A 57,671-nucleotide genomic window follows, 5' to 3' on the forward strand; every position below is an offset into this window, starting at 1 on the left:
TCAACCTGGTCTACGACCGATAATTTAAAGGCTAGCGTGTAATCGCGTTGGCTGCGCCTTTTACCCGAATCCATTAAGTCCTCCTGAGGAAAGGTCAGAAGGTGTAAACCTTATTCAGGACGGGACAAACCAAAAAAAAAAAGCCCCTTCGAAAAGGGGCTTTATTTAACGTTCTACACTATCAAGTCATCTGAATAGTGGTTTGCATAATGGTGCTTTGAGTGGAGATAGTCTTGGCGTTCGCCTGATAGTTGCTCTGCGCCTTGATCAGGTTCACCAGCTCCATGGTCAGATCGACGTTGGACTCTTCCAGCGCCTGACCAGTGATGTAGCCGAGGGTACCCGATTGCGGCGTGCCGCTGACCGGTACGCCGGAAGCGAAGGTTTCACGCCAGTTGGTGCCACCTGCCTGCGCCAGGCCTTGCACGTTGGCAAAGTTGGTCAGCGAGGTCTGCCCGATCACCTGGGATTTGCCATTGGTGTAGGTGGCGAACAGGTTACCGGTTGCATCAACGCTCATCGCGCTGAGCTGGCCAGTGGCGTAGCCGTCCTGGTCCTGAGTGATCAGGCCCGAGACCGACGCGGTCTGGGTGATGCCGGCCATGTTCAGCTTGATGGAGGCACCCGTAGCGCCGTTCGCGCCCCAGCTGGTGGTCGTGCCGGTGCCGGACTGCACACCTGGTACCCAGTTGGCGACAGTAAATGTGCCATCAGTGTTGAACTTGATGTTCGCACTGTCGGTTGGTACGGCGCCCGGCGCTGCGACAACCAGATTACCCGATGAGTCGAATGTCAGGTCGTTCTTGTCGGCCGTAGTGGTGGTCGGGTCGGAAATGCTGCGACCGTCCATCAGCGAGTACATGGACCAGGTGTTGGTGCCGGTCTTGACGAAATACTGATCCAGCGTGTGCGCGTTACCCTGAGTGTCATAGGTCGGCGTGCTGTACTTCATGTTGTACGACTTGGTGTCAGTCGCATCAAACGTGGTGAGGGACGGCAAGGCAGTCGTCGAATTCAGGTTGGCAACGTTGGTAATGGCGGTAGTTGCCTTGGGCTGGAGATTGGACGAGTCCACGCGCAGGTCGCTCAATGCACCGGTCACCACACTGCCGTTGGCATCGACGTTGTAACCCTGCAACTTCATGCCGCTGCTGTTGACGACGTAGCCTTCCTTGTCGGTGTGGAATGCACCGGCACGGGTGTACAGCTTCTCGCCGTTATTGCTGAGCATGAAGAAACCGTTGCCGTTGATGGCAAGGTCAAGGCTGTTGGCTGTACCGGTAGTCAGGTTGCCCTGCGAGAACTGCTGGGAAACCGCTGCAGTTGTTACGCCGCTGCCCACGTTGGTCTGGCCGGAAGTGCCGCGAATCGATTGAGCGTACTGGTCAGCAAACTCCGCACGCGAAGACTTGAAGCCGGTGGTCGCAACGTTGGCAATGTTGTTGCCGGTAACGTCGAGACTCTTGTTTGCAGCATAGAGCCCACTAAGGCCGATATTGAAAGACATGTTTCACTCCTGCGCCTGGTAGGCTCTACAATCCGATGGTTTGAACTTTGGACAGGGCAACACTGCCGCTGGCCAGATTGAGCATTGTTTCTGCACCATTCACACCCAACGTAACGCTGTTGACCGTGGCAGGCAGGTAAGTCGAAAGCTGTGTGTTCTTGCCGTCAACCGAGCCTTCAGCCTTGAAGGTGTAGTTGCCCGACGCAAGCGCTGTACCGTCGCTGTCCTTGCCGTCCCAGGAAAAGCTGGTGGTGCCGACTTTCTGCGCGCCCAGCTCGACGGTGTCGACCAGGTTCGATTGCGAATCGTAAACCTTGATACTTGTCGCCGTAGTGGCGCTCGGAATAACGATCGAACCGGTCATACCCTTGGTGGTATCCACGGTGGTGGAGCTCGAATCGATGATCACCGAGCGACCCACCAGCGACGATGCCTGCAACGCCTGGGACGACTTGTAACTGGTGGCAATCGTGTCAACCGTCGACGTCAGGTTCTGCATGCTTTCAAGGCTGCTGAACTGCGCCAGTTGGGCCACGAACTGAGTATTGTCCTGTGGGTCCAGCGGGTTCTGATTCTTCATCTGCGTCACGAGCAGCTGCAGGAACGCGTCCTTGCCCAGCGTACCGGTGGAATTCGTCGCGGTCGGCGTCGGATTCTGCAGTGTGTTCAAGAACGTCGATGAGACGCTGCTTGCTGTGGTGTTATCGGCCATAACGTTCGCCTTCTATTACTGACCGAGGGTCAGAACCTTCTGCATCATGGATTTAGCGGTGTTCATGATTTCGGCGTTGGTCTGGAAAGACCGGCTGGCAGAAATCATGTCGGCCATTTCTTCCACGACATTGACGTTGGGGTAGTAGACATACCCGTCTTTGTCAGCGGAAGGATGATTGGGCTCGTAACGTGCTTCCAGGTTCGAGCTGTCTTCGATGATGCCGTTGACCTGAACGCCCTGCCCGGCTTCGCCCTGATCCTGGAACAGCGAACCGCCTGTGGACTGCTGACCCTGCATCACGGTGGCAAACACCGGGTGACGGGCGCGGTAGGTCTGGTCCATGCTCGAAGACACGGTCTCGGCGTTGGCGATGTTACTGGCCGTAGTGTTCAGACGCGTGGTCTGGGCACTCATGGCGCTACCGGCAATGTTGAACACATTGGCTAGTGACATGAATTATTCTCCGCGAAGGGCTGCAACCAGCCCCTTGAACTTGCTGTTGAGCAATGTGAAGCTGGCCTGGAAGCCCATGGCGTTCTCGGTGTAGCTGGCCTGCTCGACCTGGGAATCGACGGTGTTCTGGTCCAGCGAAGGCTGGGACGGGGTGCGATACATCAGCGTCCCGTCATCATTGCCCATGCCTTCGGCTTCGATATGGCGGCTGTTGGTCTTGTTCAGCGCGAAATGACCGTTCTGCACCTTGTCGTTTTCGGCAGCCAGCACCGACGAGAAGTCCAGATCGCGAGCCTTGAAGTTCGGGGTATCGGCGTTGGAGATGTTGTTGGCCAACACCTCTGCACGCTGAGCCCGGAAGTTCAGAGCCTTTTCATGTATGCCTAGCGCTTTATCGAAGCTGATGCTCATTTCGGGAAACCTTTGCCGGTTGACCTGATTCTGTTGTTACTGACAAAGCAATCGGCGTGCCATGTTGCAAAAGCCAATGATTGCGGGGGCCGCAGGCAGCGGCGAGGCGGCAATGCCAGAAAAGCGGCAAGGCATTTCCGCTGCGGGAGGAGAAAGCGGCAAGCGGGGTGCCGTTTTTTTGCCAGTATCGGCTTGCCGCCTGACAATGGCGGCACTTCATTACTGCCTCATTCGGACACCCAATAAAAAAGAGACCCGAAGGTCTCTTTGACGACTGAATCAGAGGCCAAGCTCACTCAACCCAGGGTGGTCATCAGGTCGGCGTCCCAATGGCCAATGGTATTTGCGCTCGGACTCGGCGATCGGCAAATCGTTGATGCAGGCAAAGCGCCGTTGCATGAGGCCGTTTGCAGCGAACTCCCAGTTTTCATTGCCATACGAACGGAACCAGTTGCTGGAGTCGTCATGCCATTCGTAGGCATAGCGCACCGCGATGCGGTTGTCCGTGAATGCCCAGAGCTCCTTGATCAGCCGGTAGTCCAGTTCCTTGCGCCACTTGCGCTCCAGAAAGGCCTGAGCCTCTGCGCGGCCATTGATGAACTCGCTGCGGTTACGCCAGTAGGTGTCTTCGGTATAGGCCAGCGCGACTTTCGCCGCATCACGCGAATTCCAGCCATCCTCGGCGCCACGCACTTTCTGGACTGCAGTCTCCAGGGTGAAGGGTGGAAATGGCGGTCTTCCTTTATCACTCATCTCAGCGTCCTCAGAACGGTTTATAGGGCAGAAATTTTCCATCAAGGGTTATCACGGCTCGCTCGCCCCCTTCCGGATCTTCAACTTTCTTGATGTCGAGCTTGAAGTTGATTGCGCTGATAATGCCGTCGCCGAACTGCTCATGCACCAGCGCCTTCAGCGTTGTGCCGTAGACCTGAACCATTTCCTGGAAGCGATAGATGGTCGGGTCACTGGAGACGTCTTCGACATTGCCGCGCAACGGGATGGTTTGCAGTTCGGCCACCGCGTCCCTGTCCAGCCCGAGACGCTCGCAGACTACCTCGGCCACCGCTTCCGGCAATGGGTGCTGACCGAGCAATGCAGCCGTGACATACACCACGCTCAACCCCGTACCTTCTGCAAGCCCCGACCAGGTCAGGTTCTTTGCGGTCTTGGCCTGCAGCACACGCTCAGTCAGATGCTGGCGCGGCGCTCTGGAAATATTGCTGTGCGGCATAGGTAACCCTCCGAAATGAATTCACGTCAATCACAGCATCGGCAACTATCACCATAAGATCCAAGACTGATTTATGATCATCGCCATAATCCTGCCTTATGGTGATGTCGTGCTGTTGCGCCATATACGTTATTTGCTGGCAGTCGCCGACCATGGCAATTTCACCCGGGCGGCCGAGGCCCTGCATGTCTCGCAACCGGCGTTATCGCAACAGATCAGGCAACTGGAAAGCAGCCTGGGTGTACAACTGTTCGACCGCACCCGCCGCAGCGTCGTGCCGACCGATGCTGGCCGCGTGTATCTGGACCATGCGCGTCGCTGCCTGCTTGAGCTGGAGGCCGGGAAGCGTGCGCTCAACGATGTCAGCGACCTGTCACGCGGACAATTGCGCCTCGGCGTCACGCCAACCTTCAGTGAATACCTGATAGCGCCGCTGATCGACCGCTTCAGCGCGCTGTATCCCGGCGTGGCAATCATCCTCACGGAGCTGCCTCTGGAGCAGATCACCGAGGCATTGATCAGTGACGCGCTCGATCTGGCCATCGGTTTTGCCGGCAGTCATGCCGTCGAGATAGACAGCCAGCCTCTGTTCGATGAACAGCTGTGCCTGGTCATGGCCAAGTCTGCCCCCGAAAAACAGGCCGCGCTGACACTTGAGGACCTGCAAACGCTTCGCTTTGCCTTGCTCGCCCCCGGATTCGCCACTCGCCGGCTGCTGGATGCCTGGTGCCAGATGCAGAATTTCAAGCCTACGGTCGGCCTGGAGGCGAACTCGATCGCCATTTTGCTCAAGGTCGTTGCCCAGGGGCGTATGGCGACCATTCTTCCCGATGCCATCGTTCACGAGCAGCCCGGATTGCGCGAAGTTCAGACGATCCCTGCCCTGCCTGGGCGGACGGTTGCGCTGCTGCGGCGTAAAAACGGCTACCAGAGCGCCGCCGCCAAAGCTTTTGCCAAACTGGTGAGCGATATCCGAACGTAAACATGAAACCGATGGGCAGACGATCGAAGCTGTTTTCAGCCGAGCACAAAAAAGAGACCCGAAGGTCTCTTTTTTCATCGCAGGCAACTGACAGACCGTCACTTGGCCTTATAGATGATCCCGGGGCTGCACTGAACCATCTGATAGTGATCCGGCAAACCATTAAGCGCTTCGGAAGCCCCCAGAAACAGGTAACCGCCTGGCTTGAGCGTACCGTGGATACGCAGCAGGATGTCCTTCTTCACTTCAGCGGAGAAGTAGATCAATACGTTGCGGCAGAACACGATGTCGAACTTGCCCAGCGAGGCGTAGCTGTCGAGCAGGTTGAACGAGCGGAACTCCACACGGCTCTTGATCGGCGTCTTGACGACCCAGCGACCCGGACTTTTTACATCGAAGAAACGCTGCAGACGATCCGGCGACAAGCCACGGCCGATAGCCAGACTGTCGTACTCGCCGGTCTTGCAGTTGTTAAGCATTGCGCCAGACAAATCGGTGGCAACAATCTGCACGCCCGATTTGAGCTGGCCCTGATTGGCGCGCTCGAACTCATCAATCGACATCGACAGCGAGTACGGTTCCTGGCCCGATGAACAGGCCGCCGACCAGATGCGCAGTCGCTGACCAGGGCTGGCCTTGATCTGCTCGGGCAGCACTTTGTTCTTCAGCACTTCGAACGGATAGGTATCGCGAAACCACAGGGTTTCGTTGGTGGTCATCGCATCGACAACCTGTTCGCGCAACCCGCTGCGCGGCTGGGTCTGGATGCGCTGAACCAACTCGCCAAGCGACTTGATGCTTTGCTGCTCCATCAGTTTGTTGAGGCGGCTGGACACCAGATACTGCTTGTTTTCCCCAAGCAAGATGCCACAGGCTTTTTCCAGAAATACCCGGAACTGATCAAAATCCAAATTACCCGTAGACAAGGTGCCGCCTCTCAAATCATGTGAATCACCGGGGACGACGCCCCCGGCTGGTTATTCTGCTGCCTTGATCCGCGCAACAACCCTGGCCGCAAGATCATCAGGCCGGAATTTCGCGAGAAAATCATCAGCGCCGACTTTCTTGACCATCGCCTGGTTGAATACCCCGGACAGAGAGGTATGCAAGGTGATGTGCATCTTCTGCATACGCGGGTCATTACGTATCGCAGCTGTAAGGGTATAGCCATCCATCTCCGGCATTTCAATGTCGGAGATCATCATCAGGAACTCTTCTTCCGGTTTTTTACCCTCTTCGACCATTTTGCGCAGGTAATCCAGCGCTTGACGGCCATCGTTCAGGGCAACCACTTCCACACCGACGGTTTCCAGGCAGCGGCTGACCTGCTTGCGGGCCACCGACGAGTCATCGACCGTCAGCACACGCAGCGAAATCGCCTTGTGCTGAACCTCGGCATCAATCACACCGACCGACACTTCTTCGGAAATAGGTGCGACTTCGGCAAGAATCTTCTCGACGTCGATAATTTCCACCAACTGATTATCAACCCGGGTGACCGCGGTCAGGTAATGATCGCGCCCGGTGCCTTTGGGTGGTGGATGAATCTCTTCCCAGTTCATGTTGACGATGCGTTCTACAGAATGCACCAGAAAACCCTGAACCTTGGTGTTGTACTCGGTAATGATGACGAAGGAGTTGACCAGAGAAATCATGCCCGTGGAACCCGTCGCCATCGCCAGATCCATAATCGGGATCGTGCCGCCACGGATATTGGCCACACCCCTGACGATCTTGCTCGATTTGGGCATGATGGTGAGTTTCGGGCATTGCAGTACTTCTTTTACCTTGAAAACGTTGATCCCGTAGAGCTGCTTACCGTCGAGACGGAACAAGAGCAGCTCCAGGCGATTCTGACCCACCAGCTGAGTTCGCTGGTTTACCGAATCCATTACACCTGCCATGCCGAACCCCCTTACCAAAATGACCGCCGCCCAGACACTAGATCAACAAGCGGCACGGGCTTTGCTATTTATTACCTCATGAACGCAAAGACGACAATTTCTCGACACCTCGCATTAGAAACCCGCAGGCTTCTGTGCGCAATCGCTCTGCTGTGCCTTTGTGGCACGGTGAGCCTAGCTCGCGCAGAGAATTTCACACTGCCTGAACAGCTTATCGGCGTCACCCAAGGGTTTCTTGAGTTCACAGTAGAAGACTATTTGGCAACCAACCAGATTGACGGGCGTCATGACATACAGGTTAAGCAGCTCGACCCGCGTTTACGGATGGGTGCCTGTGACAAGGATTTGACAGCCACACTGGAAAGCCCGCGCACGGTCGGTCGGGTTACGGTGCGGGTACGCTGCGAAGGCTCTTCGCCCTGGACAGTATTTGTGCCGGCCCAGGTGCTGCTGTATCGCAACGTTGTGACCGTGATGCGCCCGCTGAAACGCGATGCCATCGTTACTGAAGAAGACGTTGCGCTGCGTGAGCGCGACGTGAGCAGTCTGGGTCAAGGATTCCTGGCCTCTCTTGATCAGGCCGTCGGTCAAAAGGTTGTCCGACAAATGGTCATCGACCAGGTCGTTACCCCGGTGGCACTGGAACAGCCCCAAATGATTCACAAGGGCGATCAGGTGGTCATCATCGCCCGCAGCGGTTCGCTGGCGGTGCGCATGCCCGGTGAAGCGATGTCCGACGGAGGTTTCAACGAACAGATACGGGTGAAAAACCTTAATTCCCAGCGGGTGATCAAAGCGAATGTCACCGGCCCAGGGCAGGTGGAAGTGGCCATGTAATGCATTGATGCTGGCGCACAGGGTGTGTTTTTTTTAGACTGCGGGGAATATCCGACGGTGAAAAGCGTCTATTGGGAAGCTTTCTCACAATCGGCCTAAAGTTTAATCGGGGTTGGCCGAAAACAAGGCAAGCGTCCAAACACCCAGAGGTTTTTTCAATCATGGTCATAGATTTCAGTCGCCTTAACAATTCACAGCCTGTCGCCAGTACAACACGTACCAGCGCCAGTAAAGACACCGTCAAAACCGATGCTACAGCCCCTGCAGCCACCGCAGGTGTCAAAAGCACCGGGGAAACTTTTTCTTTGAGCAGTGAGGCTCAACAGTTGCAGAAAATCACGGACAAGCTGACCGATCTGCCAACCGTCAATAGTGCTCGCGTTGCCGAGCTCAAGCAGGCCATCGCCGACGGTAGTTACACAGTGGACAGCAACCGTGTCGCCAGCAAGCTGTTGAATTTCGAAACCCAACGCTAAGCCAAGGCTGGCGCTGGATATTCTGGACGCTTAAAAACCAGAGCATGCGATGCAAGACACTACTTTGCTGCAGATGATCACTGACGACATGGTTTCGGCCCGACAGCTTCTAGAGCTGCTGCAGGCCGAATCCCTGATTCTTCACGGCCGCGACATGGGCGAGATGGAGCAGGTGCTGGCGCAGAAACAGGCGCTGGTCATTCTTCTCGATCAACATGGTCGCAAACGTAGCCAAGTGCTTGCGGGCATGGGGCTGCCAGCCAATCGCAGTGGTCTCCAGCAACTGGCCAGCCAGTCGGATGTCGGCGAGCAATTGCTGATGGCCGGTGATGAACTGAATGCGTTGATCAATGAATGCCAGACGCTGAACGAGCAGAATGGTAGTCTGATTCAGCTGCAACAGATCAGCACCGCTCATCAGCTTCGCATACTGAACGGCGGTGAGACGCCCACGCTCTACGACAGTCGCGGGTCAACTGCGCTTAGAGCAAAACCACGCCCTCTGAGTCAGGCGTAACTTCCTGTATCAAGGTTTCGTGCGTAGTGGCAGAATGCCTGTTGTTGCGTTGCCGTAGTATTTTGCCTGGAGATTCAAGAACGTGAATGGCTCAAGCGCGGACGATGCTCCGCAGCCCCCGAAGGTCCTCAACACACCTTTGGAAATTGCCGCTAACCTGCGGTTGCTACTCGAGAGTCATGATCCTCTGATCATTACCTTCCATGAACGTGCCCAACGCTTTCAGAGCTACCTGCTTGAAGTCGACCGTGACAGCAACCTCATGGCGCTCGACGAAATGATCCCCCGCGATGGCGAACGCTTTTTAAGTAATGGCGAGTCTTTCCGCGTCGAAGGTTTTCACGACGGCGTGCGTATCGCCTGGGAAAGCTCATCGCAGATGGAGATTGTCGATACCAACGGGCAGCGCCTGTACCGCGGGCCGATGCCTGAAGAGGTGATTTACCACCAGCGGCGCAACGCATTTCGTGCAGCGCTGAAGCTGGCACAGCTGGTCGACATCGAGATCGGCGGCGACCGTTTGAAATCCCCTCTGACCGGCAAACTGCTGGATATATCTGCGACCGGTTGCAAACTGCGCTTTGAAGGCGATGTGTCCGAGCGCATGCAGTTGGGCCAAGTATACGAACGCTTTATTGCGAAGTTGCCATTCGGAGCAATGACAGCTCCTGTCGAGCTGCGCTATTTGCACTTTGAAGAAAGATTTCACACCACCTTTGCCGGCGTGCGCTTCCACAACATGAGTGGGCTTGTGCAGCGTCAGGTCGAGCGTTTCGTCTATCAGTTGCAGCGTGAAGCTCGCCGCTTCGACAAAGACGACGACTTCTGACACCCGCTTCTGCTTACCGGTGATTGCGGCAACCTGCCGCAATCACATCGCAATCCCCCGCTCTGCACCGCTCTACACTCAAGCCTTCCACGTCTCGCTTTCACGCTCGCGTTCGTGCTCTTCAGCTTCGGCTGTTTCCGTGCCCGCGAGCGGCTCGGCCTGCACCTCGCTTTCTGCGTCGGCGTCGGCCACCACTTCAGACTCAGGTTCCGGTTCCGGCTCGACGGTGGTCTGCATCTGCTCCTGAACCACCTGCTCATCGACACGCGGGTCAAGTGCAACCACCAACGGCGAACTGGACATGCTGTCCGGCATCGCGACGTGATGCAGCGGTGCGTTTTCGACCTGGTGCAAATGGGTAACGGCCTTGGGTCTGATCAGCAGCACCAGAATCACCCCGGCACCACAGACAAACGCATACAGCATGTGGCCGCCAAACAGCTTCATTACCACGCCAGCAGCCAACGGGCCGATACTCGCACCGATGCCATAGGTCATCAGCAACATGGCCGTCAGCGACACCCGGCGTTCGGCCTCGACGTGGTCATTGGCAAATGCCACCGCCAGTGGATAGAGGCAGAACTGCATCAGCGAGGCCAGAAAACCGACGCCGAACAGGACCTCGACCGGCACACTCGGAAACACCGCCAGCGGCAATGACGCCACCACCAGTGCAGCGGCAAAGATGCGCATCAGTACGGATCGGTCATAGCGGTCGGACAGCAGACCCAATGGCCACTGCACCAGAAACCCGGCCAGAATGCAGCAGCCCATGAACAGGCCGACCTGCTCGGTGGACAGCCCCTGTTCGGCGGCGTAAACCGGTGCCAGACCATAGAACGAACCGATGATCAACCCGGCACCCAGCACCGCCGTCAGCGACTGCGGCACACGCTTCATGAAGAAACGCGGCTCCAGCGGTGCCGGGTGCAATGGTGCCGGGTGAATCGCCCGGGTCATGGCGACCGGCACCAGACACAGCGCGAAGCACAACGCCACCAGCATCAGCAGCTCAGGGCCCAATTGCGGGTGGACCACCAGTACCAGTTGCCCCAGCACCAGCCCCAGATAGGACGCAATCATGTAACCGCTGAACACCATGCCGCGCTGCTTGGCGGCGGCCTGCTCGTTCAGCCAGCTCTCGATGACCATGTATTGGCACATCATGCCCAGACCGACAATCACCCGCAGTACCAGCCAGGCGGGCAGCCAACTGATCAGGCCATGCCCGAGCACCGCCGCACCGACAATACCGGCGCAGGTGGCATAGGCCCGAATATGACCGACACGGCCGATCAGGCGGTGACCGATCTTGCCCCCCAGGACCAGACCGAAATAGTTGGCGGCCATCAGTGCACCGACCCACAGGCTGTCGACCTGATCGGCCGCAAGGCGCAGGGCCAGATAAGTGCTCAGCAGACCTGAGCCGATCAACATCATCAACGAGGCAAAATAAAGCGCTCGAAAGGACTTCCAGATTTGGCGCATCAACTTTCCAAAAATAGGGAGTCGCCCGACTGGACGAGCCCGACACTGCGATTCTTAAACCTGAGCAGCCAGAACGCGCCGTTCCCAGGGGGTTATCTCGTCAAAAAAGCTGGTCAGTTCCAGGGTCTTCGACGCGATGTAGCCTTCGATGAATTCATGACCAAACAGTTCCTTGGCCAACTGACTGCTTTTCAGACGCTCCAGAGCGGCGTGCAGGGTACACGGCAATGACAATTCTTCCGGCACCTCAATCTCGCCTTGCATGGGCGGGGTGGGTTCCAGCCTTAGCTCGATGCCATGCAGCCCGGCCGCCAGGCTTGCGGCGATGGCCAGATAAGGATTGGCGTCAGCACCTGGCAAACGGTTCTCCACCCGCCGAGCCGCCGCTGCACTCGACGGGATGCGCAGGCCGGCAGCGCGATTATCGTAGGACCAGCAGGCGTTATTGGGCGAAGCATAGGGGTGGTACAGGCGCTGATAGGAATTCACGTTGGGCGCGAACAGCGCGGTGAAGTCAGCCATGCAGACCTGCTGCCCCGCGATAAAGTGACGAAACGTGTCAGTCGGCTGGCCATCTGTGTCACTGAATACGTTTATCCCGGAGTCTGTTGCCACCACGCTCTGATGAATATGCATCGAACTGCCCGCCGTGTGAGCGAGCGGCTTGGCCATGCAGACCACAATCAGCCCGTGCTTGAGCGCGACTTCCCTGAGCAGGTACTTGAACAGAAAGGTCTGGTCGGCGAGCACTAGCGGGTCGCCATGCAGCAGGTTGATCTCGAACTGACTGACGCCCATTTCGTGCATCACCGTGTCCCGCGGCAGACCCAACGCCGCCATGCAGGCGTATACCTCGGCAAAAAAAGGCCGCAAGCCATTGTTGGAGCTGATACTGAACGCTGAATGCCCCTGCTCGCGTCGTCCGTCCAGCCCTGTCGGCGGCACGAACGGATACAGCGGCTGGGGGTTGGGCGCAAAGACAAAGAACTCGAGTTCGGTGGCCACAACCGGTGCCAGCCCCCGCGCGGCGTAGCGGGCGATGACGGCCTTGAGCTGGCTGCGCGTCGAGAGCATGCAACGCTCGCCGCTCAACTCCTCGGCATCGCAGATGGCCAGGGCGCGCGGTTGCTCGCTCCAGGGCAGACGATGGACCTGCTGCGGATCGCTGAGCAGCGCGAGGTCGCCATCATCGCTACCGTAAAACCGCGACGGCGGGTACCCGCCCATGATGCATTGCAGCAACACACCCCGCGCGAGCTGCAATCGCCTGCCCTGCAGAAAACCGGCAGCGGTCATCACCTTGCCGCGTGGCACGCCGTTCAGGTCCGGGGTCACACACTCCACTTCATCAATGCCCATCAGCAGCTGTGCCAGCGGATGGGGGTCATTGCGTGTCATGGTTCATTCCTTTGTCATTGGGCCAGGCCGCTCGGCGGCAACCCGTACAAAATACGCAGCGGGCGTTCGGGATATCAAGCACTGAAACGACTTCGTGAGAATGATCGCAACTCTACCTGAACCTCGACCTCATCCGGCAAAGGCGGTCTTGGCCGGGTTCTTGCTGTGTACCCCGATCACAACAGTTCGACTGTCATTTTTATGTCAATGGCAACGCCCTTGCCGGAAGCCCTTGAAGCAGATGCCCTTTCGAACAGCAATCGGATAAAACACGAGCAGAGAACCCTCCATGAGCGCACCGATTCCCGTAACTCGTCCTCTGTTACCGCCTCTGGAGGAGTTCATTCCCTACCTTGAACACATATGGGAAAGCCGCCAGCTCACCAATGGTGGTCCGTTTCACCAGCAGCTTGAAAAGGAGCTGGCCGAGTACCTGGGCGTGCAGCATCTCTCGCTGTTTTCCAATGGCACGCTGGCGCTGATGACAGCTATTCAGGCGCTGCGCATCAAGGGCGAAGTCATCACCACGCCCTACTCATTCGTGGCGACCGCCCATTCGCTGCTCTGGAACAGCCTGACGCCGGTGTTTGTCGACATCGACCCGGGTACTTACAACCTGGACCCGGAGCGCATCGAGGAAGCCATCACCCCGGCAACCACCGCGATCATGCCCGTACACTGCTACGGCATCCCGTGTGACGTCGACCGCATTCAGCAGATTGCCGATCGCTATGGCCTGAAGGTCATCTACGATGCCGCCCATGCGTTCGGTGTACAGCATCGCGGGCAAAGCCTGCTGAATCACGGGGATCTGTCGGTGCTGAGCTTTCACGCCACCAAGGTGTTCAACACCTTCGAAGGCGGGGCCATCATCAGTCCGGATGCCAAGACCAAGCAACGTATCGACTACCTGAAAAACTTCGGCTTTGCTGACGAAGTGACCGTGGTAGCGCCGGGAATCAACGGCAAGATGAGTGAGATCAACGCTGCGTTCGGTCTGCTTCAGTTGAAGTACATCGACGAAGCGCTCTTGAAACGGCAACGTATCGATGAACGCTATCGCGATGCACTGGCAACGGTGCCGGGGCTGAAAATTCTCTGGAAAAGCACCGAAAAACACAATTACTCGTACTTCCCGGTGCTGGTCACCGAAGACTTCGCGATTTCCCGCGATGACCTTTATCAGCGGTTCCGCGACCACAACATTCTGGCGCGCCGTTACTTTTACCCGCTCATTTCCACATTCCCGATGTACAGGGGCCTTGACTCGGCAAAACCCGATCGCCTGCGTGTCGCGACCGGCCTGTCCAGTCAGATCCTGTGCCTGCCGATCTACGACAGCCTGACGGATGAAGCCTTCGACAGCATCATTGATGTGATCGTCAAAGCCAGTAAAGAGAACTGCTAATGCGAACGTGCCCGGTCTGCTCCTGTCGTTTCCCGAACTTCTATCCGCTGGGTAGAAGCCATCTGGAAATCCTCCACCGCCTGAACGTCCACTACTGCATCGAAGACTTCGAAACCCTTAACGTCGGGCAATACAGCTGCCCCGAGTGCATGGCGTCGGACCGTGACCGGCTTTACGCGCTGTTTGCCATGAACATGCTCGACAACCCGCCGGGCAAACCGTTGCGCATCCTCGATATCGCGCCGGCAGTGGTGCTCTCGAAGTTTCTGCGCAGCCTGCCCAACGCCCGATATCGCTCGGCCGATCTGTTCTCGCCGCTGGCTGATGACGTGGTCGACATCATGGACATGCACATGTATGCCGACGAGTCCTTCGATTTCATCGTGTGCTCGCACGTACTTGAGCACGTACCTGATGACCGCAAGGCCATGTCCGAACTGTTTCGGGTACTGGCCAAAGGCGGCTCTGCCATCCTGATGGTGCCGATTCTGCTGACCGCCACCGAAACCGAAGAAGACCCGGACGAGCCAAGCGTCGATGAGCGCTGGGCGCGCTTCGGCCAGGACGATCATGTGCGGATGTATGCCAGGCAAGACTTCCAGTCCCGTTTGACGCAGGCCGGTTTCGACGTGAAGGCCCTCGGCTCGCAGGCATTCGGTGAAGGCGTCTTCAAGCAGCACGGCATTACGGAACAGTCAGTTTTGTATATAGGCCGAAAAAGCTGAAAACGACTGCAGATCATGGACGCCGACTGCGTTGCCCGGTTGGTTTTAAAAATTTTTCAAAAGTGGTATTGCGATGAGTTCTTCACGCCTGGTCAGTATTGTCATCCCCGCTTACAAACCGGCTTTCTTCGAAGCAGCGCTTGCCAGCGCTCTGCGCCAGAACCACGACGACATCGAGATCATCATCACCGACGACTGCCGTGACGATGGCATCAAGGCTATTGTCGAAAAGCTCAGCCCGGACAGCCGCTGGCCCATTCACTATTTCAAAAACGCAACGCCGCTGGGCGAACCTCACAACATCGCACACGCCATAGCGCGTGCGCACGGTGAGTACATCAAGTTTCTCTACGACGATGACATCCTTCTCCCGGACTGCGTGCGCCTGATGTTCGATGTCATGCACGACAGCCCAGACATCAAAGTGGTGTCCGCGACCAGAAAGAGGATCGACGCCAACGGCACTCTGCTGGCAGACAACCTCTACACGGCCTACCCATTCGGCAAAAACGTCGTTCTGGACGGTCCGGAGCTGGTGTCCTTTCTGGCCAGTCACCCGATCAACTTCGTCGGCGAGCCCAGTGCAGTCATGTGTCGTCGCGAAGACCTGCTGGTATTCGGACAGGACATCATGTCTCTGCAACAAGTGCTGATCTGGGGGCTGGGTGATTTGGCCATGTACGCAAAGCTCTTGCGTCATGGCAACCTGGCGATGCTCGCCCGCCCGCTGTCCTATTTTCGGGTGTCGGATCAGCAGAGCAGCGAGGCATTCAGAAAAGACCCGACCCTGCCTCGCGAGGGTCACGCCAACTTCAGGCGCATTCCCGCAGAGCTGGGCTGGGTAAGGCCTGACGAGTTCAATGGCAAGGTCAAGGTTGCTCCGCTGTCACAACGCGACAATATTCAGGAAATGGACCTGCTGGCCTACTTCGACAGAAGGCCCGAAGCTACTGTTCGAAATACCCGTGTCGCCGGCTGGCTCGCTCAGCGCCGACCTACGCCAGCCCAGCATGCGTTGCTCAACGAGCACCTGCAACAACACAACGGCGGCCCTGCAATTGCGATTGTCGTGTCGGATTTCAATCAGCAGCCCGAGAGCGTGCTGAGCACGCTGCAAAGCCTGGCGTCCGATGCGCCACTGCTCGACAAGCTCAAGGTTTTTGTCCTTGCCGACTACGACCGGGACCAGCAGACGCCGCTGCAAGCGCAACTGCCCTGGCGGGATGCCAGCATGGAAAACCGTGCAACGGTCATCAACGCGCTGATGCAGGAAAACGATCAAGCGTGGTGGATCCTGGTCGACGCTGGCACGACGTTCACCTCGAGCGGCCTGCTGTGCGCTGTCATGAAAATGATCGAAATACCCGAAGCCTGTGCAGTGTTCGGCGACGAAGTGACCCTGCATGCGCAGGCAGGTGCCCATCTGGCCTTTCGCCCGGACTTCAGCCTGGATTACCTGCTCACCTGCCCGGCGGCAACCAGCCGCAACTGGCTGTTCAATCGTGAAAAAGCTCTGGAGGTGGGCGGCTTCGACCCAGCCCACGCGCAGGCCATTGAACTCGACCTGATCCTGCGCATGATCGAGGGTTCGGGCTATACCGAATTTGCGCACTCTTGCGAGCCGATGATCATCTCGCCCTTATGGCAGGCACAGGAGAACTACGATCAGGCGCGCACCGTGCAACGGCATCTGCACGTGCGTGGCTACGCAGGCAGTAAGGTGCATGCGCTGGAATCGGGACTTTACCGGATCGATTACGGCCATGCCGATCAGCCTCTGGTCTCCATTCTCGTTACCTCGCAGGATCAACTCGAAACGCTGCTGCCCTGCGTAGAGAGCATTCTGGAAAACACGACGTATCCGCACTATGAAATTCTGATTTGCGACAACAACAGCCAGTCGGCACAGACCACGCAATGGCTGGCGACCATCGAATCAATGCAGTCGGAACGGATCCGCATCGTTCGCCACGAACAGGCACTGAGCCCGTCGGCGCTGCTCAACTCCGCAGCCGAACACGCGCTGGGCGACTATCTTGTGATGCTCGACAACCACGCCCTGATCATCCAGCAGGACTGGCTCAACCACCTGCTCAACCACGCACTGCGCCCTGAAGTGGGCGTTGTCGGCGCGAAACTCATTTCGACGGATGGCAATGTCGTGCAGGCCGGCATCATCATGGGCCTCAATGGCACCGCTGCCACTGTCACTGCCCGCGACATCGCAGGGTCTGCGAGCGATGCGCAACGTCTGGAAACAGACCAGAACTACAGCGCTGTCAGCGGCTCCTGCCTGATGATTCGCAAGTCTGTGCATGAAGAGGTTCAAGGCCTGGACGAACACTTGTTCCCCCTGCACTTCAATGACGTGGACCTGTGCCTGAAGGCGCGCAGCACCGGGCATCTGGTCGTCTGGACACCGCACGCCATCGTTGCGCTGCGCCCGGACGACGCACAGAGCGACGCTGAAGCACTGGATTTCGCGACGCGCGCGCTCTACCACCGCTGGCTGCATTACATGGCCTGGGACCCTGCATACAACAAGAACCTGACGCTGACTGACAGTTTCGTCGCCCAAAGCAGCCCGCAGTTGAGCTGGCGGCCGTTGACCCACCGTCCACTGCCGGTGGTCCTTGCTCTGCCCTGCAATCATGCGGCTGCCGGCAATCGCATCAGCACCGCGCTGCAAAGCCTGAGCGCCGAGCGCGAGGCAGACGGCATCATCAGCCATGCGCCGCTTCCATTCGTGGAAATTGCCAGGCTCAGCCCGGATGCAGTGGTCATCCAGAGGCCGGTAAATGAAAGCCTGATTGCCAGCATCAACGCGATCAAGGACCACACCAACGCCTGGGTGGCCTACGATCTGCCGCACTACCCGGCGTACGCTGAAATCGACAAGAGCGCTGCGCCACTCGCTACAGTGCAGGCTTCCCTGCGCCACGGGCTGGCCAGGGCAGATTTGATCACCGTCCCCACAACAGCGCTGGCGGAGCTACTGGAGAGCTCACACCCCAACGTTCAGGTGGTTGAAACCCGACTTGCGCCTGATCCGTGGCGCAATCTGCGACGCCAGCGCCAGACTCGCCCCAGACCTCGTGTAGGTTGGGTAGGCACGGCGACAGAAACAGGCGATCTGCTGATTCTGTCAGAAACCATAAAGGCGCTGGCAGATCGTGTTGAATGGGTCATCATGGGACCTTGCACGCGCTGGCTACGCCCTTACATTCATGAACTGCGTTCGCCCGTGGAGGGCACATTGTTCCCTGAGGCGTTGGCCAGTCTGAATCTGGATCTGGTAGTGGTGCCGGCCGAGTTGAACCTGGTCAACCGGAGCAAAAGCCCGGTGGCCTTGCTGGAGTTCGGTGCCTGCGGTTTTGCGGTAATTTGCAGTGATGTGCTCAGCGTGCCTGAAGACCTGCCCGTCACTCGGGTGGAAAACGAAACCAATGCCTGGATCAGTGCCATCGAGCAACACATTGATCAGTTGGATGAGTGCGCACGCAAGGGCGATGCCTTGAGGCAGGCAGTCATCGATAACTGGATGCTTGAGGCCGATCACTTGCAAGCCTGGCGCGATGCCTGGCTGAAGGGCTCATCAGAGAAGGATTAAAACCAACAACAAGCTCTGCGTCCGGGCGGTGACGCAGAGCGACGATGTTTACCAGCGTATGACGCAAGCCCCCCACGAATAGCCCACCCCGAACCCGACCGCAGCAACCCGGTCGCCCGGTTTCAGCGTACCCCGGTTCAAGGACTCCTTCAGCGCAATGGGAATGGTGCACGACACCGTATTGCCACAGTGCTGGAAGGCAGAAACGAACTTCTCGACCGGCAACTTCAAACGCCGACGCAGGGCATCCAGCATGAAGTGGTTGGCCTGATGAAACACGAACAGATCGACATTGGCCACACCCAGTTCGTCATCGAACAACGACGCGAACAACTGCGGTACGCGGGTCATGGAAAACTCGAAAATCGCCGGGCCATTCATGTACAGGTGTGCATCGGTACGCACACTGCCGCCGTCATCCTGATACTCGGCAGGCTGAGGGTTTTCCGCCGAGGGTCTTCGCGCGCCGCCAATCGGGACCATCAGGTTTTCCGCCCCGGAGCCGTCACTGCCATAACGAAAACGCTCCAGGAAAGGCCCGCCCTCGGTCGCGCTGAGCAGGGTCACGGCCGCGGCATCACCGAACAGGGTACGAACACTTTTGTCCTGCGGATGAATGTAGCGGCTGTAGGTTTCCGCCGTCACCAGTAACACATTCCGGCATTGCCCTGACTCGATCAGCCCTTTGGCGATGCCAAGCCCGTAAATGTAGCCTGAACAGCCCTGATTGAAATCGAAGGCGGCGCAGTGGGTGGGGAGCTGCAAACGGTGCTGCAGAATGCAGGCGGTGGCGGGCAATACATAATCCGGGCTTTGCGTGCAGTAAATCAACGCGTCTACTTCGCTGCGCTGAATATCTCCGTTGAGAAACAACTTCTCGCAGGCGCGGTACGCAAGGTCGGACGCAGTTTCATCCTTGTCGACGATACGCCGCTCGCCAATACCGGTCTTCGAGAAGATTTTCTCGACATCCCATTCGGGAAATTCGCGCGCCAGTGTCTCATTGTCCAGCGAATGAGCAGGCAGTTCATATTCTATGTTCACGATCCTGGCATGAGCGCCCATGAGCGTTACCCCGATATGCGTGTGGCAGGTACACCGAATACTGTAGTGCCAGCGGCTACATTGCGTATTGCAACGCTACCCGCTCCGACCACAGCCTTTTTGCCGATTCTTACCTTTGGCAGGACGCTGGCATGCGTCCCCATGAAAACACCCTCTTCCAGCACGACGCCGCCAGTGATATCGCAATGCCCACTCAAGGTGGAGAAGTCGCCGATGTCTGCGTCATGCCCCACCAGACAACCGATATTGAGGGTTACAAATGCGCCGATGCGAAGATCGACCGTGAGCACCGTTGAAGGACAGATCACCGCACCCTGGCCAATGGAAACATTTTCGCCAATGATGACCGAGGGGTGAATGAGGGTGAAAAATTGCGCGCCCCTCGCGAGGAGTTTTTCCACGACCAGCCGCTTGCCGCTCGGGTCTCCGATCGCACAGACCAGATACTCTTCGGGCTTTGGCTGGTAGCCATCCACCGTCGAAACGACAGGCGGATAATGGTCAAAGCGTTCGGTCGAGCCGGGGCCGTCATTGATGAATCCGGCGATGAGCCATCCAGGGTTCTTCTCTACCCAATCCGTCAGCCACGCATGCACTTCACGGCCGAAAGCACCGGCACCTACGATGAGCAATCTATTGGCATTCATTGCGCAAGGTATCCTCCATCCACAACCATCGATGTTCCGGTCACCCAGCGAGCCGCCGGAGACAACAGGTAATTGACCGCATAGGCTATGTCCAGCGGCTCACCAAACCCCAGCGGGTGCTTCTGCTCAACCACGGCCATGGAATCGATACCGACCAGATCTTCAAGCTTGCGGGTCATTTCGGTTCGCACTATGCCCGGCGCAATGGCATTGACCCTTATTCCGTCTCTGGCCAGTTCAAGTGCCGCAGCGCGGACCATCGATTCCACTGCGCCTTTACTGGCGCAGTAGGCCATCAGGGAAGGCTGGGCAGCCTGAGCCATCACCGATGAAAGCAGAACAATACTGGCCCCTTGAACGAAGACTCCTTTCTGCCTGAATGACTTTACAAGCGAAAAGCCAGAGGTCACGTTGGTGGCAAATACCGTTTCCCATTGCTCGATTGCCAGGGCTCGAATCGGTAGCGGCATCTGTACACCGGCGGCATGCACCAGCCCGTCGAAGGGCGCGTAGGTCCTGGCCAGGGTTTTCATCCAGGCCGGGATAGCATACCCGTCAAGCAAATCGAAAGGCTCGACCCCGTGACCTTCACCGTGAAGCTGACGCCTTGTCGCTTCAAGCCGCTCGGTGTTCCTGGCAACCAGCACCACCCGGGCGCCCTGCTGACTCAGCCATATCGCAACCTGGCTGCCGATGCCGGAAGAGGCACCTGTGACCATGATCAATTTGCCGCTCAATGAAAACGGATTACTCACCACCCAACGTTCCTCTTCTGGGCTGACCGGCACCGCCTGGAAAGCCCCTGATCGTTTATGACTCTGTAACGAGACCGATGACGTCATCCACACTCTTGCAAGCGTTGAGACGGTTGGCCGAGAGGTTCTTGTCCAGTTTTTCATTCGCAAGCGACATGAAGGTCAGGACCGCAATGGAGTCCCAATCCAGACTTTGTCCTTTGCTCAAGGTGCCTTCGTCTGCTTCCATCGCTTCTTCGATCAGCCTGAGTACTGTGTCTTCCATCTCGATGCTCCCGGACAGCCTGCTATTGGATTAAAACGCTGCGCGGACCAAAGCCAGCGCCTGACAGGACGTTAGCAATAATCGAACCAAGCCATTGAGCATACGGGGAAGCCCCTGTTACCGGGCTGGACAGGGGCAAAAGGCAGGCATTGAGGACACCAAAGTCAAAAACATGACAGGCTTATCGACAACGGGCTAACGCAAGTGCGCGGCACCGCGTCAATATTATGCTGGTGCGCGACTATCTCATATTTCGCAGCAATTGCAGTTCGGGTTTCAGGGCAGATAAATGCTGAACATCGCCCCGCCCAGCACGCCGCCGTTGGCGATTTCGATTCGCCCGCGCATGCCGTTGCGCACATGCAGCCGGGCAATGTGCGCAGCAAAGTACAAGCCCAGGCCGGTGCTGCCACTGCCCTGATTGATGCCCTGCACGTATTCGGTTTGACGCTCGATCAGATACGCCGGGTAACCGGGACCATCATCATTGAGGGTGATCTTCAACTGACCGCCTTCTTCACCCACGCTGATCACGATCTGCTCGCGGGCAAAGCCGATGGCATTGACGATGATATTGCCGACCACCGAGCCCACCAGTTCACGGTCAAAAAAGCCCAAGGGGCTCATGTCATCGATTTCATAGCGCGCGGCGATACCGCGGCTGGCCAGCACATCCTGATGGTGCGCCAGCTGCGCTTCGATGAAATCGTCCAGTTCATGGTAATCCGGACGCAACGGCAGCTGGTTGACCCCGAGTTTGTAAAGGCCAAGCAACTGCACGAGCATGCCATTGAGGTTGGCAAACTCATAGTCGATGACCCCATGTTCCGGCGTGTCACGCTGCTGACCGGAAAGCTTCGCCAGCCACTCGCTGTGCGCCTGTGTCAGGGTCGCCAGCGAGTTTTTCATGTCATGTACGGTGGAGGCGATCACCATGGAAAAGTCGAGGCCCTGCTCTGTCTCTTCACTCATGCGCCAAACGCCCTCTCCCTGAGTTTCTGGTAACGCTCATAACGCGGATCGCTTTCCGGAATCTTGCCCAGCATGGTCAGGCTGGCACGGCACTCGTCAATGCCGGCCTGCCCGAGGTTCTGCCCCGGATGAAGCAGCGACTGCACCATGTTCAGCACAATACTGATGTTCTTCGGCTGCAAGCCCAGCGCGCTGCGAAAAAACGCCTGCGCCTCGGTGAGGTTGCCGGCCTTGTAACTGCGCACACCTTGCAGGTTGAAATCGACGGCAGCCTTGCTGGCTCCCAGAATCGCGGGATCGTCGGTCATGCTGGCGACGCTTTTCATCACCGCAGGATCATCGCCATAGGCTTCAGCACAGCTCTTCAAAACACTGGCACCCGCTTCTTCCTGGCCCAGTTTCTTGAGCTGCGCAGCCACCATCAGGGCGGCATCGGCGCTGAGCACCTGCTCCATGCCATCGAGCCTGGCCATCGCCTGTTCGGTAAGCTTGGCTGCGGTTTCCGGGTCCGAGTGCTGCAGGCTGGCAGCCTTCATCAGCCGGGTGCGCACTTGCAGACCTTCGTCGTCGGTATGCTCCTTGGCAACGTCGACAAGGGCGTTGTTGATCTCGACACGCGTGCGCGCATCCAGCCCCTGCTCGCCGCCCTTGCTGATCAGAGCATGTGCCAGACCCAGGTTGGTTTCCGGGTCCTTGAAGCGCGAATGCTGGCCTTGGGAAACCGCCTGGCGATAGGCTTTCGAGGCACTCTCAAAATCCTCGTTGCCCAGCGCCAGCTTGCCCAGCAGCTTCTGTCGACGGACTGCCAGCGGCGACAGGCGCACGGCACTTTCCAGCACCGTTTGCGCCCGTTTGGCATCGCCAAGCGCTACCAGCACATCAGCCAGACCGTCGAACAGCGCCGGCATGGCCGGAAACGCCTTGATTGCCTGTTCATAGACAGCCTGCGCTTCGGCGGTCTTGCCGCGTTTGAGCAGCAGACTGCCCAATGCGCCATAAGCCCATGGCGTGGCACGATCAGCCAGAATGGTCTTGAGAAAGGCTTCCAGTGGCTCGTTCTGCTTCAAGTCCCGCAAGGCATCCGCCTTGTAGCGCAAGCACAACGGCGCATAACGCGGGTCCTGCTCGATCAGCTTGTTGCACGCGGCCAGTACCTCGGCCGGTTTGCGCCGGTCGAGGGCCTGCAGAATCGGCTTGAGCAGGGTCTTGCGCTGCACCAGCTTTTCCAGGCGCTGGGCCAGCCCGGCACGGTTGAACGGCTTGGTCAGGTAACCGTCCGGCTCCCACTCAAGCGCACTCATGACCATCGCCTGACTGTTTTCGGCGGTGACCATGATGAACACGCTTTCGTAGCTCAGCAGCCGCTCGATCATCAAGTCTTCCAGCACCTGCTGGCCATTCTTGCGGCCATCACCCAGGTTGAAGTCGTGCAATACGAAGTCATAACGCTTTTGCGAGCACATGCGCAGCGCCTGCTCGCCGGTGTCGGCGGTATCCACTTCCTTGACGCCCAGTTCACGCAGCATCGACCGCACTGAACTGCGAAAGTCAGAGAAGTCATCAACGATAAGAAAGCTTTTTTGGTTGTACGCCAGCATCCGGATTCCTGCACAGGAGAGGGTGAAAATATGAGACCCACGGCCTGAAAACCACTCAGACCCGACTCGGCAGCCCATTTTTCAGGACGCATATAATAACTGATGGCAACATGCCATAAAACAGTTCGCCGTTACCGCCCTCCCCGCAACAAGCCACGCGGTTCGGGGCAACACTCAGTTTTTCGACCATACGGGCAGAAACTGTAGAACGAACATCAACTTCGCGCATTGTCCGGGCGGCAGGCATGCAGAAATTTTGCGGGCTGGATCGTAATTGCGGGAGCAGGAAGGGAGTTTTCGGGGAGGCTCGTCACCTATCGCTCATGCCAGCGCGCGGCGCGGGCATGAGCAGATGTTTCAGGCAGGTTTACACCCAGCCATCGTTCTTCTTGCGGCCCTTGGTCAGCGCTGGGAGGATCAGACCCACCAGCAGGCCTGCACCGGCAATGCTGCCGCCATAAACCATGTAGCGCATCATTACCTGCTTGTTCTCGTCGCCGAGCCGCGCCTGAGTGGCACGCAATTCGGCCTGAGAATCAGCCAGTTGATCGTTGAGGGTCTTGGTGCGGGCTTCCAGTTCGTCGACCAGTTTCTTGCGCGCATCAAGGGTCTCTTGCATGCCTTGCACGCGGGTCTTCCAGGTATTGTCGATGCCTGCCAGTTGATCGGTCAGCTCGGTGACCTGCTGAGTCAGTTGCGGCACACGTTCGGCCTGGCCAGGCACCTCCTGCAGGTCAGTGCTGGGGATCCACACTGTGGAACCGCCTTCGCCGCGCACCTGGCTGAACTTGCCCGAGGAGCTGAGCAGCTCGACCTTCTGCCCGGATTTCAGCGTACCCACTATGCGATGATCATCGGTCGGTCCGCTGCGTACATACGTGGTGAGGCTGTCACTGACCCAGCGATCGCTGTCCGCAGCCTGTGCGTTGCCAGGAACGACAACGGTCAATGCAGCGCCAAACAGGCCTGCGCCGAGCAAGCGACGCGAAACGGCGAACAGGCCAGGGGCACGGGAAAGAAGTGCAGAAAAATGACGAGACATGGCGATAATTATCTTTATCTGAAATGAAAATAAAGCCTCGTTTAACGGGCCGGCTAAGGATGGGAGCGGCAGGCAATCGAAGGTTTTGCAACTCCTGCCCGGACGGGGTGTCTGCCAATCAGGCGTTCTGAAAAAGCACCTGATGATCCCTTTCGTGCAGACCGTCCAGAAAGTCCATCAGCTAACAGACTCTGTTAAAGGGGTCAGGTTCACTATCGCCCCCTGTCTGCGTCAAAATTCAGCCGCACGGTCATGCAGAGCAAGTGCCTGCTTTCAAACGAATTCGGCTCCCGCTCCACTCCCGCCATGACGCAGCAGGCCACAAACACGGGTCGTGCGCGGTCCGACGTTTGCTTTCCCGGCCAAGTGCTGTAGAAAAGGCCTCACAGGGGTGAATGTTCTCGATGTTCACCATCCTGATGCTCGACTGCATCGCTCTAATGGAAAATAGAATGATCCCAAGACAAGTGATTAACGCCACCGTAAGCCCGAAAGGCAGCCTTGAAACCCTGTCCCAGCGTGAAGTGCAGCAACTCAGCGCGGCCGGTTCAGGCAGCACCTACACCCTGTTTCGCCAGTGCGCCCTGGCCATTCTCAATACTGGCGCCCACGTCGATAACGCCAAGACCATTCTTGAGGCGTACGAAAGCTTTGAAGTGCGGATTCATCAGCAGGACCGCGGTGTGCGCCTGGAGCTGCTCAACGCTCCGGCCGATGCGTTTGTTGATGGTGAGATGATCGCCAGCACCCGCGAGATGCTGTTCAGCGCCCTGCGTGACATCGTTTATACCGAAAGCGAACTGGACAGCCAGCGCATCGACCTGAGCAATTCTCAGGGCATCACCGATTACGTGTTCCACCTGCTGCGCAATGCCCGCACGCTACGCGCTGGCGTAGAGCCGAAGATGGTGGTTTGCTGGGGTGGTCACTCGATCAACACCGAAGAATACAAATACACCAAGAGAGTCGGCCATGAACTGGGCCTGCGCAGCCTGGATATCTGCACCGGCTGCGGCCCTGGCGTGATGAAAGGCCCGATGAAAGGCGCGACCATTGCCCACGCCAAGCAACGCATTGTCGGCGGTCGCTACCTGGGCCTGACCGAGCCGGGCATCATTGCTGCCGAAGCACCCAACCCGATCGTCAACGAACTGGTGATCCTGCCGGATATCGAAAAACGTCTCGAAGCCTTCGTGCGCGTCGGCCACGGCATCATCATCTTTCCAGGTGGTGCAGGCACGGCTGAAGAATTCCTCTACCTGCTGGGCATTCTCATGCACCCGGACAACAAGGACGTGCCGTTCCCGGTAATCCTGACCGGTCCGAAAAATACCGAGCCGTACCTGCAACAGCTGCACGCGTTCGTCGGTGCCACGCTGGGTGAAGAAGCGCAGCGTCATTACCAGATCATCATCGACAACCCGGCAGACGTCGCCCGGCAGATGACTCAAGGCCTGAAAGAAGTGAAGCAGTTCCGCCGCGAGCGTAATGACGCGTTTCACTTCAACTGGCTGCTGAAGATCGAAGAAAGCTTCCAGCACCCTTTCGATCCGACTCACGAGAACATGTCGAAGCTGCAACTGAACCACGACGTGCCCACTCACGAGTTGGCCGCCAACCTGCGCCGGGCGTTTTCCGGGATTGTGGCGGGCAACGTCAAGGACAAGGGCATTCGCCTGATCGAGGAGCACGGGCCTTATCAGATTCAGGGCGATCCTTCGATCATGGGGCCGCTGGACAAGCTGCTGCAGGCGTTTGTCGATCAGCACCGGATGAAGTTGCCCGGTGGCGCGGCCTACGTGCCGTGTTATCAGGTCGTGGCCTGATCCCACGGCAATAACCGGCAGGCAAGCGGGGCGCCCTTGAGCGCCCCGTTTCTATTTCTGTTGCCGAAACGCTTTGGGTGACTGCCCGGTAGCACGTTTGAAGAAGCGCGAAAAATAAGCGGGCTCGGAAAACCCGAGGCTGTCGGACACCTGATTGATGGTCATGGTGGTGTAGATCAGGTTGCGCCTGGCCTCCAGCAACAGCCGCTGGCTGATGATCTGCAAGGCCGACTGGTTGCACAGGCGCCGACACAGCGAATTCAAATGCGCGGCGCTGATGCCCATGGCCTGCGCATGCTGGTGAATGGACCAGTGCTCGCGAAAACTCGCCTCCAACTGATGCATGAACACCTGCAAATGCTCACGACCACGGTCCATGGCGTAAATTTCTTCGCCAGCATGCCCGCAGCTGCGCCGACTGAGCCAGACCACCAGCACGTTGATCAAGGAATGCAGCATCAGATCGCGGCCAGCTCTGGGCTGCCGGTACTCGCGGGCGATGGCGCTGAACAGCGTATCAACGTAATGGCTGTCCGCCCCCAATGAGTAACACCGCGCTGTGTTCAGCGCGGAAATATCCAGCGCAGCCTCAAGCTGCTCTACCAGCGGTTTGGCCAGGCTGAGAATGTGCCCCTGAATGTCTTCGGCGAACCTGAAGGTGTGCACGCTTAACGCCGGAACCACCTGCAGCGAAGGTGTCCCGACCTCGGTGACCACATCCTCGACCTTGAGCATCGCCCTGCCGGACTGCACATACAGCAACTGCACCAGATCTCCATGCCGATGCGGCTTGATCTCCCATTCGTGGATCTTGCTGCGCTCGGGGATCGACTCGCAATGGATCAGGTCCGGCGTCGGCCAGGCGGCTGTTTCCCCGTAAAGCTTGAACACCGGTATCGTTGCAGTGGCAGGTCTGGCCATGTGTCGCTCCCCCGTCCGGATCCTCGAAAAGTCCAGAGAATGCGTCGAATATTGCCTTCTTATCTCGATGGCATCCATTAAAAATGCAAGAGACAAAAACAATCATATCCCGCTGATGACGCTTGGCAGGGATCAAAAACAGGACCATCGCCATGAAAACCCAGGTTGCCATTATCGGTTCAGGCCCCTCAGGGCTACTGCTGGGCCAACTGCTGCAGCGTGCCGGCATCGACAACGTGATTGTCGAGCGCAAGGACCCCGATTACATCCTCTCGCGCATCCGCGCCGGCGTGCTTGAGCAAGGCATGACCGACCTGTTGCGTGAAGCAGGCGTCAGCGAACGAATGGACGCCGAGGGCTTGATTCATGACGGTTTCGAGCTGGCCTTCGACGGCCGCTGCGAACGCATCGACCTGAAAACCCTCACTGGTGGCAGAACCGTGATGGTCTACGGCCAGACCGAAGTCACCCGCGACTTGATGGCTGCGCGCGGGGCGGCAGGCGCGATGACTGTCTATGACGCGTCCGATGTGAACATCCACGATCCAAAGACCGACAGCCCCTACGTGACGTTCGTGAAAGACGGCGAAACCGTGCGCCTGGACTGCGACTACATTGCCGGCTGCGACGGTTTCCATGGTGTATCGCGGCAATCGATCCCGTCTGAAACGCTGAAAATCTTCGAGCGCGTCTACCCGTTTGGCTGGCTGGGCGTGCTGGCCGACACGCCGCCGGTCAATGAGGAGCTGGTCTACGCCAATCACCCGCGCGGCTTTGCCCTGTGCAGCATGCGCTCGGCCATTCGCACCCGCTATTACGTGCAGGTCAGTGCCGAAGAGAAGGTCGAAGACTGGTCGGATGAACGCTTCTGGACCGAACTCAAAGCCCGTTTGCCCGAGCATCTGGCAGACCGCCTGGTGACCGGTCCGTCCATCGAGAAAAGCATCGCGCCGCTGCGTAGCTTCGTGGTGGAGCCCATGCAGTACGGCCGTCTGTTCCTGCTCGGCGATGCTGCTCACATCGTCCCGCCTACCGGCGCCAAGGGCCTGAACCTGGCGGCCAGTGACGTCAGCACGCTGTACCGGATTTTGCTCAAGGTTTACCGCGAGGGCCGCACCGACCTGCTGGAAAAGTATTCGCAAATCTGCCTGCGCCGCGTGTGGAAGGCCGAGCGCTTCTCCTGGTGGATGACCTCGGTACTGCACAACTTCCCCGACACCGATGCGTTCAGCCAGCGCATCCAGCAGACCGAACTGGACTACTACGTCGGCTCGCAAGCCGGGCGCAGGACCATTGCGGAAAATTATGTGGGTTTGCCATATGAGGCGATTGAGTAGCGTATTTCACCTGTTGCGTCCGGTCTTGAGCCGTGTCGCCAAGAGGACGCGCAGCCACCTGATGCAGGCCAGCGCAGAGCGTTACGTTGTGCAATCACACAACGCACACCCTTCACAGCCGTGCAAAACCCCAAAGCGTTTTTATGGACATCGCCCTATGATCGGCAGTGCACCCGACAGCTCCATAGCTGTATAAAAACAACAAGCACAGAGGAACACACGCCATGACCGCTACCTCGGCCCACGAGGCGGGCGACGCTGACGGCAATCATGTCTACCGTCGCATCACCCTGCGCCTTATTCCGTTTATCTTCATCTGCTACCTGTTCAATTACCTGGACCGCGTGAATGTCGGCTTCGCCAAGCTGCAGATGCTCGACGCCCTGAGTTTCAGCGAGACGGTCTACGGCCTCGGTGCCGGTATCTTCTTCATTGGCTACGTGCTGTGCGGCCTGCCCAGCAATCTGGCGCTGAACCGCTTCGGGCCGCGCCGCTGGATCGGCCTGATGATGATTACCTGGGGCATCTTCTCGACCTGCCTGCTGTTCGTCACCACGCCGGTCGAGTTCTACGTGCTGCGCTTTCTGACCGGCATGGCAGAAGCCGGTTTCTTCCCGGGTATCGTGCTGTACCTCTCGCGCTGGTACCCGAACCAGCGGCGCGGGCGGATCATGGCGTTGTTCATGTCGGCTATTCCGGTCTCCGGGCTGTTGGGCGGTCCGTTTTCCGGCTGGATCCTCAACCACTTCGCCGCGGGTCAGGGCGGCATGGCGGGCTGGCAGTGGATGTTCCTGATTCAAGGCCTGCCGACCGTGGCGCTTGGTGTGCTGGCGTTCGTTCTGCTATGTGACAAGGTCGAGGACGCACGCTGGCTGACGCCCGAGCAGCGCCAGCGGGTCAAGACCGACATCACCAACGATGAACTCAGCCGCCCGGTGCAGGGTAAAAGCTCGGTGGCTTCGGTGCTGAGCATGCCGCTCATATGGATTCTGGGCTTTATCTATTTCTGCATTCAGAGCGGTGTCTACGCAATCAACTTCTGGCTGCCGTCAATCATCAAGAATCTCGGTTTCAGCGATGCCCTGGTGATCGGCTGGATCAGCGCCGTGCCCTACCTGATGGCAGGCGTGTTCATGCTGCTGGTCGGCCGCTCCGCCGACCTGCGCAATGAGCGCCGCTGGCATTTGGTGGTGCCGATGCTGATGGGCGCCACAGGCCTGATCATCGCCGCCAACTTCGCGACAGTGCCCATCATCGCCATTCTCGGCCTGACCATCGCGACCATGGGGGCCCTCACCAGCCTGCCAATGTTCTGGCCCTTGCCAACCGCACTGCTCAGCGCCAGCGTTGCAGCGGGCGGGCTGGCGCTGATCAACTCGATCGGCCAGATGGCAGGGTTCCTCAGCCCGTATCTGGTGGGCTGGATCAAGGACCAGACCGGCTCGACCACTCTGGCGCTGTACTCGCTGGCCGCGCTGACCATCGTCGGCAGCCTGGTGGCCTTGCGAGTCAGTCGTCAGTCGGCAGGCAAGGTTGAGGCGACCGCCTGAAACTTGACCACACCATTCTCTTGAGCCAGGCCATGTGCCTGGCTTTTTGATTGAACCTGTCACTTTCAGGCAGAAACCCTACCCACACATGAAAAAAACGATCATAACGCTTGCCAGCAACGATTGATTCAATCAATATCGTTTTACTAAAAATAAAACGAGAACCTGGCCATGCAATTTCGCGGCATCATTCCAGCTCTGGTCACACCCTTCACCGCTGATCAGCAACTCGACGAGCAGGCCCTGCGCAATCTGATCGAAAACCTCCTGAATGCAGGCGTTCACGGGCTTTTCGTACTGGGCACCAATGGCGAATTCTTTACCCTTTCCGAATCGGAAAAACTCAAAATCGCTCAAATCACTGTCGAAGCCGCGGCAGGACGTGTGCCGGTTGTGGTCGGTACCGGCGCGTTCGCTACGCATCAAGTGATTGAAATGAACAAAAAGATGATTGATGTGGGCGCAGATGCCCTGTCGATCATCACGCCGTACTTCAACGCCATCAGCCAGTCCGAGCTGATCAAGCACTACACCGCCATCGCCGACGCTTCCGAGCTGCCGCTGATGATGTACAACATCCCGGCCAAGACCGGCATGTCGATCGGCATCGGTGCAGTGGCAACCCTCAGCCAGCATCCGCAGATCAAGGGCATCAAGGACAGCGCCGGCAATTTCGACGCACTGGTGCAGATGATGCAGTACCGCAGCGACGACTTTGCGGTGTTCGCCGGAACCGACTCGCTGATCTACTGGAACCTGCTGGCAGGGGGTGACGGCGCCATTGCTGCAACCGCCAACGCCGTGCCGGAGGTGGTCATGTCGATCTGGAACAACTTCCAGTCAGGCAACCACGAAGCGGCCCGTGCCGCGCAGGAAGCCCTGCGCCCGCTGCGCGATGCCTTCGCGCTGGGCACCATGCCGGTGGTGCTGAAAACCGCAACGCAACTGCTCAATGTCCCGGTCGGCCCATGCCGTGCGCCCGTGCAGCCGCTTGATGCCGCCGCACTGGAAAAACTCCAGAACCTGTTGGCCGTCTACCGCCAAGCCTGAGGTAATCGCGATGTCTGCTACCTACCACTTCCAGACTGTGAAACATGTGGTCCACGGCCCCGGCAGCCTCGACCTGCTGAGCGAAAAACTGCCGCTGCTCGATGTGCCGGTCAAAAGCGTGATTCTGGTTACTCAGAACGCCATGCATAACCTGGGGGTTACCCAGCGCGTCACCGAGCAACTCAGTGCGCAGAATATCCGTGTGCACATGCTTGATAACGTCGAAATCGAACCGACGCTGGAAAATATCGAGCGGGTATTCCGCGAGGATGTTGCGCCGCACGCCCCGGACGCCCTGATCGCGATTGGCGGGGGCAGCGTGCTGGATGCCGCCAAGCTGTTCGCGGTCATGCTGACCAACGACACACCGCTCAGAGACCTGCTGGGCATCGACAAGGTGACTCACCCCGGCAAGCCTATGGTGCTGGTCCCGACCACGTCCGGTACGGGGTCGGAAGTGACGCCCAATGCCATCGTCACTCTGCCCGATGAAGAACTGAAGATAGGCGTCGTCAGCCGTCATCTGCTGCCCACGCTGGTCATTCTCGACCCGCTGCTGACCCTCAGCCTGCCGCGTCCGATCACCGCCGCGACCGGGATGGATGCCTTCACCCACTCGCTGGAGTCCTTCATCTCCACCAAGGCCAACCCGATCAGCGATGCGTTTGCGCTGGAATCGATGCGCCTGATCGCAGGCAGCATTGTCGAAGCCTGGCAACAACCGGAATCGGTTCGCGCACGTGGCGACATGCTGCTGGGCTCGATGTATGGGGGCCTGGCACTGACCGCTGCCGGAACCGCAGCGGTGCATGCACTGGCTTACCCGCTGGGCGGCAAGTTTCACGTCACCCACGGCGTGGCTAACGCCATGCTGCTGCCCCACGTGATGGCTTTCAACCTGGACAACTGTGCCGAACGCCTCAAGCGCGCGGCACTGGTTTGCGGCGTGGCGCAGCAGGACGACAGTAACGAGACCGCTGCCCACAAGCTGATCGAACAGATTCGCCAATGGACCCAGGTGCTGAACATCCCACAGAACCTGCGTGAATTCGGGGTTGCCGAAGAGCATCTGGCGGACATGGCGGTAGCGGCTTCCAAGGTCACACGCCTGATGACCAACAACCCCAAAGCCCTCAGCCTGGATGATATCCAGCAACTGTATCGGTGCCTGCTGCCATGAGCCGCGCCGAATTTCCGGGCCTGCTGATCATTGCTGACGACCTGTCGGGGGCAGCCGATTGCGCAGCGGACTTTGCTTCACGGATCGACACTCACGTGGTCCTGACCGGCAATGCCAAAGACTTGTCGGGGGTGATCGCCATTGATGCCGACTCACGTCGCCTTGACCCGCAACAGGCCGCCGAACAAAACCGCGCAGCCCTGCAACAGCAGTCCCGAATCGGTATGGCGCTGTACAAGAAAATCGACTCCACACTGCGCGGCAACGTCGCCAGTGAGGTCGATGCCTTGCAAGGCCTGCGCGGCATGGCGCTGGTCGCTCCGGCGTTCCCGGCCATGAAACGCACGACCGTTCAGGGCGTGCAATTGATTGACGGTGTGCCGGTCGATCAGAGCGATGTCTGGCGCAACGAGAACCTGCACGGCACCGGCAACCTGCTGGATCTGTTTGTCGCGCAGGGCCTGCGTACCCAGTGGCTCGGCCTGGACACCCTGCGTGATCCTTCACGGCTCAAAACCACATTGCGCAACGCACTTGAACAGGGTGTGCAGGCGCTGGTCTGCGATGCACAACTGGACAGTGACCTGCTGCAACTGGCCCAGGCATCGGTGGCCTGGCATGACGAACTGTTCTGGGTCGGCTCGGCCGGGCTGGCTCGCCATCTGCCGCATGCCTTCGGGCTGGCCGAAGCCTTGCCGATCAAGGTCGAGCCGCGCTCACCGGTGCTGACCGTGGTAGGCAGCATGTCCCGGCATTCCCAGGCCCAGGCCGACCGGCTCGCACAGGCCAGCAAGCCACTGTGCCTGATACTGCAACCGGCAACGTTACTCAATGAAGATGCGCACGCCGAGCGCGCCGCAGCGCACCTGCAACTCCAACAACACCTGGCTGCCGGGCGAGATGTGCTGGTACGCCTCGATCAACAACAACGCGACCCGGCGCAGGCGGCCACGTTGAGCAACGCGCTGGCGCAGTGGCTGGCACCCGCCCTGCCCCATGCCGGTTCAGTGGTAGCCACCGGTGGCGAAACCGCCAGAGCCATTCTGATTGCAGCGGGTATCAAACGCTTGACGCTGTTTGGCGAACTGGCCACCGGCGTGGTTCTGGCCGAGGCCCGACTGGGCAAGCACACGTTCAATGTCGTGACCAAAGCCGGGGGGTTCGGCAACCCCGACACCTTGCTCACCGCCTGGCAAATGCTCCATGCACCGGCTGCGACCGGCACCCCTTTCAACGAGGAAGCTTCCTATGTCTGAGCGTCTGTCTGAACGTCCCGTCATTGGTATCACCATGGGCGACGCCGCCGGGGTGGGACCGGAAATCATCATGAAAATGCTCACCCACGCCTCGGTGTACGCCACCTGCCGTCCGCTGGTGATCGGCGATGCCCAACGCCTGGAAGACGCCAACCGCATCGTCGGCAGCCAGTTGCGCGTCAACAGCATCGCCAGCCCTGCAGAAGCCCGTTTCACCCAGGGCACGGTGGACTGCATCGACCTGGGCCTGATACCCGCTGACCTGCCCTATGGCAAACTGTCAGCGGTGGCCGGCAACGCAGCCTTTCGCTACATCGAGCGCACCGTGCAACTGACTCAGGCCGGTGAGCTGGACGCCATATGCACCGCCCCGCTGAACAAGGAAGCGCTGCACGCAGGCGGGCATATCTTCCCCGGCCACACCGAAATGCTCGCGCACCTGCTGGGCATCGAAGAAGTCTCGATGATGTTGATGACCCCGACCTTGCGCGTCATTCACGTCACGACGCACATCGGCATCATCGACGCCATTGCGCGGATCGAGCCAGGGCTGGTCAAGCGCACCATCGAGCGCGCCCGAGAAACCCTGATCCGCGCCGGTATCGAAAACCCGTTGATCGCAGTGTGCGGCATCAACCCGCATGCCGGGGAAAACGGCCTGTTCGGTTATGGCGAGGAAGCCACAAAGATTCAGCCCGCGATTGATGAACTGCACGCCCGCGGCTGGCGCGTGGAAGGCCCGCTACCCGCCGACACGCTGTTTTTCCGCGCCGGACGTGGCGACTTCGATGCAGTGGTTGCGATGTACCACGACCAGGGCCACGGCCCGGTCAAGGTCATGGGCCTGGAAGCCGGCGTCAACGTAACCATCGGCCTGCCAGTGATTCGTACCTCGGTGGACCACGGCACCGCCTTCGACATTGCCGGCAAAGGCATTGCCGACGAACGCAGCCTGATCGAAGCCATGCGTCAGGCCGTGGAACTGGCAACCCGTAAACGCGAAACCCGCAATTCCATCGCCGTCTGAGGCCGCTGCACTGACAGCAGCGGCCTAACCGAGCGGCACCCCATAACGCGCCAGAACAACAACAATGGAGCGAGACTGATGGATACCTTCAACGCGCAAGACACCTCGATCATCATCGGCATGGTGGTCGTCTATATCGTCATAACCACCTGGATGAGCATGCGCCTGCGCAGCAAGACCAGCGAGCAATACATGGTCGCCTCGCGCACCATGCCCGCCTTCGTCGTCGGCGTGCTGATGATGTCCGAGTTCATCGGTGCCAAGTCTACGGTCGGTACGGCGCAGGCCGCATTCGAGAGTGGTTTCGCCGCCTCCTGGTCGGTGATCGCCGCCGCCATCGGCTTCCCGCTGTTCGGCCTGTTGATGGCGCGCAAACTGTATAGCTCCGGCGAGTTCACCATTTCCGGCTTCATCGCCAAAAAGTACGGCACCTCCACCAAACTCGCAGTCTCGATCATCATGATCTACGCGCTGTTGCTGGTGAACGTCGGTAACTACGTCAGCGGCGCGGCAGCCATTGCCACAGTACTGAAAATAAACCTGACCACCGCGGCGTTCATCACGGCGATCATCAGCACGCTGTACTACGTGTTTGGCGGCCTGAAAAGCGTGGCCTACATGAGCATCCTGCACACCGGCGTGAAATACATCGGTGTATTGATCGTACTGGGGGTGGCGTTGAAAATGACCGGCGGCTTCAGCCCCGTAGTGCAGAACATGCCCGAGCATTACTTCACGTGGGACGGGGCCATCGGCGGCTCGAAAATCATGGCGTGGATCATCGGCACGGTCGGCGCGATTTTCTCCACGCAGTTCATCATTCAGGCCATCTCCTCGACCCAGAATCAGAACGCAGCACGCCGCTCGACCTTCTACGCCTCGCTGCTGTGCATCCCGATTGCCCTGGCGCTGGGCTTCATCGGTGTCGCCTCCAAATACCTGCATCCGGAAATGAGCAGCCTGTACGCCCTGCCGATCTTCCTGCAGTCGATGAGCCCGGTAATGGCAGGCGTGGTGACCATCTCGCTGGTTGCCTCGATTTTCGTCAGCGTCAGTACCGTGGCGCTGGCCATTGCCTCGCTGGTGGTCCGTGATTTCTACGTGCCGTGGCGCAAGCCGTCAGTGGATCAGGAGTTCAAGACCACCCGCCTGATTGCACTGGTGATCGGTTTCGTGCCGCTGTTCTTCGTGTTCTTCGTGCCCGAGATCCTCAACCTGTCGTTCTTCACCCGTGCCCTGCGGCTGTCGATTGCCGTGGTCGCCATGATCGCGATCTACCTGCCGTTCTTCGGTTCGGGCCGAGGCGCTACCCTGGGGTTGATCGCTTCAGCCATCACCACCAGCGTCTGGTATCTGCTGGACAACCCCTACGGCATCGACAACATGTACATCGCGCTGGTGACACCAGCTATCGTCATTGCCATCGAACGCCTGCTGCCGCAGTCCACGTCGTCCAAACCTGCTCAAACCGAGGTTCCCCATGCCAACCGCTGATACCCGCCAGGACGCGTTCCTGCCAACGCCTTACGCGCAAAACCATGCCGCGAACCTGCACGAGCTGGCCGAAGGCACGCTGCTGTGTACCTGGTTCGCCGGTACTCAGGAGGGCATGGCCGACATCTTCGTGCTGCTGTCGCGCCGCGACCCGGCCACCGGCGTCTGGAGCGAGCCACAGAAAATGTCCGAAGACACGTCCCGCTCGGAACAGAACCCGATTCTGTTCCAGGCACCCGGTGGCCCGTTGTGGCTGATCTGGACAGCACAGATTTCCGGCAATCAGGAGACCGCCATCATCCGCCGTCGTCTATCACTGGATAACGGCCAAAGCTGGGGGCCGATCGACACCCTGTTCGACGAGCCCGGCACCTTTGTGCGCCAGCCGCCAGTGGTGCTGGATAACGGCGACTGGTTGTTGCCGGTCTGGTACTGCATCACCGGGCCCGGCGAAAAGTGGGTCGGCAACCATGATGTCAGCGCGGTGATGATCTCCAGCGATCAAGGGCACAGCTGGTCACGCCATGACGTGCCGGACAGCACCGGCAGCGTGCACATGAATGTTCATCAATTGCCGGATGGAAGCCTGCTAGGCCTGTTCCGCAGCCGCTGGGCGGACTTCATCTACAGCAGCCGCTCAACCGACCGTGGCCGCTCCTGGAGCGCCCCGACGCCGACCGAACTGCCCAATAACAATTCGTCGATCCAGTTCGTGAAGCTGGCGACCGACGAACTGGCCCTGGTCTACAACCCGGTCAGTGCCGAGGGCCACGCCCAGCGCCGGGCCTCGCTGTACGACGAAATCGAGGATGAGGGCGACGACCGCGTCACACCGGGCGCACGTCAGGACGGCAAGGCAGCGGTGTGGGGCATCCCGCGCGCACCGATGAGCCTGGCGATCTCCCGCGACGACGGGCACAGCTGGCCAACCCGGCTTGACCTGGAGCTGGGTGACGGCTTCTGCCTGACCAACAACTCGCAGGAAAAGCTCAATCGCGAGTTCTCCTACCCCAGCATCATTCAGGCCGCCGATGGCAGCCTGCACGTCGCGTTCACCTACTTCCGGCAGAAGATCAAGCATGTCCACCTGCCGCTGAACGCGATCCGCTGACCCACCCGCGTCGATTGGCCTGTTGCCGATCGACACCTTTGCGGAACCGATGTCATGCCCGAACCGATTCAGTCCGTACTCGTCACCGGTGCCAGCTCCGGCATCGGCAAAGCCATTGTCACGCGCCTGCTGGAACAGGGCCTGCAGGTCACCGGTCTGAGCCGTCGTGCGCCGGACCTGCAACACCCGAACTTCACCTGGCGCGAGTGCGACCTCAATGACTTCGCCGCGCTGGACAAGGCGCTGCAACAGACGCCACACATCGATGCGCTGATTCATGCGGCAGGCTTCATGCGCACCGCGCCGCTGGGCGAGCTGAACGACGCCGATGGCCAGGCCATGTGGCATCTGCATGTCGCCGCTGCCAGTCACATGGTCAACGCGCTGTACCCACGGCTGCGCGCCGGTTCGCGGATTCTGATGATCGGTAGCCGGACCATGCAGGGTGCCGCCGGACGCAGTCAGTACGCTGCCACCAAAGCGGCGCTGCAAGGCATGGTTCGTTCCTGGGCCATCGAACTGGCGCCACGCGGCATCACCGTCAACCTGATCGCCCCTGGTGCCACCGAAACGCCCATGTTGCTGGCCCCCGAACGCAGTGGCACGCCACCGCGAAAGCCGCCCATCGGCCGTTTTGTACAACCGGATGAAATCGCCGGTCTGGCGGCGTTTCTGCTTGGCCCCGACGCGGGTGCAATTACCGGGCAAAGCCTGGTGGTGTGCGGCGGTGCGTCGTTGTAATGTTGCATCCCGTTTCCAGGCTTTAATGCAAGGGCTGTAATGAAAGTCGCCAACCGTCGTCAAGCGATACTCGAACTGGTTCTTTCCGGCAAATCCAATGTGGACGAGCTGTGCGCCCAACTGGGCGTCTCGGAAGCCACCGTACGCCGCGACCTCACAGCCCTGGCCGAAGATGGCTTGATCCTGCGCACCTATGGCGGCGCGGCGCATGTCGGCCAGCGCGAACCGGAAACCTCGCTGGAAGAGCGCAGCCGCCAGCACAGCCAGGAAAAAATGGACATTGCCCGTGCCGCACTGGCGCATATCAACGATCACGACACGCTGTTTCTTGAAGGCGGCACCAGCACCAGTGCGCTGGCGCACATTCTCAACCAGCGACGCGGGCTGCATGTAATCACCAACAACCTGTTGGCACTCAGCGATCTGGCGCTGATACCCGATGGCCGTATTACCGTGCTGGGCGGCACACTGCGGGCATCGAGCATGTCGACTTATGGCGTGGCGGCACAGGCAGCGCTGGAACATCTGAGCGCCGACAAACTGTTCATCAGTGCCGACGGCGTGGTGGCCGAACTGGGCCTGTGCGAGGCCAGCGCCGAGCAGGCGTACCTCAAGGAAAACCTGCTGGCGCGTGCCGCACAGGTCTTCGTACTGGCCGACATCACCAAGCTGGGCCGCGCGCGTCAGCAGCACTGGACACCGTTACGCCAGCCATGGACGCTGATCACTAACCCGGTGGATGACGAGTCACTGCTCGCCCCATTCAGGGCGCGCAAGAGCATTCAGGTGGAAATTGCCCTGCCCGGCTGACTTCACGCTCATGGCATAAAACCGTGATGTGCAAATTCTTGCGCATCACATGACCGCTGAAACTGGTCACGCCCCGTACACAAAGCCCTCCAGCACCTAAACGAGCTTGCGCATACATGCGCAAAAGCCTGCGCAATATTTCGCATTTTTTGCCTGCCCATTGAGGTTTTTTAAATCTTTTAACGCTATCTGCCTGTTTTAATTAGATAAAAAATTTCACGGCACACATCTTGGAATGTACTTCTGCATACAGCGGGCGAAATTGCCCGTTTCTGCGCAGAGAATTTCCCGCATGACCGATAAAAACGGCACACACCAGCAACGACGCGCCGCACTGTTTCCCAAGACCCCGGCGACAGCCACCAGCCTTTGCCCTTTCAGAGGGCCGAACGTCGCCATCGTGCCGGTGCGCTACGCGCTGGATCGCTCCCGCTACGACGCTGCGCCCGAGCAGTTGAAGCCATTGCCGAAACAGGGCAAATGGGCGCTGATGCCGACACTGAAAACACGCAGCTACACCCTTCGCCAGCTGTACGACGGCTACGTCTATGTGTTCGACGAAACGGCCGGGACGCTGCATGAATATGTCGCTTCAGCAAACAACGGCCATCTGAACCGCATCGTCTGGACGGACGCGCAGATCGGCAGTGATCAGCGAATCGGCCCCAGTGATGGCAAGCCCTTTCTGCTCTACCCGAGACGTAACACACTGCACATCGCCTTTTCCCTGCAGCAATGGACGTGGCGAATTTGCGAACACATGCGTTCCAGCGCCCCAAGCCGCGCGCTGTGGATGAAAGCGCTCGACCTGGCCAGCTACTGCATCACCATGGCCGAGCCGGACACCCTGCCGTTGAACCGGATCGCCGAGGCCGTGGCGGACATCGATAAGGGCCATGTCATTGACGACGGCCGTTTCGCTGACTCGGCGATCCCCACTGCTCACCCTCTGTCGGAAGACGCCGAAACACATCCGCTATGGGCACCACTGGGTGCTGATGTTTTTTGGCAAGGCAGCGTCGACGATCAGGACAGTTCCCTGCTCATCGCCCTTGATGACCCGCTGGCTGTTTTCAACGATTTGGGCATGCAACTCGCCGCTGATCAGGCGGCTTTTCGCGACTGGCAAGCCGAGCACGAACACAAGATTCAGATCGCCCAGACTGTCTCCGGACTGTGTGGTGCCGAGAGCGACCCGCAAAAACTGCCAGCGTCGGTGCGCGGCAATGCGGCTCGCACGCACCAGTACCTGAGCGAGGTCGAAGCGTACTTCGAGCAATGCATCCTTGAAGAAGCACAGATCAGCAGCAGCAACGTTCCCGGAGATTTTCTGCTGCTGCCGGACATGTTCAAGAGCCTGGACATGCGCAAATCGATCGAGGCACGTTACGGCAGCGCCCCTACCGAAGAGGCCGCGCAGGCCTGGAAAGATCGCCACAAATGGCGGCGCGAAGTCGATCTGGCCAGCGCGCGCCAGTATCTTCAACAGCATCTGCCAAGCGGAGACGTACGGTTGCAACAGGTACGTGACACGCAACGCGATTTTCAGCTCTGGGCAACACATATCGGCACAGACCCGTCCAAACTGTTTATCGACACCACCCGCCCAACACAGCTGCTGTACCTGCAAACGATCATGCTCAACCTGCAGATCATTTACGCCCAGGACAGCGCAGCCACCACCTGGCTGGCCGAGCAGGAAGCTAACGCCACCACACTGTTTGGCACCTTGCGTTACGGCTTCTCAGCCGCGCTCAAACAGGCGTTGCACCAAGAGGCCGACGCGCTATTGAACGGCCTCGGCGACGTAACCAACCTGGCTACACGTATTGGCGAACTCAATGGCGCCCTCAATCACCAGGGCTTTGCCGACAAGCCGTGGATGAAGGCGCTGAAGCAACCCGTTCAGGGCACCTTCAAAGCCCTCGGCGAACTGGCCAGCGGCGCAGGTAAAACGACGCTTGAGAGCATCCTGCTGGCCTGGGTACCCATCGACAGCCGCATGGCCCTTGGCAAACAGCAGAATATCGTCGCATTGCTTCGCACCCTGTTGATCGGCCAGATTTTGCTTGGTTCGAAGGCGCATATTGCAGTCGATCAACAGGTATTCACCAAGTTAAAAAAGTGGACCCGCGAATGGCAGGTACTCAACAAGCAGATCAGCGATATCCGACGCAATTGGCTATATCCGAACGCCTACAACACACGCCAAAGCACTGCTCACAACCTGCACACCCATCAACAGAAACTGCGCGTCCACGAACTGAGCATCCCCGCTCTGCTCGACTTCCAGAACAACGAATACGCCAAATTACTGCAGGACGAGATTCGCCAGTACTTCCAGTCCGGCAAAACCTTGGCCAAGGACTGGCTGGCCCAAGCCAAACGCTGGACCGACCGGCTCGGCGGCGCTGCAGGCTCGATCACTTGGGGTGTGATCATGCTCAATTTCATCAATACCGCGCTCACTTACCGGGACCTTACTCAGGATGGAGACTTCAGTGCCAAGGATATTGGCAAGGTGACGTATGGACTGGGGTACAGCTTCAACCTGTTGATGGCGGTGTTTGTTGAAGCGCCGTGGAGCGTGATCAGGGATGCGACACCGGTGCTGATTGATGGCAAGAATGTAGGAATTCTGGACAGGTCCAGTGCGTATTGGAAAGCCAAGGGAAATGTAACCTGGGGTGATGCGATACGTGGGTTCAGGGTTTCGATGGTGGCGATGGGTGGGTTTGGGATCGCGGCGGTTACATTGGAAATAATCGACAACCACGATGACTGGCGTAAGTCAAAAAACCCAACAGAAAAAAAAGCAACCGTAATGAAGGGGCTCGCTACTGCGGCGATGGGGCTGGGCTCATTGGCTCAATTACTCGCAGGCATATCGCCTGCAAGCAGGCTGACTTTCTTAGTTATGAGTCCATGGTTCAGCTTGGCACTACTCACAGCAGGTGCAATATACCTTTTCGCAACAATAGCATTAAATTACTTCAAACAAGATAGCGTCGGCTGGTGGTTACGCAAGAGCTGTTGGTCATGGACTTCCGAGCACCGCCATGCAGAGACAGTCGAAGATAGAAACAATGAAATGCGTGACTTTCTGGAAATACAGCTGAGCCCGCAAATCTATGTAAAAAGCACCGTACATTACGAAAATCGATATCTTGGCAAAGGTGATTATATAAGTGTTGCAGTACAGAATGGGGTCAGCGTACAGATTCGCTTGCCAAGCAATTTGCGCGGGCAGTCTGTGCATTTCAACGTCATTAGCAGCAAACGACCGTGGGGCGTACTGCCGGTAGAAAAAATCGGTCGTCCAGTACATGAAGACTTTCTGGAAAGGGGACAATTCAGGAAGGTTGAGCAGTTTGGGACGCTTACCAACAAGCCTGCCGGCAAAGCGAGTGAAGATTTTACCTACCCTTTGATGCCACCTGAAAACGAGGACGTCGTCTGGGAAACCTGGATGGCGCTCGATCAGGATGCCAGCTATCTAGAACTGCAAATATGGTATCCACAGCATTTGATAACTTCCAGCCAGGACGATACGGGCTATTTGTTTCAGCTGGAGCTCGGCACTAAGGGCAGTACATCTTTCGATGGCCTGACTGCAACCGAACTTGAGGTGAAATCAAATAGCCGAGCCGCTCGTCTGACGCTTGAAATTGCGGATTAAGGACATGAATACACAACAAAAATCTTCGCATTCAGCCTCCATCGTTGACAAAGCCCGGTGCGGCTTGGAAAAAGCGGTATCACCCTCAGCATTATTGACAGGCAACGACATCATGAACTGGTCAGTCAAAACCATCGCGTCCTCTCCAAAAGAGATTATGTACGCACAATTTTTTTTGGGTTTGGGGCACGTATTGATGCTTTTTTTTAACTTTTGGGTATGGTGGGAGTTATTTACTCAGGAGCCGCACTGGGCGGTTGTGTTCACGCTAGTCATCGCTGCGATTTATGCTTACTTTATTGGTTTAATAATTCGTCAAAAAACCATTTACAACTACACAATAAAAACCAACTCAGCCCACCTGGAATACTACCTCCACTACCCCGACTTCGCCTCATCCCTTTTCAAAGGCATCGCCATAGCCGTTATCCTGCTATTTGTGTTCGTAGCCATATTCACCGGTTCAATACTCTTTCTAATCGGCCCTGCGGCCATCGCCTGTATCGCAGCCCTCAAGCTACTAAACTGGGAAAACCCCATTCACCATGAACAAAGCCTGCCCTGGGATGAGTACAACTTTGTGACCGTCGACCGTAAACGGCTGATGATCGTCACACACCGCACGGATGTCACACTGGGCTTTGAGGCCCGATTCCAGCATGAGGTGCTGTTCAACAAATACCTCGCGTTTCTCCACACCGTGCTCCCCCCAACAACTGAGTTCACGGAAAAAGCCTGGAAATGGTAGTCCCGTTGCCGACCTCAATAAGCACTCCCTTAAGGCCGAACCACGAGATCCCTGGTATTCAGCCTATCTGGCTGCTCGCTTGCATAAACCAGTGGTTGCAGGACGATATTCGCCTGCACTTCCAGTACGGCACAGCCATCGCCAAAGACTGGCTGACCACCGCCAAGCGCTGGATCGATGGACTGGGAGGTATTGCCGAGTCAATCGCCTGGGGCGTGATCATGCTCAACTTCATCAATACCGCGCTCACTTACCGGGACCTTACTCGGGATGGAGACTTCAGTGCCAAGAATATTGGCAAGGTTACCTATGGGTTTGGGTATAAGGCGAGTGAAGACTTCACCTACCCCTTGATACCACCCGAAAACGAAGACCTCATCTGGGAAACCTGGGTACCGCTCGACAAGGACGCAACGTACCTTGAGCTGCAAATCTGGTATCCGGCCAGTCGTTTAAAACCTGGCGAAGACGATAGAAGCTATCTGTTTCTGATGGAGCTTAGTCCAAGAGGCGATACTGCTATTGACGGATTGGCTGCTGTGGAACTTGAAGTAAAGGCATCAAACAGGGCCGGTACGCTGACTCTAGAAGTCGCAGAGGGTACGCCATTATGACTCAACAAGAAAACAACCCAACCTTGCCACAAGGTGGAGATGTTCTGAGCTGGAAGATCAAAACACTTGCGAGATCGCCTAGAGAAATGATGATAACGCAGTCCATATTTACCGCACTCTACATAACAGGATGCACACTTTATATGTGGGGAGGCTGGATAATGTTTTCAGATAGCCTCTACTCATTACTGGGTACTTTATTGGCGTTCGCCGGCATTCTTGCCTATTTCGTAGGCCTGCTTATCCGCCAAAAAACCATCTACAACTACACCCTGAAAACCGACGGTGCCACAGTCGAGTACTACCTCCACTATCCCGACTTCGCCTCCGCACTTTTCAAAGGCATCGCTATTTTCGTCATCCTGGCATTCGTCCTGGTCGTCCTAATCACCGGGTCATTGCTGTTTCTGGTCGGTCCGGTGGCGATGGCCTTTATCGCAGCCATCAAACTGCTGAACTGGGAAAACCCCGTCCACCATCGACAAACCGCACCATGGCATTTGCACGAATTTGTCACGGTTGATCACAAACGTCTGATGGTCATTATCCATTGCGAGGATATAACCAGCGGGTTAGCCGCGCGTTTTCCCAGCAAGGCCCTTATGGACAAGTACCTCGCGTTTCTGCGCAAGGCACTTCCAGCGAACGCTCAATACATCGAAAAAGCCACTAACTGGCATCAGGGCTGATGCCACTCAGGCTTGAGTCATATGCGCCTCAAGCCTGAGAAAGCAATCAATGCGCAATCGGCACAGTAAAGCGGAACTCGCTGCCCTCGCCGACCTGGCTTTGCGCTCCCAGTTCTCCGCCGTGGGCCTTGATGATGCCTTGAGAGATATACAAACCCAGCCCGGTGCCGGTCGGGTTGCCTTCCTTGACGGTCCAGTAGCGTTCGAAGATGTGCGGCAGTTGCTCGGCTGGGATGCCCTCGCCGGAGTCACGCACGGTGAACACGATTTCAGTGCCGTTGGACATCGCCGCCACGCCGATCTTGCCCAGTTTCGGGGTGAACTTGATGGCGTTGCCAATCAGGTTGGACAGCACCTGGAACAGGCGCTCCGGGTCGGCCTGAACCTTGAGGTCGGGCTCGGCATTGAAGGAAATCTCGATGGATTTGTCCATCGCCAGCGGGGCCAGCAAGGTGTAGGCCTCTTCGAAAATCTGGCTGACTTCCAGCGGCTGCGGTGTGATGGTGTAGCGGCCTGCTTCGATTTTCGACGTGTCGAGCAGGTCTTCGAGCAACACATTCATACGGCTGGCTGCTTGCTGCATGGTGTCGATTGCCGTGGAAATACGCCGCGAGGTGTGCGGACCATCGGAGCTGAACGACTTCTGCATCATTCCGCAGAGCATGGAAATGACCGTCATCGGGTTGCGCAGGTCATGGGAAACGACCGCTACCAGTTCGTCACGGGCACGAACCGCCTGTTGCTCCCTGCGCACCTGACGGGCAAGGTCGTTTTCCAGCGCGGAGCGGCGCAGGTCGTTAGCCGCGAACACGTCGCCATGGCTCCACTTTGGCGCAATCCCGGTCATTTCGACCTTCCAGATTTCAAACGATGTGCGCGGCCGAAGGCGCATACCGCCTTCCGAGCTTTCCATGTTCAGCGGTTTGTTCGGATCACCGCTCCACTGGACGCTTTCCTTGACCTCGGAACGAAACCAGATCACGCCGTTATCCACAGGCTTGGGCAGGCTCATGGCCAATATGCCACTGGCGGCTGGCTGGTAAGCCTCGGCGGGCGCGTACACGCTGGAGAGATGATGACTGGCATACACCGGCTCGCCGCCTGCAATCATCCACGTGTGCAGTGCACGTATATCCGAAACCTCCGGGCAGATACCGTAACAATGCGTCTGCCGGTCTTCGATGATCGCGACACCGGTCGCACCGACCAGATCCATCAGCAATTGCGGCTGCTGTGCCAGGCCGTCAAAGACGTTTTCTTCGGAATCGGCCATGGCTTGATGCAGTTGCTCAAGTGTTCTGACTTTCGCCTCGCGCTGGCGGCTTATTTCCAGCGCTTCCATCGCGCTGATCTGCAGCGACAACACCTGACCGATCGCCTGGCAGGCACTGCGCAGTTCGTGGGACACGTACAACGGGGTACGGTGCCCGCAACTGACCAGCCCCCACAACTTGCCGCCCTGAATCAGCGAAACACTCATGGACGAAAGCACGCCCATGTTTTTCATGTACTGGCAGTGGATCGGCGAAACACTTCGCAGCGTCGAAAAACTCAGGTCGAGTTGCTGCTGAGTGTCGGGGCGCAATTGAGGCACCAATGGCACCGGGGTGTAATCGGCATCAGGAATAATGCGCAGCCAGTTGCGGCGGTACAGTTCGCGCGCCTGCTCGGGAATGTCCGAGGCCGGAAAGAAAAGACCGTTGAAGAGTTCCATGCTGGGTGCAGACGCTTCAGCGATCACCTGACCATGGCCTTCTTCTTCAAAACGATAGATCAGTACCCGGTCATAACCGGTCATCCGCTGGATCTCGCGAACACTGACTTCATACAGTGTTTGCAGATCACTCGCCGCGTGCAACTGACGTAACATACGCCCCATGTTGCCAGTGCGCTCGGTATAACTGACCGCTTGCGCTTCCTTGTCCTGAATCTCGAGTTCCAGAACCAGTACATCCTGATTGCGGTGCATCAAGGCTTCGAACTCGATGCCATTGACCGTCATCAGCAAGCGTTGCGTATCAACGAACGAATCATGAGCGCTGGCGCTTCTGATCACCTCGGCCCAACCGGCACCCAGAACATGCTCGAGGCCTTTACCGAGAACCTGCTCGGGTGCATGGCCCAGCACACTCTGCACGTTCGCACTGACTTGCAGGATCGTCAGGTTTGGCTCTTCCAGAGTGAACAACAGACCGTGAGGCTGAATGGCTCCGGGAAACTGAATAGGCTCATCCGCACAATTGGCCAGGAGGACTTCAAAAGCGTCCTTGTCGAGTTGGCTCATAGCAGTACCTCTTGACCATCGAGCCATTGCTCGAAGCATGCAAATGTGGACTGTGCCGCAAACGCTGCGGCGTCAGTAAAAACAACTTCTCGCGGCACTGCATCGAGATGGTTCAGAAACGCCTTCCAGCGAGGTCCGGTATCGGCACCGTAAACATCGAGAAAGCCCGCTCCACTCTGCTCATCCAGACCCAGGCGCCTGTTTATTTCGCGCCGTAACACCTGCCCGCCCAACGTTGCACCTTCAAGCACGTACATGACTCCCAGGCACGAACCGGGCGAATCCACTGTCGGCAACTGCTCGCAGCGAGGCAGTTGCCTGATGTCATCATCAGACAGACCCAGAGCACGCAGATCCTCGACCAGCACAGCGGTCTTGACCCGATCTTGCGGGATAAGCTCCGCGGGCATCAATGCGCTGTCGTGCAATACAGCTTCAAGCGGTGCATAAAAACCGTAATAAGCCTTAAGCAGACGAAGGTAAAGAGCATGATCCAGCGCAGATGAAAAAAACGGCATGCGTTTTTCGAGCTTAACGTGCAACTGACTCGTTTCAGCACGCAGTGCAGCCAGCAATTTCGGCGGGGTAACACATGAAAAACTTGCCGGCATCCAGGAAGGCTCTTGAGTGTGCAATAGACAGAAAACGCATCCGAGCGAAAACAGGCCGCCAAAATACAGATTCGAAGCGAAAACCGACAGTTTTTTCCGATATTAGTGATGAAATACCACAACCCACCAGAAAAACAGCCAGCGTCTCGGGCGGTTGTTTGCACCGCCCGAAGAAACTGCTCTTGACTGGTGACGATAGTCGAAAACCGCGCCATATACGTGTTTCATACGTGCATGGTTCACATTGGCAAGCACATTAACATCATCAACCAGCGATGCCATCATTGCGCAAGCATACGGCCTTGACCATAGGCTTGCGCAATATACTGCGCCTGGCGCGGTTCGGGTGATCAGCGCACGTTCTGATACAGCATCATTCGCGAGGTTTCATGCAGGCCGCGAGTGAGGTCACGCAGCCGCTCGAACTCTTGTGGGTTCTGCTTGGCGACGTTATCCAGCGGCGTGGGGGAAGCCAGGTCGTGAAGCGTTGGCGAGCTGCCATCGTGCTCCATCTGCAGCAGGTAGTTGCGGGTGACACCGCCGATCAGCGGGAACGTGCCTTCACGCAGTACCAATGGCACCACACGTTCGCCTTCGGGAGCGGGCTGCTGAATGTCACGGCCCATCGTGCCGCTGGTGAAAGGCATACCGGCCATTCCCGCCACTGTCGGCAGTAGATCCGCAAGGCCGACTGCGTCATCGACTACCCGGGTGCCCAGCAGGCCGGGCGCATGAATCAACAGCGGAACGTTATTGCTCTCCAGCCCCAGTTGCTCGAACGCCGGGGCCATGTGCGGGATCTGGCTGATGCGTGTGTTGTGATCGCCAAACAACACAAAAATGGTGTTTTCGTAATAACCGCCCGCCTTGGCCAGTTCCATCAACCGACCGATATTGAAGTCCAACAGACGCACCGCGTTGTACTGCTCCACACTGCGCGAACCGGCGGCCTGGACCTGCTCCAGTGTCTTGTCGCTGACCTGAAAACCGTCGTTGTCTTTCGGAATGGTGAAGGGCCGGTGATTGCCGGCGGTCTGTACGTAGGCAAAGAACGGCTTGTCAGTTGGCAACGCGCGCAGGATCCGGTCGCTCTCCTTGAACAGATCCAGGTCGGAAATCCCCCACACATCCACCTGCGGCGACTTCCAGTCGCGCTCGTCGTACAGGCGGACGTCATCGATACTGCGGCGGATCAATGCGTTCATGTTGGCCCAGCCGGAATTGCCACCAATCATGTACAGCTTCTCGTAGCCCTTGAAGTTATTGATGATGGTGTTTTGACGGGTCAGCAGAGGATGACGCGTGGCCGTTTCCTGGCGGGTGACATCGGGCACCCCGGTGATGCTCGCCCAGACCGTTTTTGCGGTGCCGGTCACCGGCACATAAAAATGCTTGAAGAACCAGCTTTGGGTCGCCAGATGATCCAGATTCGGCGTCGGGTTCAGCGGGTTGCCATAGGCACCGACGGCACTGGTGCCCAGTGACTCAAGCATGACGAACATGACATTCGGCGTCCGCTCGCTACGTACCCGGTAAGGCTGCACAGACTGGTGACGTTTGAAATTCAAGGCCTGTGCATCTGGCTGCTGGACACCCAGATAGCGTGCGACCGACTCATAGTGCTCACGCACCTGGGCTTCATCGAAGTGGGACTGGGAGACCTTGAGCGTGTCGTACAGAAACAGCGCCGGGTTGAGCCCCAGTGCCGCGACCTGGCTGTTGCCGGAGAAAAATGCATCGCTCCAGCGCAACGGTACGGGATTTTCCAGATTGAGATTCTCGACCCGGCCCAGCAAGCCGAGAAAGGTCGCACAGACCACCAGTGCCGCCCCCCAGACCACGGACCAGCGATTGAGCGGACGGGGCTCGCGGTCCAGAGTGACGCGCTCAAGCCTGAGCAGCGCCCAGCCGAGCGCTGCAACGGTCAGCAACCAGCCGGCAGTGATCCACAGCACCGGATAGGTCTGCCAGAGCATGTCCCGGGAAATCTGCGCATCCTCCAGATAGCGCATCACGCTGGCGTTGAGCCTGACCCCGAGATAGGCGTAATGACCAAAGTCGACGATATGAATCATCGTCAGAACAGCCAGCGCGACAATCAAATAGCCTCGCGCCAGCCAGCGCAAGACCGGCTTGCTGACCAGGTTCCAGCGCGGCAACCAGAGCAGCAGCGCGACCGGCATGAGTATCAGCAGCGCCAGACGCAGGTCGAAACGCACTCCGATACCCAGCGTCTGCGCGACCTCGCCACGGGTAAACAGGGTGCCCGGCTCGACGCCGGAAAACCCGAAGAAAAACACCCCTCTCAGTAACGCCGACAGCAGGAATACCAACATGACCGCGCCCAGCCAATAGTGCAGGCGTCGCGATTGCAACCAACTCATCGTCATTCCTCTAGACATTGCCGGCAGACAGAGTGGCCGAACGGCGCGACTCCGTTGCCCGGCGATAAACAAAACGGACGGCCAGGCTCAGCAAAGCCCCGCAGCAGTACAGGGCGAGAAGCGGGTCAATCAGGTAATCCCAATAATTTTCCGACGGCTTGATACGAAATGTGAATGCCAGCGTCGCAGCAGCCAGCATCACCACAGCCAGCCCATTACGCATAAAGACCAGCCCCAGCGCGATAACGGCGACAATAATGATCATCGGTCGCGGATTGTAACCCCAGCGGTAGGGGTCGAAGTAAGTCAGACCTAGCGTGGCCGGATACAACGTCAGCGCCAGGGCGGCGAACACCAGCAACATCACCCATCGCCGGGAAACTGCCATCGGTCTGAGCACACCCAATCGCTGCAGGGTCAGCCAGCCCAGCACCACCAGGCTGCTGATTGCCAGATCGTCGGTCAGGCTGCGAGCGTACGACGCCATCGACAAACCGTCGAATGAAATAACGCTCAACAGCGAGGTGGCTGCCAGCAGGCCACAGCGCCACCATAACGATGCGGTCAGCGGAGCCAACAGTACAAACAGGGTCCAGGCAAACGCCAGATGAGCCAATCCCAAAGCGATCATAAAAGTTGCTCCGCCAGCCAGGCCTCGTTGAAGCTGACATGTTTGATGAAGGTGTTATTCCACGAGTAGACCAGGTGATACAGGCCATCCGGGCTGCGGATGAAGTACGGGTATTCGTATTCGAAATCACACCCCTGTGCGGAACAGACACGCTGGTCCAGATTGCTCAGAAACTCGGCTTCCATTGGCTGGCGACGTGCGCCGCTGGAAGCGCGAAAGCCTTCGCCGATGGCCGCCTTGTAGGCCTCCAGGGCAAACGGTGTACCCAGCGGATCGGGTGACTTGTCCAGATCCGGCAGCGGCCGCCAGACCTTCATCTGCTCGTCGGTGCTGTACAGACTGAGCTTGAAGCGACCTTCGCGCAGATCATTCAACGCCACCAGCAAGCCCTTGCCCGGCACGCCGACAGCGGCCAGCGACGAGTTGGGGTTGCTGGGTGTCAGCGGTTGCGGCTCGCTCCAGGTCTGACCACCGTCTTCGGTACGGCTGGCCAGTACCCGGTGAAACGTCTCGCCGGCATAACGCAGCAAGGCTACGGCGCGTTGGCCGTCCAACGGCACAACGGTGGGCTGCAGGGAATTTTTACCGCGGCTGATGCGAAACTTGTCGATGACTTCGCCATCTGCGCTCAGGTACAGGTATTCGGCAAACTTGCCGAGAAACTCGTGATACACCGGCAGGCCGATCGAGCCGTCGGCATGAAACACTGGCGCGCCACGTACCAGCGTGCTGATGTTCAAAAACGGCGATGTCACCAGTTGCCACGGCGGCGACCAACTGGCACCCATATCGCTGGACACCATTGCATTGACGGTACTGCCCGCCCAGCCGCCGACCGAGACTGACACGTAGAACAGCCACAGGCGGTTGTCCGGAGCAAGCGCGATCACCGGGTTGCCCAGTTTGCGGATGTACTTGCCGGTACCTGACTGAGTGGACGCGCGGGTCGCCAGCACCTGCTCGTCGCCCCACTCACCATTGGACGCATCGAACCGCGAGGTGCGTATTTCAACGTCTCCCGCCCCTTCGCGAGAACCGGCGAACCACACCGACATGAGGTCGCCGCCAGGCAATGCCGTCACAGCTGACGAATGCACGAAATCGTCCAGATCAGAAGACGCGAAACGCGAAATGTAGGATGCTTTGGGTGCCACACTTTCAGCGTCGATCGGCGCTGCGCTCACGGCAAAGGCAGATATCCGGTGCTGTGGATGGCTTAGCCATGCACTGAGAAAAATCACTACAACAATCAGGCCTGCGCTCCATGCAGTCAGGTTTCGGGAAATAACACGCATCAGGAGGCATCACTGTGATGAAGGGCAAGGAGGTGGTTTCAGCGATGGCGATCTTCAGGTAACGGACGTCGTTTGCCTGTCAGCATCGACAAGGGCAGGTTGTCACGCACTTGAAAGCTTTCGAAGATGGCCGCGGCCATGTGCAGCACTACCAGCGCACACAATGTATTGGCGAGAATTTCATGAGCCTGCAAAGGCCAGTCGGCACCCCACAAGGCATCGACTTCCTCCATCAGGAAACCGGTCAGGCCCATGCCGAAGATCAGCGCCATCATGAGTACCATGACCAGCGCACCCAGCGGAGAATGACCGAGCCTGTGTACCGGCTGCCGGTTGATCAGCGACCGGACATGCGCACGCAGGCGCGCCGGGCTAGGCCAGAAATCGCTCCAGCGCGCGCTGGTTGGTCCGATGAATCCCCACACCACTCGCACCGCCACCCAGGCAACCGCGTAATAGCCCAGCCAGACGTGCCAGTCGCCACCCGCCTCATTGAAGAAGTAATTGGCAACGAAAACACCCGCGATCGAGATATGAAACACTCTGACCAGCGGGTCCCACAGGCGCAGGGAAACCCGGTTCATTACTTGATCTCGGTCTTGACCGCTTTACCGGTGACCGGATCGTGATAGATCTCGACCTTGCGCTTGTCCTTGTCGAAGCCGTAAATCTCGTAGCAGTTGCCGTCAGTCACTTTGAACTTGCTGATCTCGTAACCCTGAGCCTTGAGCTGCTCCTGGAATTTGGCCTGATCCTGCCATTGGGACTTTTCGGCGGTGGTGCATTGCGGACCAGCAAGGGCCAGCGGGCTGGCCAGCAACAGGGAAACCAGCAGGACTTTACGCATGACAGATACTCACAGGCAGTTAAGGAGCCCCTACTGTGCGAAACCAGTCTTAGGAAAAGCTTAATACGCAACAGCTCGTAACATCTTCCCGGACACACGGCACTTCGCGACGCTGCCTGCTGACGGCATGATGGCGCCCTTCTCACCCTATTCATTGGTCACAACCCTATGCGTCTGCTTCTTGTCGAGGATGATCGTGCGATTGGCCAAGGCATCCGTGTGGCCCTGAATACCGAGGGCTACACGCTGGACTGGCTGGAAGACGGGCTGAGCGCGCTGCACGCCCTGCGCAGCGAGCCCTTCGATCTGTTGCTGCTCGACCTCGGCCTGCCGCGCATGGACGGTTTCGACCTGCTGCGTCAGTTGCGCGCCGAAGAACTCGCCCTGCCGGTGCTGATCCTGACCGCGCGCGACGGCACCGCCGACCGCATTGCCGGTCTGGACGCCGGTGCCGACGACTACCTGATCAAGCCGTTCGACGTCGACGAACTCAAAGCCCGGGTCCGGGCTTTGCTCAGACGCAGCCAGGGACGTGCGCAGCCGTTGCTGGAACACGCTGGCATCAGCCTCGACCCGGCGTCGCAGCAGGTCAGCTTTCAGGGCAGCGAAGTGCCGATGACGCCAATGGAATATCAACTGCTGCACCAATTGATGATCCGCCCCGGCAAGGTGGTCACCCGCGAGCGCTTGTCCAATACCCTGTATGGCTGGCAGGACAAGGTCGAAAGCAACACCCTGGAAGTGCTGATTCACAACCTGCGCAAGAAACTGTCCACCGAACTGATCCGCACCGTGCGCGGCGTCGGCTACCTGCTGGAGCTCAAGGCATGACCTCGGTACGCGCGCGTATTCTGGTCCCGGTTCTGGTGCTGTTGCTGCTCGGCAACCTGGCGATAAGCCTGCTCGCGCTGCGCGACAGCCATCACGAAATAGAAGAAGTCTACGATGCGCAACTGGCCCAGAGCGCGCGCCTGTTGCAGGGTGTGCTGCGCCAGCGCGCTGCGGGTGAGCAGGACCTGGACAAGCTGTATCAGGCGTTCGATCAGGCCATGAGCCGGGTCGGCACCAGTGGCGTTGCCCATCCGTATGAAACCCGGCTGACGTTTCAGGTCTGGCGCACGTCGGGCGAGCTTTTGGTACGTTCGGCCGAAGCGCCGCTGCTCAGTGCGCCTCCCGCTGAAGAAGGCTCGCATGATCTGGTCGAGAACGGGCATGAGTGGTGCGGCTTTCTCCTGGCCGACCCGCAGCAGGGTTTCCTGATCTGGGTCGGTGAGCGCGATGATGTACGCCAGGATCTGATTCAGCGCATTGTCAGCCATACCTTGTGGCCGACGCTGATCGGCGTGCCGCTACTGGTGGTCGCGATCTGGCTGGCGATCGGCTGGGGCCTGCGCCCGTTGCAGTCGATGGCCAGGGTCATTCGCGAACGCGATGCCGAAAGCCTTGAGCCGCTTGATATAACACCGCTGCCCAAAGAGCTGGAACCCATGCAACACGCGCTCAACCGTCTGCTGACCCAGATCGAGAGCGTGCTGGAGCGCGAGCGGCGGTTTATCGCCGACGCCGCCCACGAACTGCGTACACCGCTGACCATCCTGCGCATCCACGCACAGAACGCACGCCAGGCCGAAACCCCGGAACAGCGTCTTGAGGCACTGGATTTTCTCGTGCACGGCGTCGACCGCGCCGCCCGTCTCGCCAGCCAGTTGCTGACGATGGCCCGGCTTGAGCCGCGCCTTGAAGTCAGCCAGTTACAAACCTTTGAACTGAACACGCTGGTGCGCGAGGAAATGGCCGAGCTGACGCCTCTGGCACTGGAGAAGCGTGTCGATCTGGTGTTTGAGGCGGGCGATGACTGCGTGATCCTCAGCGACCCATCAGCCATCACCATCGCGCTACAGAACCTGCTGACCAACGCGCTCAACTTCGCCCCGCCGGCCAGCGAGATTCGCGTGATGCTCAACCGCCAGGAAGACGGCAGCGCGTACTTGTCAGTCGAAGACGCAGGGCCGGGTATCGACGAGAAACAGAAAGCACGCCTTTTTGAACGCTTCTACAGTCAGGGCCACAGCAATGGCGCTGGGCTGGGGCTGGCGATCGTCGACATGATCGTGCGCAAACTGGAAAGCAGCCTGCACCTGCGCAATTCGGCGCAGGGCGGGCTGTGTGCGGAGCTGCGAATCAAGAGCAGAATGGCTTGAAAACCAGTCGGCTCAGAGCACCACGCGTAAGCACTGGCCAGCGTGATACAGCGTGAAACCGGCGTCGTACGCCAGTGTGCGCAGGCCATTGGCCGACACCTTTTTGCTGCTGGAAAAGCTCACCGGCAACGCAGTTGCGTCGTTGCTCAGCAGGTAATCAGCAAAGCATTTGCCCACCAGCGTTCCGGTGGTCACGCCGCGGCCATTGAAACCGGTCGCGGCCAGCAAGCCGGGCGCAGGCTCGAACAGACGCAGCAAGTGGTCTGGGGTGAAACCGATGCGGCCAGTCCAGGTGCTCTGCCACTCGACCCGACCCAACTGTGGAAAGTAGTGCTGCTGGATGCGATCAGCCCATTGACGAATGAACCACAGCGGATAATTGCCAGCGTTGCCAAGGCTGCCCAGCACCAGTCGCCCGTGGACATCGCGACGAATACTGCTGAGCACCGTACGCGTGTCCCAGGAACCCTGCCCGCCACGCAGAATGCCCGCCTGCTCGCTACCGCTGAGTGGCTGTGAAGCGACCTGATAGTAGTAGCCCGCGAAGATGTGATCCTTGACGTCGGTCCACTCACCTTCGGTGTAGGCGTTGGAGGCAATGATGACCTTCTCGGCGCGCACACTGCCCGCGGCGGTAGAGACTCTCCAGCCATCCGCAGTGCGTTGCAGCCCGTTGACGGGAGACTCGCCAAACAGCTGACCGCCCAGCGCCACGACATTGAGCGCCATGCCTGACACATACGCCATCGGGTTCACCGTACCGGCACGGTGATCGAGTAACGCCCCGCTGACCTTGTCGGTGCCACAGGCGTCTTCACAGGGTTTTCCGGTCAGCAATTCGACCCTGGCACCGCGCCGCTGCCACTGCTCGGCACGGCTGCGCAAATCCGCCAGTCCCTTTGCATTGTGGGCCATGTGCAGGTTGCCGGTACGGGTGTCCTGACACGCGATGCGGTACTTGTCGATAGTCGAAAATACCAGCGCCGGAGCCGCGCCCAATGCGCTATTGAGGCGGCCGGCCTCGACACTGCCCAATACCTTGTCCAGTTCGTCGGGTGCCACCCAAGTGCCTGCATTCACCAGACCGACGTTGCGCCCGGAGCCGCCATGACCAACCTGATGAGCTTCGACCACGCACACCGATTTGCCGCCTTCCAGCAACCGCAACGCCGCCGACAAACCGGTGAAACCTGCGCCGATGATGCACACGTCGGCGCTTCGTTCCCCAATCAAGGCCGGACTGACCGGACGTTGCGGAGTCAATTGTTCCCACAGACAGCCTTCAGCAAACTGCACCATCGAAAAACTCCAGCAATGCCCTTCAAGTAATAGCCTGGTACAGATCAGTCGAAAACGATGCCCTGGGCCAATGGCAACTCGCGGGAATAGTTGACGGTATTGGTCTGCCGGCGCATGTAGGCGCGCCACGAGTCGGAGCCGGATTCACGACCGCCACCGGTTTCCTTTTCACCGCCGAATGCACCGCCAATTTCTGCGCCGCTGGTGCCGATGTTGACGTTGGCAATACCACAGTCGCTGCCCGCCGCACTCTGGAAAGCCTCGGCTTCGCGCAGGTCAGTGGTGAAAATGCACGACGACAGCCCCTGAGGCACTTCGTTGTTGAGGCGCAAGGCTTCTTCGAAGTCGTCATAGGCCAGCACATAGAGAATCGGCGCGAAGGTTTCGTGACGCACCACCTCGCTCTGCCCCGGCATTTCGGCGATGGCCGGTGTGACGTAATAGCCGTTCGGGTATTGGTCCTGCAACTGACGCTCGCCACCGAACACCTGACCGCCCTCGTCGCGCGCCTTGGTCAGCGCATTCTGCATGGCGGAAAATGCTTGCTGGTCAATCAGCGGACCGATCAGATTGCCTTCACGAGGATCACCGACACGCACCTTGGCGTAGGCCGCCTTGACCCGGGAAACCACTTCGTCCTTGATCGAGCGATGCACAATCAGACGACGCAGCGTGGTGCAGCGCTGACCGGCAGTGCCCACGGCGCTGAACAGAATACCGCGCACGGCCAGATCCAAGTCAGCGCTGGGGGCCAGAATCATCGCGTTGTTGCCGCCCAGCTCCAGAATGCTGCGCCCGAAACGTGCAGCAACACGCGGACCGACTTCGCGGCCCATGCGGGTGCTGCCGGTGGCGCTGATCAGTGGTACGCGCGGGTCATCGACCAACGCTTCACCAGCGTCACGATCACCGATCACCAACTGGGCAAGCGCTATGGGCGCATCGCCGAAAATCTTCAGCGCCTTGTCAAACAGCGCCTGGCAGGCCAAGGCCGTCAGCGGAGTCTTTTCCGAAGGCTTCCAGATCACCGGGTTGCCGCAGACCAGCGCCAACGTGGTGTTCCAGGCCCAGACTGCAACCGGGAAGTTGAAGGCGCTAATCACCCCGACCACGCCCAGCGGGTGCCAGGTTTCGCGCATGTGGTGGCCGGGACGTTCGGAAGCGATGGTCAGGCCATACAGCTGGCGCGACAGGCCGACGGCGAAGTCGCAGATGTCGATCATTTCCTGGACTTCACCCAAGCCTTCCTGA

51 protein-coding genes and 1 pseudogene (1 of these 52 running past the window's edge) are annotated in these 57,671 nt (G+C 58.5%); 25 read left to right on the top strand and 27 right to left on the bottom strand.

Annotated elements, in window-relative coordinates; translation table 11 throughout:
* Positions 1-181 precede the first annotated feature (181 nt).
* The 6 genes from flgE to cynS all read right to left on the bottom strand — a co-directional run bounded on the left by flgE (position 182) and on the right by cynS (position 4,317).
* Positions 182-1,507, bottom strand: coding sequence for a flagellar hook protein FlgE (gene flgE / locus RGM3321_RS06125; protein ID WP_244392048.1), 1,326 nt, complete (start codon positions 1,505-1,507; stop codon positions 182-184).
* A 25-nt stretch (positions 1,508-1,532) separates the two neighbouring features.
* On the bottom strand, positions 1,533-2,219 hold the full coding sequence (gene flgD, locus RGM3321_RS06130; protein WP_244392049.1) for a flagellar hook assembly protein FlgD: 687 nt from the start codon (positions 2,217-2,219) through the stop codon (positions 1,533-1,535).
* Between the two features lie 15 nt (positions 2,220-2,234).
* Entirely contained in the window at positions 2,235-2,675 is a 441-nt protein-coding gene (gene flgC, locus RGM3321_RS06135; protein WP_002554316.1) for a flagellar basal body rod protein FlgC, read from the bottom strand.
* A 3-nt stretch (positions 2,676-2,678) separates the two neighbouring features.
* A complete protein-coding gene (gene flgB / locus RGM3321_RS06140) occupies positions 2,679-3,086 on the bottom strand; it encodes a flagellar basal body rod protein FlgB (RefSeq protein ID WP_003370068.1) in 408 nt (135 codons plus the stop codon).
* Between the two features lie 279 nt (positions 3,087-3,365).
* The gene (locus RGM3321_RS06145) at positions 3,366-3,839 is read right to left on the bottom strand and encodes a nuclear transport factor 2 family protein (RefSeq protein ID WP_244392050.1); all 474 of its coding nucleotides are present in this window, start codon (positions 3,837-3,839) and stop codon (positions 3,366-3,368) included.
* 10 nt (positions 3,840-3,849) lie between these two features.
* A complete protein-coding gene (gene cynS / locus RGM3321_RS06150; protein WP_244392051.1) occupies positions 3,850-4,317 on the bottom strand; it encodes a cyanase in 468 nt (155 codons plus the stop codon).
* 73 nt (positions 4,318-4,390) lie between these two features.
* On the opposite strand from cynS, the gene cynR reads away from it, so the two are divergent.
* Positions 4,391-5,299: a transcriptional regulator CynR gene (gene cynR / locus RGM3321_RS06155; RefSeq protein WP_244392052.1), complete on the top strand. Its 909-nt coding sequence runs from the start codon at positions 4,391-4,393 to the stop codon at positions 5,297-5,299.
* Positions 5,300-5,397: 98 nt separating this feature from the next.
* Here the strand turns inward: cynR and cheR are convergent, their stop codons facing one another.
* Together cheR and RGM3321_RS06165 are read right to left on the bottom strand one after the other, a co-directional pair.
* Complete coding sequence (gene cheR, locus RGM3321_RS06160) at positions 5,398-6,225, bottom strand: protein-glutamate O-methyltransferase CheR (protein WP_005744560.1); 828 nt, start codon at positions 6,223-6,225, stop codon at positions 5,398-5,400.
* Positions 6,226-6,276: 51 nt separating this feature from the next.
* Complete coding sequence (locus RGM3321_RS06165; RefSeq protein WP_002554322.1) at positions 6,277-7,203, bottom strand: chemotaxis protein CheV; 927 nt, start codon at positions 7,201-7,203, stop codon at positions 6,277-6,279.
* Between the two features lie 78 nt (positions 7,204-7,281).
* Here RGM3321_RS06165 and flgA point away from each other — a divergent pair, with 78 nt between their 5' ends.
* From flgA to RGM3321_RS06185, 4 genes are all read left to right on the top strand, one after another.
* Positions 7,282-8,040 (top strand): flagellar basal body P-ring formation chaperone FlgA, encoded by a 759-nt coding sequence (flgA, locus tag RGM3321_RS06170; RefSeq protein ID WP_244392053.1) that lies wholly within the window; start codon positions 7,282-7,284, stop codon positions 8,038-8,040.
* A gap of 161 nt (positions 8,041-8,201) precedes the next feature.
* Positions 8,202-8,516 carry a flagellar biosynthesis anti-sigma factor FlgM gene (flgM, locus tag RGM3321_RS06175; RefSeq protein ID WP_244392054.1) on the top strand — a complete coding sequence of 105 codons (315 nt, stop codon included), beginning with the start codon at positions 8,202-8,204 and terminating at the stop codon, positions 8,514-8,516.
* Between the two features lie 49 nt (positions 8,517-8,565).
* Positions 8,566-9,033, top strand: a complete 468-nt coding sequence (locus tag RGM3321_RS06180; protein ID WP_002554325.1) for a flagellar protein FlgN — start codon at positions 8,566-8,568, stop codon at positions 9,031-9,033.
* 82 nt (positions 9,034-9,115) lie between these two features.
* Positions 9,116-9,862, top strand: coding sequence for a flagellar brake protein (locus RGM3321_RS06185; RefSeq protein ID WP_244392055.1), 747 nt, complete (start codon positions 9,116-9,118; stop codon positions 9,860-9,862).
* Between the two features lie 78 nt (positions 9,863-9,940).
* On the opposite strand, the gene RGM3321_RS06190 is transcribed toward RGM3321_RS06185, so the two are convergent.
* Together RGM3321_RS06190 and RGM3321_RS06195 are read right to left on the bottom strand one after the other, a co-directional pair.
* Complete coding sequence (locus RGM3321_RS06190) at positions 9,941-11,350, bottom strand: MFS transporter (RefSeq protein WP_244392056.1); 1,410 nt, start codon at positions 11,348-11,350, stop codon at positions 9,941-9,943.
* 54 nt (positions 11,351-11,404) lie between these two features.
* On the bottom strand, positions 11,405-12,646 hold the full coding sequence (locus tag RGM3321_RS06195; protein ID WP_244392144.1) for a glutamine synthetase family protein: 1,242 nt from the start codon (positions 12,644-12,646) through the stop codon (positions 11,405-11,407).
* Positions 12,647-13,037: 391 nt separating this feature from the next.
* Between RGM3321_RS06195 and vioA the strand changes: the two genes are divergently transcribed.
* The 3 genes from vioA to RGM3321_RS06210 all read left to right on the top strand — a co-directional run bounded on the left by vioA (position 13,038) and on the right by RGM3321_RS06210 (position 18,491).
* Entirely contained in the window at positions 13,038-14,156 is a 1,119-nt protein-coding gene (vioA, locus tag RGM3321_RS06200) for a dTDP-4-amino-4,6-dideoxy-D-glucose aminotransferase VioA (RefSeq protein WP_057402143.1), read from the top strand.
* Positions 14,156-14,881, top strand: coding sequence for a class I SAM-dependent methyltransferase (locus RGM3321_RS06205; RefSeq protein ID WP_122258551.1), 726 nt, complete (start codon positions 14,156-14,158; stop codon positions 14,879-14,881). Before vioA ends, RGM3321_RS06205 begins: the two co-directional genes overlap by 1 nt.
* A gap of 73 nt (positions 14,882-14,954) precedes the next feature.
* Complete coding sequence (locus tag RGM3321_RS06210) at positions 14,955-18,491, top strand: glycosyltransferase (protein ID WP_244392057.1); 3,537 nt, start codon at positions 14,955-14,957, stop codon at positions 18,489-18,491.
* 48 nt (positions 18,492-18,539) lie between these two features.
* Here the strand turns inward: RGM3321_RS06210 and RGM3321_RS06215 are convergent, their stop codons facing one another.
* The 7 genes from RGM3321_RS06215 to RGM3321_RS06245 form a co-directional block, all read right to left on the bottom strand.
* Positions 18,540-19,556 (bottom strand): ketoacyl-ACP synthase III, encoded by a 1,017-nt coding sequence (locus tag RGM3321_RS06215; RefSeq protein ID WP_244392058.1) that lies wholly within the window; start codon positions 19,554-19,556, stop codon positions 18,540-18,542.
* A 5-nt stretch (positions 19,557-19,561) separates the two neighbouring features.
* Entirely contained in the window at positions 19,562-20,203 is a 642-nt protein-coding gene (vioB, locus tag RGM3321_RS06220; protein ID WP_244392059.1) for a dTDP-4-amino-4,6-dideoxy-D-glucose acetyltransferase VioB, read from the bottom strand.
* Positions 20,200-20,961, bottom strand: a complete 762-nt coding sequence (locus tag RGM3321_RS06225; RefSeq protein ID WP_244392147.1) for an SDR family oxidoreductase — start codon at positions 20,959-20,961, stop codon at positions 20,200-20,202. The genes vioB and RGM3321_RS06225 overlap by 4 nt, the downstream gene beginning before the upstream one ends.
* 52 nt (positions 20,962-21,013) lie before the next feature.
* Positions 21,014-21,223, bottom strand: a complete 210-nt coding sequence (locus tag RGM3321_RS06230) for a hypothetical protein (RefSeq protein WP_058401306.1) — start codon at positions 21,221-21,223, stop codon at positions 21,014-21,016.
* Between the two features lie 276 nt (positions 21,224-21,499).
* Complete coding sequence (locus tag RGM3321_RS06235) at positions 21,500-22,195, bottom strand: ATP-binding protein (RefSeq protein WP_244392060.1); 696 nt, start codon at positions 22,193-22,195, stop codon at positions 21,500-21,502.
* The gene (locus RGM3321_RS06240) at positions 22,192-23,793 is read right to left on the bottom strand and encodes a tetratricopeptide repeat-containing response regulator (protein ID WP_244392061.1); all 1,602 of its coding nucleotides are present in this window, start codon (positions 23,791-23,793) and stop codon (positions 22,192-22,194) included. The genes RGM3321_RS06235 and RGM3321_RS06240 overlap by 4 nt, the downstream gene beginning before the upstream one ends.
* A 367-nt stretch (positions 23,794-24,160) precedes the next feature.
* Positions 24,161-24,835 carry a TIGR04211 family SH3 domain-containing protein gene (locus RGM3321_RS06245; protein ID WP_244392062.1) on the bottom strand — a complete coding sequence of 225 codons (675 nt, stop codon included), beginning with the start codon at positions 24,833-24,835 and terminating at the stop codon, positions 24,161-24,163.
* Positions 24,836-25,287: 452 nt separating this feature from the next.
* Here RGM3321_RS06245 and ppnN point away from each other — a divergent pair, with 452 nt between their 5' ends.
* Positions 25,288-26,661 carry a nucleotide 5'-monophosphate nucleosidase PpnN gene (ppnN, locus tag RGM3321_RS06250; protein ID WP_244392063.1) on the top strand — a complete coding sequence of 458 codons (1,374 nt, stop codon included), beginning with the start codon at positions 25,288-25,290 and terminating at the stop codon, positions 26,659-26,661.
* A 51-nt stretch (positions 26,662-26,712) separates the two neighbouring features.
* Here ppnN and RGM3321_RS06255 read toward each other — a convergent pair whose 3' ends face one another.
* Positions 26,713-27,582 (bottom strand): helix-turn-helix domain-containing protein, encoded by an 870-nt coding sequence (locus RGM3321_RS06255; protein WP_244392064.1) that lies wholly within the window; start codon positions 27,580-27,582, stop codon positions 26,713-26,715.
* A 152-nt stretch (positions 27,583-27,734) separates the two neighbouring features.
* On the opposite strand from RGM3321_RS06255, the gene pobA reads away from it, so the two are divergent.
* The 14 genes and pseudogenes from pobA to RGM3321_RS06325 all read left to right on the top strand — a co-directional run bounded on the left by pobA (position 27,735) and on the right by RGM3321_RS06325 (position 44,868).
* Complete coding sequence (pobA, locus tag RGM3321_RS06260; RefSeq protein ID WP_244392065.1) at positions 27,735-28,919, top strand: 4-hydroxybenzoate 3-monooxygenase; 1,185 nt, start codon at positions 27,735-27,737, stop codon at positions 28,917-28,919.
* Positions 28,920-29,143: 224 nt separating this feature from the next.
* Positions 29,144-30,469: an MFS transporter gene (locus RGM3321_RS06265; protein WP_244392066.1), complete on the top strand. Its 1,326-nt coding sequence runs from the start codon at positions 29,144-29,146 to the stop codon at positions 30,467-30,469.
* A 171-nt stretch (positions 30,470-30,640) separates the two neighbouring features.
* A complete protein-coding gene (dapA, locus tag RGM3321_RS06270) occupies positions 30,641-31,519 on the top strand; it encodes a 4-hydroxy-tetrahydrodipicolinate synthase (RefSeq protein ID WP_244392067.1) in 879 nt (292 codons plus the stop codon).
* 10 nt (positions 31,520-31,529) lie between these two features.
* Positions 31,530-32,699 carry an iron-containing alcohol dehydrogenase gene (locus tag RGM3321_RS06275; RefSeq protein ID WP_244392068.1) on the top strand — a complete coding sequence of 390 codons (1,170 nt, stop codon included), beginning with the start codon at positions 31,530-31,532 and terminating at the stop codon, positions 32,697-32,699.
* Entirely contained in the window at positions 32,696-33,955 is a 1,260-nt protein-coding gene (locus tag RGM3321_RS06280; protein WP_244392069.1) for a four-carbon acid sugar kinase family protein, read from the top strand. Before RGM3321_RS06275 ends, RGM3321_RS06280 begins: the two co-directional genes overlap by 4 nt.
* Complete coding sequence (gene pdxA, locus RGM3321_RS06285) at positions 33,948-34,982, top strand: 4-hydroxythreonine-4-phosphate dehydrogenase PdxA (protein WP_244392070.1); 1,035 nt, start codon at positions 33,948-33,950, stop codon at positions 34,980-34,982. The genes RGM3321_RS06280 and pdxA overlap by 8 nt, the downstream gene beginning before the upstream one ends.
* A 78-nt stretch (positions 34,983-35,060) precedes the next feature.
* Entirely contained in the window at positions 35,061-36,476 is a 1,416-nt protein-coding gene (locus RGM3321_RS06290) for a sodium:solute symporter family protein (RefSeq protein ID WP_244392071.1), read from the top strand.
* Complete coding sequence (locus RGM3321_RS06295) at positions 36,463-37,587, top strand: exo-alpha-sialidase (protein ID WP_244392072.1); 1,125 nt, start codon at positions 36,463-36,465, stop codon at positions 37,585-37,587. Before RGM3321_RS06290 ends, RGM3321_RS06295 begins: the two co-directional genes overlap by 14 nt.
* Positions 37,588-37,641: 54 nt before the next feature.
* Entirely contained in the window at positions 37,642-38,328 is a 687-nt protein-coding gene (locus RGM3321_RS06300; protein ID WP_244392073.1) for an SDR family oxidoreductase, read from the top strand.
* Positions 38,329-38,367: 39 nt separating this feature from the next.
* Complete coding sequence (locus tag RGM3321_RS06305; protein ID WP_244392074.1) at positions 38,368-39,138, top strand: DeoR/GlpR family DNA-binding transcription regulator; 771 nt, start codon at positions 38,368-38,370, stop codon at positions 39,136-39,138.
* 292 nt (positions 39,139-39,430) lie between these two features.
* Positions 39,431-42,817, top strand: coding sequence for a toxin VasX (locus RGM3321_RS06310; RefSeq protein ID WP_244392075.1), 3,387 nt, complete (start codon positions 39,431-39,433; stop codon positions 42,815-42,817).
* 4 nt (positions 42,818-42,821) lie between these two features.
* Positions 42,822-43,565 (top strand): permease, encoded by a 744-nt coding sequence (locus RGM3321_RS06315; RefSeq protein WP_244392076.1) that lies wholly within the window; start codon positions 42,822-42,824, stop codon positions 43,563-43,565.
* An 86-nt stretch (positions 43,566-43,651) separates the two neighbouring features.
* Positions 43,652-44,179: pseudogene (locus RGM3321_RS06320) on the top strand (hypothetical protein); the annotation flags it as partial.
* On the top strand, positions 44,176-44,868 hold the full coding sequence (locus tag RGM3321_RS06325) for a permease (protein WP_244392077.1): 693 nt from the start codon (positions 44,176-44,178) through the stop codon (positions 44,866-44,868). The pseudogene RGM3321_RS06320 and the gene RGM3321_RS06325, both read left to right, overlap by 4 nt.
* 46 nt (positions 44,869-44,914) lie before the next feature.
* On the opposite strand, the gene RGM3321_RS06330 is transcribed toward RGM3321_RS06325, so the two are convergent.
* The 7 genes from RGM3321_RS06330 to RGM3321_RS06360 all read right to left on the bottom strand — a co-directional run bounded on the left by RGM3321_RS06330 (position 44,915) and on the right by RGM3321_RS06360 (position 52,920).
* A complete protein-coding gene (locus RGM3321_RS06330) occupies positions 44,915-47,152 on the bottom strand; it encodes an ATP-binding protein (protein WP_244392078.1) in 2,238 nt (745 codons plus the stop codon).
* The gene (locus tag RGM3321_RS06335; protein WP_244392079.1) at positions 47,149-47,763 is read right to left on the bottom strand and encodes a biliverdin-producing heme oxygenase; all 615 of its coding nucleotides are present in this window, start codon (positions 47,761-47,763) and stop codon (positions 47,149-47,151) included. The genes RGM3321_RS06330 and RGM3321_RS06335 overlap by 4 nt, the downstream gene beginning before the upstream one ends.
* Positions 47,764-48,113: 350 nt before the next feature.
* Positions 48,114-50,147: an LTA synthase family protein gene (locus RGM3321_RS06340; RefSeq protein ID WP_244392080.1), complete on the bottom strand. Its 2,034-nt coding sequence runs from the start codon at positions 50,145-50,147 to the stop codon at positions 48,114-48,116.
* A 10-nt stretch (positions 50,148-50,157) separates the two neighbouring features.
* Positions 50,158-50,778 carry a hypothetical protein gene (locus RGM3321_RS06345; RefSeq protein ID WP_244392081.1) on the bottom strand — a complete coding sequence of 207 codons (621 nt, stop codon included), beginning with the start codon at positions 50,776-50,778 and terminating at the stop codon, positions 50,158-50,160.
* The gene (locus tag RGM3321_RS06350; RefSeq protein ID WP_244392082.1) at positions 50,775-52,073 is read right to left on the bottom strand and encodes a sialidase family protein; all 1,299 of its coding nucleotides are present in this window, start codon (positions 52,071-52,073) and stop codon (positions 50,775-50,777) included. Before RGM3321_RS06350 ends, RGM3321_RS06345 begins: the two co-directional genes overlap by 4 nt.
* A 38-nt stretch (positions 52,074-52,111) precedes the next feature.
* Positions 52,112-52,657 (bottom strand): cytochrome b/b6 domain-containing protein, encoded by a 546-nt coding sequence (locus RGM3321_RS06355; RefSeq protein ID WP_244392083.1) that lies wholly within the window; start codon positions 52,655-52,657, stop codon positions 52,112-52,114.
* Positions 52,657-52,920 (bottom strand): PepSY domain-containing protein, encoded by a 264-nt coding sequence (locus RGM3321_RS06360; protein ID WP_002554361.1) that lies wholly within the window; start codon positions 52,918-52,920, stop codon positions 52,657-52,659. The genes RGM3321_RS06355 and RGM3321_RS06360 overlap by 1 nt, the downstream gene beginning before the upstream one ends.
* A 168-nt stretch (positions 52,921-53,088) precedes the next feature.
* Here RGM3321_RS06360 and RGM3321_RS06365 point away from each other — a divergent pair, with 168 nt between their 5' ends.
* Positions 53,089-53,751: a response regulator gene (locus RGM3321_RS06365; protein WP_002554362.1), complete on the top strand. Its 663-nt coding sequence runs from the start codon at positions 53,089-53,091 to the stop codon at positions 53,749-53,751.
* Positions 53,748-55,121 (top strand): sensor histidine kinase, encoded by a 1,374-nt coding sequence (locus RGM3321_RS06370; protein ID WP_244392084.1) that lies wholly within the window; start codon positions 53,748-53,750, stop codon positions 55,119-55,121. The genes RGM3321_RS06365 and RGM3321_RS06370 overlap by 4 nt, the downstream gene beginning before the upstream one ends.
* 12 nt (positions 55,122-55,133) lie before the next feature.
* On the opposite strand, the gene RGM3321_RS06375 is transcribed toward RGM3321_RS06370, so the two are convergent.
* Together RGM3321_RS06375 and RGM3321_RS06380 are read right to left on the bottom strand one after the other, a co-directional pair.
* Entirely contained in the window at positions 55,134-56,420 is a 1,287-nt protein-coding gene (locus RGM3321_RS06375) for an FAD-binding oxidoreductase (protein WP_244392085.1), read from the bottom strand.
* A 44-nt stretch (positions 56,421-56,464) separates the two neighbouring features.
* Positions 56,465-57,671, bottom strand: the 3' portion of a protein-coding gene (locus RGM3321_RS06380; protein ID WP_244392086.1) for an aldehyde dehydrogenase family protein. The gene runs 284 nt beyond the window's last position; the window shows 1,207 of its 1,491 coding nt (coding positions 285-1,491); the start codon falls outside the window, past its right edge; the stop codon is at positions 56,465-56,467.

Source organism: Pseudomonas sp. RGM 3321, from assembly GCF_022836805.1.
Lineage (GTDB): Bacteria > Pseudomonadota > Gammaproteobacteria > Pseudomonadales > Pseudomonadaceae > Aquipseudomonas.

Coding starts and splice junctions, on each gene's coding strand:
- flgE (WP_244392048.1), bottom strand. CDS start 1,507: ATGTCTTTCAATATCGGCCTTAGTGGGCTCTATGCTGCAAACAAGAGT.
- flgD (WP_244392049.1), bottom strand. CDS start 2,219: ATGGCCGATAACACCACAGCAAGCAGCGTCTCATCGACGTTCTTGAAC.
- flgC (WP_002554316.1), bottom strand. CDS start 2,675: ATGTCACTAGCCAATGTGTTCAACATTGCCGGTAGCGCCATGAGTGCC.
- flgB (WP_003370068.1), bottom strand. CDS start 3,086: ATGAGCATCAGCTTCGATAAAGCGCTAGGCATACATGAAAAGGCTCTG.
- RGM3321_RS06145 (WP_244392050.1), bottom strand. CDS start 3,839: ATGAGTGATAAAGGAAGACCGCCATTTCCACCCTTCACCCTGGAGACT.
- cynS (WP_244392051.1), bottom strand. CDS start 4,317: ATGCCGCACAGCAATATTTCCAGAGCGCCGCGCCAGCATCTGACTGAG.
- cynR (WP_244392052.1), top strand. CDS start 4,391: ATGATCATCGCCATAATCCTGCCTTATGGTGATGTCGTGCTGTTGCGC.
- RGM3321_RS06165 (WP_002554322.1), bottom strand. CDS start 7,203: ATGGCAGGTGTAATGGATTCGGTAAACCAGCGAACTCAGCTGGTGGGT.
- flgA (WP_244392053.1), top strand. CDS start 7,282: ATGAACGCAAAGACGACAATTTCTCGACACCTCGCATTAGAAACCCGC.
- flgM (WP_244392054.1), top strand. CDS start 8,202: ATGGTCATAGATTTCAGTCGCCTTAACAATTCACAGCCTGTCGCCAGT.
- RGM3321_RS06180 (WP_002554325.1), top strand. CDS start 8,566: ATGCAAGACACTACTTTGCTGCAGATGATCACTGACGACATGGTTTCG.
- RGM3321_RS06190 (WP_244392056.1), bottom strand. CDS start 11,350: ATGCGCCAAATCTGGAAGTCCTTTCGAGCGCTTTATTTTGCCTCGTTG.
- RGM3321_RS06195 (WP_244392144.1), bottom strand. CDS start 12,646: ATGACCGCTGCCGGTTTTCTGCAGGGCAGGCGATTGCAGCTCGCGCGG.
- vioA (WP_057402143.1), top strand. CDS start 13,038: ATGAGCGCACCGATTCCCGTAACTCGTCCTCTGTTACCGCCTCTGGAG.
- RGM3321_RS06205 (WP_122258551.1), top strand. CDS start 14,156: ATGCGAACGTGCCCGGTCTGCTCCTGTCGTTTCCCGAACTTCTATCCG.
- RGM3321_RS06210 (WP_244392057.1), top strand. CDS start 14,955: ATGAGTTCTTCACGCCTGGTCAGTATTGTCATCCCCGCTTACAAACCG.
- RGM3321_RS06215 (WP_244392058.1), bottom strand. CDS start 19,556: ATGGGCGCTCATGCCAGGATCGTGAACATAGAATATGAACTGCCTGCT.
- vioB (WP_244392059.1), bottom strand. CDS start 20,203: ATGAATGCCAATAGATTGCTCATCGTAGGTGCCGGTGCTTTCGGCCGT.
- RGM3321_RS06230 (WP_058401306.1), bottom strand. CDS start 21,223: ATGGAAGACACAGTACTCAGGCTGATCGAAGAAGCGATGGAAGCAGAC.
- RGM3321_RS06235 (WP_244392060.1), bottom strand. CDS start 22,195: ATGAGTGAAGAGACAGAGCAGGGCCTCGACTTTTCCATGGTGATCGCC.
- RGM3321_RS06240 (WP_244392061.1), bottom strand. CDS start 23,793: ATGCTGGCGTACAACCAAAAAAGCTTTCTTATCGTTGATGACTTCTCT.
- RGM3321_RS06245 (WP_244392062.1), bottom strand. CDS start 24,835: ATGTCTCGTCATTTTTCTGCACTTCTTTCCCGTGCCCCTGGCCTGTTC.
- ppnN (WP_244392063.1), top strand. CDS start 25,288: ATGATCCCAAGACAAGTGATTAACGCCACCGTAAGCCCGAAAGGCAGC.
- RGM3321_RS06255 (WP_244392064.1), bottom strand. CDS start 27,582: ATGGCCAGACCTGCCACTGCAACGATACCGGTGTTCAAGCTTTACGGG.
- pobA (WP_244392065.1), top strand. CDS start 27,735: ATGAAAACCCAGGTTGCCATTATCGGTTCAGGCCCCTCAGGGCTACTG.
- RGM3321_RS06265 (WP_244392066.1), top strand. CDS start 29,144: ATGACCGCTACCTCGGCCCACGAGGCGGGCGACGCTGACGGCAATCAT.
- dapA (WP_244392067.1), top strand. CDS start 30,641: ATGCAATTTCGCGGCATCATTCCAGCTCTGGTCACACCCTTCACCGCT.
- RGM3321_RS06275 (WP_244392068.1), top strand. CDS start 31,530: ATGTCTGCTACCTACCACTTCCAGACTGTGAAACATGTGGTCCACGGC.
- RGM3321_RS06280 (WP_244392069.1), top strand. CDS start 32,696: ATGAGCCGCGCCGAATTTCCGGGCCTGCTGATCATTGCTGACGACCTG.
- pdxA (WP_244392070.1), top strand. CDS start 33,948: ATGTCTGAGCGTCTGTCTGAACGTCCCGTCATTGGTATCACCATGGGC.
- RGM3321_RS06290 (WP_244392071.1), top strand. CDS start 35,061: ATGGATACCTTCAACGCGCAAGACACCTCGATCATCATCGGCATGGTG.
- RGM3321_RS06295 (WP_244392072.1), top strand. CDS start 36,463: ATGCCAACCGCTGATACCCGCCAGGACGCGTTCCTGCCAACGCCTTAC.
- RGM3321_RS06300 (WP_244392073.1), top strand. CDS start 37,642: ATGCCCGAACCGATTCAGTCCGTACTCGTCACCGGTGCCAGCTCCGGC.
- RGM3321_RS06305 (WP_244392074.1), top strand. CDS start 38,368: ATGAAAGTCGCCAACCGTCGTCAAGCGATACTCGAACTGGTTCTTTCC.
- RGM3321_RS06310 (WP_244392075.1), top strand. CDS start 39,431: ATGACCGATAAAAACGGCACACACCAGCAACGACGCGCCGCACTGTTT.
- RGM3321_RS06315 (WP_244392076.1), top strand. CDS start 42,822: ATGAATACACAACAAAAATCTTCGCATTCAGCCTCCATCGTTGACAAA.
- RGM3321_RS06325 (WP_244392077.1), top strand. CDS start 44,176: ATGACTCAACAAGAAAACAACCCAACCTTGCCACAAGGTGGAGATGTT.
- RGM3321_RS06330 (WP_244392078.1), bottom strand. CDS start 47,152: ATGAGCCAACTCGACAAGGACGCTTTTGAAGTCCTCCTGGCCAATTGT.
- RGM3321_RS06335 (WP_244392079.1), bottom strand. CDS start 47,763: ATGCCGGCAAGTTTTTCATGTGTTACCCCGCCGAAATTGCTGGCTGCA.
- RGM3321_RS06340 (WP_244392080.1), bottom strand. CDS start 50,147: ATGAGTTGGTTGCAATCGCGACGCCTGCACTATTGGCTGGGCGCGGTC.
- RGM3321_RS06345 (WP_244392081.1), bottom strand. CDS start 50,778: ATGATCGCTTTGGGATTGGCTCATCTGGCGTTTGCCTGGACCCTGTTT.
- RGM3321_RS06350 (WP_244392082.1), bottom strand. CDS start 52,073: ATGCGTGTTATTTCCCGAAACCTGACTGCATGGAGCGCAGGCCTGATT.
- RGM3321_RS06355 (WP_244392083.1), bottom strand. CDS start 52,657: ATGAACCGGGTTTCCCTGCGCCTGTGGGACCCGCTGGTCAGAGTGTTT.
- RGM3321_RS06360 (WP_002554361.1), bottom strand. CDS start 52,920: ATGCGTAAAGTCCTGCTGGTTTCCCTGTTGCTGGCCAGCCCGCTGGCC.
- RGM3321_RS06365 (WP_002554362.1), top strand. CDS start 53,089: ATGCGTCTGCTTCTTGTCGAGGATGATCGTGCGATTGGCCAAGGCATC.
- RGM3321_RS06370 (WP_244392084.1), top strand. CDS start 53,748: ATGACCTCGGTACGCGCGCGTATTCTGGTCCCGGTTCTGGTGCTGTTG.
- RGM3321_RS06375 (WP_244392085.1), bottom strand. CDS start 56,420: ATGGTGCAGTTTGCTGAAGGCTGTCTGTGGGAACAATTGACTCCGCAA.